The following is a 50,457-nucleotide window of genomic DNA, read 5'->3' as shown; positions in this document are numbered from 1 at the left end:
TGTCTCATTTGTTGGCATTTTCCTACCAACGCTGCATAGTCAATCCCGGAGAGCCAAAAGGTTTGGGAAGTATGGTTAATCTACAGGAATATAAAACAGCATCGGTAACGCCACTTAAAAAGCTCTTGCCAAAAAATAGTTATGGCGATTCAACCAAGAAATATTTTACTGATAAAACTTACAGGGAGCGTTGGGTTGAGCGAAATAAAGTGTATGCATACGGAACACATTATCGTACTGGTCTTGCATTAACTTTAAATCAGTATCAATTACTCAGTCGTTATCTCAAAATTGCTGAAAAGGAGACGTTGAGTTCTTTTATTGAGCTTGCTTTGGCGACATGGTTAAACAAACTTTAATTACTTAGATGTTCAATATATTTGATGATTCTTGCTTTACTTCAATTTTATTGATAATTTCAATCAATTGCCGTTCAAATGTGACCTGAGCATGATTGGTTTTTCCACCAAAATAAAGGCGATCGCCTTATAAAATGTCTAAGCTAAATTATCAAGAAAAGCTGTCACCTCGTGAATTATAGTTTCGATAGTCGGTTTACTACATGCAATAACTCGATCTTTTAAATGTTTGTGGTGGGGAAAACTGCTTAAATCAGGAAAATGAGGAGTGCTATCATAACGAAAAATGAGTTGATTTTGTGAATCCTGAAAATGATAACGGTAGTCGAGATATTCTAGAACTTCATCGGGCGAAACACATATAGCTTCATGCATTTCTAAAAGATAGCCTGAGCTAGATCGCAAACGAATACGTAGATTTACTCTTGTATCAGTCAGAATTTCTTCAACGTATTTTTCAACATAAAGATCCGTAAGACCTATAATCTCTGTTTCGATCCCTTGTAGATATTTCTGAAGCTGATTACGCAGCATAATTGAGCTTTTGCTGAATTTCTTGGCGAAGGGCTAAGTAATGACGGTAATCATTTGCCCACTCCACAAAAATAGTATCGTCTGAGATTTTGCCTTTACTATATAAATCGAAAAACTCTTCTGATCCTAAATTCTGTTTCTGCTCGTAAATACTTAAGCGTTTGGCAACAGCAACTAAAGCATCAAGGGGAGAAAAATATTGAATCTGTTCTTTTTGCATAGAGTCTCCACTACTAGAACCTGAATCGATCATAGCAAAGTAAAATGCTCCGAGTGATTAAATTTAGTTTGAATAACAGTGGTGGATAATGTTGAGGAAATCGCTCTAATCTGAGGTCCTTAATTTGTTACTGGTGTTTGCGTGGATGTTGATTCGATCGCCTGAATAATTTCTAGTAATTCCCGCTCAAAAGTTACCTGAGCGCGGTTGGTTTTGCCACCAAAATAAAAACGATCGCCGTCCTGTAGTGCCCAAACTTGGGAGTAGGAAATGTAGCTCATGACTACACCGACCATCACAAGGAAAAAGCCCGCATAGACAATCGGTACACCGGGGTCAGCCTTAATTTGTAGACCAGTACTACCGACCAAAGAAACGAGTTTCAGACTGATGCCATCCACATCGAGGCGATCGCCTTCCCGTACCGCACCAACGAGATCACCCTTTGCATCGTAGACTAGAGCACTACCCTGCAAATCTTGCATCAGAATCGAGACACCAGTGCTCATATCCGTCGCAGTCGGAACCCACGTACCCCAAAGCTTTGCGCCATTTTCTGTGGGGATTTGGGCAGCAGGCAGTTGGAAAATAGGACTGTTATTGAGCTGTACCCGCACGCCGGCGATCGCCCAGCTCGTTTGATAGAAAGTAATGCCGTCGTAACGCAACGGATGATTAACCGAAATCACCTCATGGTCTAGCTCATAGCCATCTTCACTCACGACGGTGAGATCAGAATAAAACTGGTCAATATCCCCATTTGGCGTGTAATCAATCCAAAAGCGATTCACATTCACCGACCAAGGGCGATCGCTATTGGCAAAACGACCCGCCTCAAAGACATTATTCACCTTGAAATTCACACCACTAGGAATCATTTCCTGCGCCATAAAGCCCCCAAACGCCCCAATAATCGAGCCAATCAACGTCACAATCATGCCGATGTGCACAATAATCGGGCCAATCCGTCCCGCAATCCCTTTGTTGGCGTAAAGTTTGTCACCATCGCGAGCAATTTTGTAGCGTTTTTGCTCAAGGTGGGGAACCAGCGTATCGAGGGAACCTTGATTTAATTCTGTACTAAGAGCCAACTTTTTAAATTGACGCGCTTGGCTGTAATAGTTCCAGTTTTTTGCCGCTTTCAGGGCAGGCAGTTGACGGCGGAAGGTACAGGCCACCAAACTCGCCCCAAACACAACCAGCAGCAGCACATACCACCACGTCGTATAAACATGGTCTAAACCCATGGCCAGTAAGACTTTCCAGGTGAGAAAACCAAAGAGTGCCGGGTCTTCTGGATAATTTGCTTGGTAAAAAGCTAATCCCGCATTCTGATCAATCACCGTTCCGGCAATACTAAACAGCGCGATGAGCAGCAGAAGGGCGATCGCCAGCTTGAGATTTGCGATCCACTTGAGACCTTTACGCCAAAGCTTTTGGGGGAAGTCGCTCCAATTTGAATTAACCGAAGAATCAGATGCCGTCATAGGAAATTTTGAAAAATCAAGTAATTAGTCAATCAGTTCAAAGCTGAACGTAAGATGTAGTTTCTCTTTGCCCCCCTTCCAAAGGGGAGTGGCGAAGCCGGGGGGATTCTGCACAAATCTAGAGTATCTAGGATAAACCGATGGGCAGGCGGATGAGTAGGGAAAAAATGCCAAAGCCCACAAGCAATGCGCCACTCACCGGATTAATCCAGCCCGACCATTGCCGTAGCGATAAAAGTTTTTTTAGCGATGCCGTAAAAATTCCCGCAATTAAAACAGGCATCACATAACCGAGGGTGTAAGCCAACAGTAACCCCGCGCCCAAAACCAAATCATGGGTCGTACTCACCCAAGCGAGCAATGTCGCCAACACGGGAGTGCTACAAGGAGAAGCCACCAAACCGAAGGTTAAACCGACTAAATATGCCCGCACGCCTTTCGGTAAATCGTTGGTAATCCAGTCTGTTGCGCCGATGGACGGAAACTGAATTTGAATAATTTCCAGCAAATTTAAGCCCATCACAATGGCGATCCCACTGACCACAATCGGGAGACCAATGCCAATTTGACCATAAATTTGTCCGAAGCCTGCCGCCACAATCCCTAGTGCTGCAAGGGTTGTCGCCAAACCAACCGCAAACCAAATGGATTGAAAAATAGTTTGTAAGCGGGTTTTTTCTTCTGCGCCGCCGATATAGCCAATCGTGATCGGTAACATCGATAAAGTGCAGGGAGTCAAACTCGTTAACAGTCCAGCTCCAAATACCAGAAAAATACTCAGCACACTCCAGTGATCCAGTTGCTGATCGACTAGGCGATCGCCCCATTGCTGAAGTTGATAAAGTTGCAAACTGAGGTTTTCTAACATTAGTGACCAAAAGAAAAACTGTTGCCTATTGTATCGAGTTTCCCTCTGGAAAACCTGATGGTCTTAGGACGACAAACAGAGCAAATTAGCGTGATAAAAAAACTAAGCAGCCATACTGGTAAAGAACTCAATGGTTTCTTTGAGCGCGGCCACAAACCGATCAATCTCTGCAAAAGTATTGTAAAAATACAAGCTGGCTCTCGCACTACCAGAGGCATCAAACAGTCGGTGTAAAGGCTGGGTACAGTGGTGTCCGGAGCGAATCGCAACGCCTTCGTGATCGAGCAATGTCGCTAAGTCATTAGCATGAATCCCTTCCACATTAAAGGCCGCTAGCGCCGCCCGACCTTCACCATTTTCGTCTGGTTGTTGACCGTAAATTTTTAAGTTGGGAATATCAGCTAACTTTTTAAATAAATAAGCCGTTAATTCTGCTTCATACTCATGGATACGCTCCATCCCAATCCCAGATAAATAATCCACTGCCGCACCAAGGGCGATCGCCTCACCGATAGCAGGTGTACCAGCCTCAAACTTATGGGGCAATTCACCATAGGTCGAATGATCAAAATAAACCTCAGCAATCATTTCCCCACCCCCCATAAATGGAGGCATCGCTTCGAGGATCGCTTTTTTGCCGTAGAGAAACCCAATGCCCGTCGTCGCACACATTTTGTGACCAGAACCCACTAACCAGTCACAATCCATGGCCTGCACATCAATGGGCATATGGGGCAAACTTTGGCAGGCATCAATTAAGATTTTCGCGTCAAACTTTCGAGCAGCTTTGATAATGTCGTCAACAGGATTGACATTGCCGAGGGTATTGGAAACGTGAACCACAGAAACAAGCTTTGTCTTATCTGAAAGTAAGCTTTCATATTGCTCAAAATCAAAGGTTTCGTCTTCCGTTAACTGCACATATCTAATCACTGCGCCGGTTTTCTCGGCAATCATTTGCCAAGGCACAATATTACTGTGGTGTTCCATCACCGACAGAATAATCTCGTCACCTTCAGAAAGATTTGCCAACCCCCAAGTATAGGCAACGATATTGATTGCCTCACTGGCATTACGGGTATAAACAATTTCATCACGGCCGGCCGCATTAATAAACTTGGCAACCTTGTCCCTTGCCCCTTCATAACCATCTGTTGCACGACTGCTGAGGGTATGTATACCCCGATGAACATTGGCATTATCTTGCTGATAATAGTGGAGCAGGGCATCTAAAACCGCTTGGGGTTTCTGGGATGTTGCCGCATTATCAAAGTAGATGAGGGATTTGCCATGCACCTGTTGATGCAAGATGGGAAAATCATTTCTCACCTCTTCTGCAAGGGATTTCGTCGGGGTCATAATCATGGCAGTTACGGGATTTTAAGAATCAGCGGCGGAAACGACAGCGCAAGCGAAACGAGCGCCGCCACCACCAAGGGGTTTAGGGTCATCGGAAGGGATCATAATGGCCGCCTGCACCGAAGCCTGCAACCATCTGGAGATCTTGTTTCGCGGGTTCACGACTGGGATGTCTGTAGACATGGATGCTACTAATGTCGGGGGAAGGCTTTCTAGGTTGGGGGTGATCAGCAAATCATAGTTTGTGTCTTCTAGGGCGATCGCCGCGCTCGGCATTATCAAGAGAGCAACGAAACCTGCACAGGTGAGCTTAAGCTTAGAAAATTGCATCATTGATATTGTGTTCACCCAAATTTTCACGCCTCAATAGTACGACAAGCAACGCAGTTTGTTAGTCCGTTTTGTAACGAAGGAATCGTAATACTACCCAAAATTTCAGCAGCAAAAGCATCAATCAATAAATGGCGGGCATCATACTCGTTTAAACCCCGACTACGGAGATAAAAAATCTCATCAGCTTCTAGCTGACTAACCGTTGCACCGTGGGCACATTTTACGTTGTCGGCTGTAATTTGCAATTCCGGTTTTGTATCGATTCTCGCCTTAGAAGAGAGTAATAAATTGCGGTTAAGCTGAGCTGCATTGGTCATTTGAGCCGCCTGGGGCACATCAACCTTGCCATTAAAAATGGAGCGGGCAGAGTCATCAACAATACATTTATGGAGTTGGTCAACTGTACCGTGGGGGTGGTTTAAATTCACCGATGTGTGGGTATCACTGACTTGGGAGCCGCTGAGCATTGTCAAACCCTTTAGGATCGAGTCGGTTTGAACACCCGTTTGATTGAGGGTTACTGTGTGACGACTAAGCTGGCCGCCCATATTGATTTCGGTGAGTTTGTAGCGACTGTCTTGGGCTTGATCAATGACAGTATTACCAATTTGGATACCGGCTCCTGCTTCCCGCTGAACCCGGATATGATTGAGCTGGCCATTGGGTTTAACCCAAACTTCGGTCAGGGCATTGTTAAAGTACAAATCTTCGCCTTGGTCAGAACAACCTTGGGAGACTGCGCCATAGTATTCGACTAGATTAAAACTGGCACCGGATTCGGCGATCGCCACACAGCGAGACTGAATCGCAATGGGTGCATCCTCAGGATTACTAACAAATAACACCTGAATCGGCTGCTCTACCACGACATTTTTCTCAGCCCAAATGACGGCAGCATCATGGATACCCGCATCATTGAGCGCCGCAAATACATCAAGATTCCGGCTTTGGCCACTCAAATAGTTCACCAACTCCGCTGCTTTTTCCGAGGGGAGCGCGGCTAAATTACCGACAAAGATGCCCTCTGGCAAACTAGATGTTTCTGACAACTCATCAGAAAAAATACCGTTCACAAAGACCAGCCGACTTGCTGCCGTTTCGTCTAAATTAAAGGCATCTAGCTCATAGGCTTGAATGCTGACCTGTGTTGGTGGGCGAAAGGCCGTTTCCTTTAAAATCGAAACATCCGTCACACGCCAATCTTCATCTCTACGGGTCGGAAAAGTTCCGTGGGAGACACGATACGCTCCCTGTAATCTCACTTCCCGGAGCCAGCCTGTGCTACCAGCATTAAAAACGGGTGTTAGTTCCTCAGCTAATCTCAACAGAGGTGCTAGGGAGACATCCGTCATTGTGATTTTTGAAAAGTCGGCGATCGCCGCCGTTGAAGTATCTGTTGCCATAACCATTAAACTGCCCCCGCCGCGAGTGCTTGTTCTTTATCGAGGAAGTCATAACCCGTTTCTTCCAGCTCAAGAGCCAGCTCTTTACCACCACTCTTCACAATGCGACCGTCATACATGACATGCACAAACTGGGGAGTAATGTAGTTGAGCAAACGCTGATAGTGAGTAATCAGCAAGAATGCATTGCTCTCATTGGCGAGAAAGTTAACGCCTTCAGAAACGATACGAAGCGCGTCAATATCGAGACCAGAATCGATTTCATCGAGGATACCGAGACTAGGCTCAAGCAATGCCATCTGAAGAATTTCATTACGCTTTTTCTCACCCCCAGAAAAACCCTCATTCAGACTACGCTCAAGAAAGCTGGGATTCATCTTGACCACATCAAGCTTTTCTTCAACAAGATCTTCAAAATCAAAAGCATCAATTTCTTCCTTGCCCTGATGCTTGAGCTTGGCATTATAAGCCACCCGCAAAAAGTCGAGGTTACTCACACCGGGAATTTCGAGGGGATATTGAAAGGCTAAGAAAATACCGTCCAGCGATCGCTCTTCCGCTTCTTTCTCTAAAAGATTTTCACCCTTATAGATAATTTCACCACCAGTCACTTCATACTCCGGATGACCCGCAATAATCTTAGAAAGAGTACTCTTACCAGAACCATTACGACCCATAATCGCGTGGATTTCACCCGCTTTAATTTCGAGATCTACACCCTTAAGGATTTGCTGACCATCAACATTGGCCGTCAAATTTTTTACCGATAAAATAACGTCACTCATTGCTTAACTAAATAATGTTTAAACGTGAATAAAACTCAAAATTAATGCTGTTGATGGTGGATGCGAGGTTCCCCCCAAAAGAGGAGAAAGATAGACGTAGACTTTATAAACTTAATTTGGTTTAAATCCAGTTTAATTTTCCTGCATCCACCCAACATTCCCCATTGATATCTGAAATCTGATATCTAAAAATCACCCAACCGTCCCTTCAAGCTTGAGACTTAAAAGCTTGTCAGCCTCCGCCGCAAACTCCATCGGTAGCTCACTGAGAACGTCTTTACAGAAACCACTGACCAACATGGAAATAGCATCCTCTTCCGAAATGCCACGCTGGGCAAAATAGAAAAGTTGTTCCTCACCAATTTTGGCCGTCGAAGCTTCATGCTCTACCTTGGCATTTTGGTTATCCACTTGGATGTAAGGATAGGTGTTTGCCCCCGCGCGATCGCCGATCAACATCGAGTCACACTGGGAATAATTCCGTGCCCCATCAGCCTTGGGATTCATTTTCACTAAACCACGGTAGCTATTCTGAGATTTACCCGCAGAAATACCCTTAGAAATAATCGTGCTGCGAGTGTTTTTGCCCACGTGGATCATTTTTGTGCCCGTGTCCGCCTGCTGCATATTATTCGTGAGGGCAATGGAATAAAATTCCCCGACCGAATTATCACCGACTAGAACGCAGCTCGGATATTTCCACGTGATGGCAGAGCCTGTTTCTACCTGCGTCCAAGAAATCTTTGAATTAACGCCCTTACAAAGACCGCGCTTCGTTACAAAGTTGTAAATACCACCCTTACCATTTTCGTCGCCAGCGAACCAGTTCTGAACGGTGGAATATTTAATGTCGGCATTATCAAGGGCAACGAGTTCGACGACCGCTGCGTGGAGCTGATTCGTGTCAAACATCGGTGCGGTACAACCTTCAAGGTAGCTAACCGATGCGCCTTCTTCCGCAATAATGAGAGTCCGCTCAAACTGACCAGAGTCACCGTCATTAATTCGGAAATAAGTGGACAACTCCATCGGACATTTCACCCCTTTCGGAATGAAAACAAAGGAACCATCACTAAAAACAGCCGAATTCAGCGCTGCAAAATAATTGTCAGCCGTTGGGACAACAGTGCCGAGATATTTTTTGACTAGTTCGGGGTGCTCCTCTAGTGCTTCCGAGATGGAGCAGAAAATTACGCCGTATTTTGCCAAGTCTTTTTTAAACGTTGTGGCAATGGAAACGCTATCAAAAACTGCGTCAACGGCAACGTTTGATAAACGCTTTTGCTCGTCGAGGGGAATACCGAGCTTGGCAAAGGTTTCAAGGAGAGCAGGGTCTACTTCATCGAGACTCTCGGCTTTTTTGATGTCTTTTTTGGGTGCTGAGTAGTAAACGATATCTTGATAATCGATCGCCGGATAATTTACATGAGCCCACTCAGGCTCAGTCATTTTCTGCCATTGCTTGTAGGCCTTCAGGCGAAACTCCAGCATGAACTCAGGTTCTTTTTTCTTCGCGGAGATCAGACGAATGACATCTTCGCTAAGGCCACGGGGAATCTTTTCAGTTTCGATATCAGTGACGAAACCATATTTGTATGGCTGATTGACGAGGGTTTTGACAGTCGCGCTCATTGCTGGAGTGTTTCTCTTTACGTATGGGGTAATACTTTTAAAAGAACGTTGGATGCTCTTCCGTCTCATCTGCGTTGTCCAAATGGAGAAACGCGATTATGATGATTAAAACAACATATTTGTTGCTTAAGTCTATTCTAAGGTACTTTAACAACAAAAAAGTTGTCAAACTTGCTGAAATATATTTTGCTGACCGCTGGATCTATGACTATTTCTGAAACTCGTTCAACTAAGCAAGATATTCTGGATTTCTTATTAAAGCATGGTCAGGCGAAGGCGGTGCAGTTGGCGGAATCTTTGCACATTAGCCCCCAGGCAGTGCGTCGCCATTTAAAGGATTTGGAAACTGAGGGATTAATTAAACATCAGGCCTATCAAGAAGGGAAGGGTCGTCCCAATTTTTTCTATGGTTTGAGTCGGGCTGGGCGCGATCGCCTGCCCAATCGCCATGGAGATTTTGCGGTGTCGTTTCTTGATGCGCTGGTCGAAACGGCTGGTGAGGAGCAAGTGAAGGCTGTTTTGCAAAAGCAATGGCAGAAAAAAGCAGCGGAATATCGCGATCACCTTGGGGACGGCACTTTAGCGCAACGTTTAGCAAGGTTGGTGAGCCTACGGCAGGCGGAGGGTTATATGGCAGAGATTCAACCAGTGACAGAGGATAGCCAAGGGGAGTTTTTATTAATGGAACATCATTGTGCGATCGCCGAGGTTGCGGAATCTTTTCCGGTGGTGTGTGGCAATGAGTTAGAGATGTTTGAAGCGATTTTACCGGACTGTAAGGTGGAGCGCACCCAGTGGATCAATGAAGGGGAACATCGGTGCGGTTATTTGATTCAATCCCAAACTTAGGTATTTAGAGCTGCATCCCGCAGGTAAAGAAAAAGCTAGCGCCTTCATTGGGTTTTGAGTTGCACCAAATTTGTCCTTGATGGCTTTGGATAATGCGTTGAACGATGGTTAGACCGATGCCTGTGCCGGCAAAATTACGCTCTTTGTGTAGTCGAGTAAAGGGTGTAAAAATCTGATTTTGCTGGTTGCTATCAAAGCCAATGCCGTTGTCACGGATGCAGAAATGGCCATTGTCGGCTTGAAAAAAGTCAATTTTTGTCAGGGCTTTTTCGCTGCTATATTTCCACGCATTTTCTAATAGGTTTTCCAAGGCAATTTTCAACAGACGGCGATCGCCAGCGATGATTAAGTCTGGTGCAATATCGATCTGGCTCTGACGCTCAGGGTTTTGATTTTGAAGTTGTGCAGCAATGGCGATCGCCATCGTACTGAGGTTCACCATTTCCAACTGTAGCTCCCCTTGGGAAACCGTCGCAAGACGCATTAAATCACTGATAATTTGGTTCATTTCAGTGCCAGCATTACTGATGATTTCCATGGCCTCTGCTCGATCTGCGACTCCCAGCTCACCATCCGCTAACAGTTCACAGAACCCTAGTAGTCGCGTCAATGGTCGTCGCAAATCGTGGGAAACCATATAGTTAAAAGCTTCCAAATCACGATTTAAAATTTCTAGTTCCTGATTACGTTGGGTCAGGGTTCTGGTCGTTTCGAGAAGCTTAAGTTGATTATTAACCCGTACTAGGACTTCATAAACATCGAATGGTTTGTTGATATAGTCCACGCCTCCTGCGGAAAAAGCCTTCGCTTTATCAAGGACATCGTTAAGGGCACTCAGGAAAATAATGGGAATGTTGGCTGTCTGGTGATCGGCTTTCAGGGTTTTACAAACTTCATAGCCATCAAGAATCGGCATCTTGATATCGAGCAAAATTAGATCCGGCGGATCTACTGCCACCGTTTTTAATGCCTGCTGACCGTTGAGTACACGCCGCACTTCGTGGCCTTCTTCGTTCAGAATTTCAAAGAGCAATTGTAGATTTTCTGGTATGTCATCGACAATCAGAATGTCTCCGGTATATTCGGTACGAAAAGGGGGCATCATCATGATTCTTCGATGTCATCAATGAGTTTCACAATGGTATCAAAGGCGAGGTTGTTGAGGTAATGATGTAGATGTTGGCTTAGGGCTGGATAGGTTTCGGTGATCTCAGTGAGTAGTTGCCGAATGGTTGTTTCCCGGGCGGCGATCGCCGCTATCCGTAGCCGTTGACGCCAAGATGCATCGGTTTGAGAAAGAACTGAGTTAATGTACGATGCCTGGGAAATTGCAGGAGCCTGCGCCCTGCCATCCCCTAAGGATCGATGATTGTGTTGATGCGCTTCGATACTCGTATATTCAACACTCGTATATTCAACACCAAGATATTTCATCAGAACAGGAAGGATTTTCGGATCCACCGATGAATTTGTCACAAAACCATCGCAACCGAGGATACGCAAATGGTCTTGCTCTATGGTAGATAAAGGGTTTTGACTAGCCATAATGACGTATGGCGAAACATGGATTTTAGTCGGTATCTCTAACAGTAAAGTCGCAATATCAATCTTGTTTGCATCTCGATCAATGACGACAAGATGGGGCTGCCAATGGCAGATGAGAGAGACGACAGCATCGCGGTTCGTGGCTTGTTTGATGTCAATTTTGTCGCGGCTAAAGTCGTGCCAGCTTGGTGAGCCATCGGTTGAACTATTGACGATTAAAATGCGCTTCTTCTCTGACAGTGGGGCGATCGCCGCCGTTGTTTCCGGTGAAATGTCGTTACGACACTGCGATGCCGTGTGAAGCGTGACAAAAAATTGAAAGCAGCTGCCTTGGGAGACCTGACTGGTAACCTGGATTTCCCCCGCCATTAGCTCGACAAAATGCTTAGAAATCGATAATCCCAGACCTGTGCCTTCCTGGACTTGCTTCCCTGCACTCGTTTGAATAAAGGGCGCAAATAACAGCTCCAGTTCCTCCGGAGCAATACCAATACCTGTATCCCGGACTTGGCAGTAAAGACGCAATGGCGAAGTATCCCTTGTGTCTTGGGGAAGTACATTATCCGACCAAAATTTGAGATGGATTTCCCCTGCCGTCGTAAACTTAAAAGCATTACTGAGGAGATTAATCACCACCTGTTGTAACTTGCCGCGATCGCCGAACAAATAGCGAGGAACTTGCCTATCCACTTCCACACGAAAAGCAAGCTGTTTCATTTGTGCCTGTAACTGAAAAATATCTTGCAGAGTTGCCACCACATCATCCATCTCAAAATATTCCTTGTTAAGCTTGATTTGATGAGCTTCAATTTTGGACATAGTGAGCACATCATTTAAAAGCAGCAACAAATGGTTCCCCGCCCGACTAATAATATTCAAATGATCAGATTGAGTCGGACTTAAATTCCCTTGGCGACTGAGCACCTAAGTAAATCCGAGGATGGCATTGAGAGGTGTCCGTAGCTCATGGCTCATATTGGCTAGAAAAAGGTTTTTTGACTCACTGGCCGCTTCCGCTTTTTTCGTCGCTAACCGTAATCGCTCAACCCACTCTCCCTGTTGAATAGCAACCCCTAGCTGGTCACCTAAACGCTTGAGGAGAAACTCCTCCCACTCATGCCACTGACGCACATTTCGATGTTGGTAGGCCGCTAACAATCCCCATAGCTTTGTCCCAACCACAATGGGGACAATGAGATAGGCTTTGACATTGAGGCTTTCTAGGATTTGAATGTGGCAGTCACTGAGCTGAGCCCGGTAAATATCTGAAACAACGCTAGTGTGTTGATCTGCATAGATACCACCTTGGGTTTCCTGTAAATAATCATCGCGCCAAGCTGTGCGCATGCCATCCACAATGAGAGGTTGCCAGCCCGGGACGTGGGACTCTGCAATAAAATCGCCGCCCCAATCTTCATTAAATTGATAAATAGCCGCGCGATCACATTCTACTAAGGCAAGAATTTCTTGAGTGGTTACTTGAAACATCGTCTCTAGATCTAATGTTTCGCGAATTTTTTCCGTCATCACCCGAATAATTTTTTCTTGCTGCGCCAATCGTGCCTGCTGTTCCCGCTGGGCTTCGACCTGTTGCAGTGCTATTTCTAATTCTTTTGTGTGCTGCTGCGATTGTTTATATAGTTCCGCCTGTTGGAGTCCGACACCGAGCTGCACAGCAATTTTCTGGATAAATTGATTATCTTGGGGTTGCCACTCGCGGGGGCTTTGGCATTGGTGCACGCATAATAATCCCCACAAATCTCCATTACAAAAAATCGGCACAATTAAATGGGCACGGATCTGGAATTGCCGCAAAATATTGCGATGGCAGTCAGAAATATTGGCTGTTAGGACATCGTTAATTTGGGAGCTATGGCCAAAACTATATTGGGTGCGATGTTCCTCCGCAAAGCAACGGTCTGTAATTTGAGCATGGAGAGCTGCAGGGAAATTATTGCTCACATCTTCTGCAACGACAACACCGATTTCATAGTTAGTATCGGGTTTGAAACGGTAGATCATCACGCGATCTGCTTGGAGTAAGCGGCGGGTTTCTCGGACTGCGGCGTGAAAAATTTCGTCCAAATGAAGGCTACGACGGATCGTATTAATAACTTCACCGAGAGCCTGCTGTTGCCGCTGTTCTAGTTGTAATTGGTTTTGTTGGGCTTGAATTTGCTGGGTAAGTTGCTGGCGAATTTGTGTTTCTTGATTGCTGTAGTTCGCTTGGAGATTGTTTTGTTTGATTGCGCCTTCGCAATAAATGGCTATTTGCAGGAGGTATTGCAGTTCATGTTGTTGCCATTGGTGGGGGGCTTCGTTGTGGTACGCCGCGAGTAGACCCCAGAGTTTTTTGTGATCGTAGAGGGGGGCGATCGCATAGGCTTGGGCTTGATACAGCTTGAGGACTTTGAGGTAACAATCTGAAAATCCTGAGTTTTGGATATTGGTGCAAACACGAAAGAGTTTTAAGCGGTTGTGGTATGGGGGTGGTGAGGTTCCATCGTCATGGTTGCGCTCCGGCAATCGCAAATATTTCAGGGCACAATTACTGATATTGCTGGTAATCTCTGGTTTTTCCGTTTGGAGATGGAGTAGCGATCGCCATTTTTCGCGCCGTGACTCGGTGACAAATTCACCTGTCTTGTCAGGGTTAAAGCGATATATTGCTGTGCGGTCAACGTGAATCAAATCTCGTAAGACTCCAGTGGCACGCTCTAGAAATGAGATGGCAGGCTGGGGGGTGTAAATTTCTGACGATAGCTCGATCAGGGCGTTTGGGAGCTGAGGTGGTTGTTCGAGCGAAACAGGCAGTTTTTCTTCTAAGGTCTTGACTTGTTTGCGGAGGTCACTAATTTCCCTTAGAAGTCTATCAAAAGTTTGCTGGTCTCTGGCATTATCGCTGTTCACGCTATTTCCTTAAGTATACTCAGCCTCTATTTTTTATATTATCCTCTACCTTATTTCTGAATAAAAGTAAGACTTGAAAAAGATTGATTTAAATGGGCAGTTTTACAATATTTTGTCTTTATAATTTGTCTTTAAAATAAAGGGTTTTTACGTAATGTTATTATTTTTTTTGTGGTGGGATGCTTAAATGTTATGGCCGTGGCATGTAAGTGTAATCGCCCGTGGTTTTGTTTGTTGTGATGACCGTAAAGGCGATCGCCAAGGATGGGATTCTGCAAACCTTCTTGATGGGCACAATGGACGCGGAGTTGGTGGGTACGCCCAGTAATTGGCTGGAGTTCGATACGGTTTTGAGCAATTTTTGTAAACTTGGTTTTGCTTATTTTTCCTCTTTCAAAATCTACTTTTTGCCGGGGGCGATCGCGGGGATCAGACCATAATGGCAATTCAATCAAACCCTCTTCTTGGTGGATTGGCTGCTCTAAAATGGCAGTATAAATTTTAGAAATTTGCTGGCGGCGAAACTGATGTTGTAGTTGTTTTTGGGCAGGGGTAGATTTGGCAAAAACAACTAATCCAGAGGTGTCTTGATCTAAGCGATGCACTAAATAAATTTGTGGGAAATCACGTTTTAAACGGCTAAATACACTATCGTAATTGTGACTACTACGCCCCGGAATTGTTAGTAACCCATGGGGCTTATTTACAACAAGAATTTCATCGTCTTCGTAAATGATTTCTAGGGGAATTTCTGGGGTTCCGACAAGTGTATTAAAAGATTTGTTTTCTAAACCGGATAATAAAAATCCCAAAATCGGCTGACAACGTTCTACGCAGGCTGGGTAAAAGTGACCCGTTTGTTTAATATCGGTATCCTTCCCCCACCAAAATTCCGCGAGGGCAAGGGGTTTGAGGTGATGTTTGGCGGCATAATGCAAGAGTTTCGGCGCACAGCAATCTCCAGTGCCGGTGGGTAAACCTTGGGGGAAAATGTCGGCGATCGCCTGGGCATTACCCGCAAAATTTTTTAGCTGATAAACACGGTGCATTCTTTTCTGTAAATTACGAGAAAGGGTTTTGCGCCGTTGGCGGAGACCTTGCAGCTCTGCGTCACTGCGGGTGATTAGCTCAGATAACTCCCGAAGTTCTTGATCCCGCTGGCGTTTTAAATCGCGCTTGTGATTACTTTCTTGGCGACTCATTTCTGTGAGTTTTTGAAAGGCTATGTTTAGAGGCTCGCCTGCAAGGGTTTGGGTCAGTGCTCGGCGTTGTTGCTCCCGTTGTTGTTTGCTCTTACGGCGTTGTTGATTGAAATGGGCAATTTTGCTCTGCCAAGTTTCAGTTAATTGTTGGTAGGTTCGACGTTCCGGCAACTGCTCAAGGTGCGCAATGCGATGTCGAATGTCCCGTAGCTGTGCCAATATTTCCTGTTCTTCTAGTAAAAGGCGATCGCCGCCATCGATCATCGGTACCCAGCCCGCTACAGTTTTGTTGCCCCGCAATAAACCAGAAAAAGCCTTCAGATAAAACAGCTCCCCCGCCGGTGTCGCCACAACAAGCACACCATACATTTTGCCCTCAAAATGATAAATCGGTTCCTGTGCTAGCTCAGCCATCACTTGTTGGGCGAGCCATTCAGCATGGGCAGTACGCGGCAAACGCCCCAGCACTTTCGTCATGGGACACAGACCCTCATACCACGCCGTAACCCTATCCGCAAAATCTGGTGCTTTGTAAGGATATAGCAGAGAATTCATAACGTCATAACCATGGCCGGATGTCTACCTTACCGCGATCGCCCACAGTCAAAGCCAATAAATTGAAGACAACAAAACAGGGAATTTGTGAAACCCTTCCAGAGTAAACAAAACCTTTTAAAAAATCTCCAACTTTCGAACCCCAAAGTTTTTGTACAAAGCATCAACTCATCGAAAAAAGACCACACCCAACACACTTTGACAGAAGCAAGGCTAATTTTTAAATTTTGGGATATTGTACTTTTTTGTCCCTAGGGTTTTCTTGGAGAGCGGCGTTTTTGATGTTGGCTTGCCGATGAAGAACGGCGACGCTGTTGCTGTTGCGCACTACTACCATTAGCTCCCCTCCCACTCCGAGTACCACCCTGTGGTCGTCGTCGCTGTTGTGTCGCAGCTTGACCCGAAGTTCTCGGGCGCGGTGGGCGAGCCGTTTGGGTACGGAAGCTCACATTCCCCCCCTCTTCCGATTGCCGGAGAACAAGCAAAGGCGTTGGTTTGGCCTTTTGATCCCATTCCAAAACCGCAATGCGACCTTGGACACTCGGTTGCCAATGTTCCTGTGCCTCTAATGGATTAAGAAATGTCTTGAGGCAGGTAATAATTTGCTCAACAGTATTGCTCGAAGACTGGGTAGGCAACTTTGTCAGTTTGATATGAACTCGAAATAAAACGCCCTTTGCCCGTTTACCTTGGCCGTCATCTGTTTCGTAATGCACATCAAACATTTCATCCACTTGCCGCCCCCCAGTAGCCGCAACACCCACAGTGGCAACATCAGCGGTGCTAGGCCGCAGAGCAACGCGAATGAGCTGTTTAACCTTGATCTCCATTTGATTGACGATCGCCGAATTAAACATCCCCTCTTCCATCCGCATCCGGAGATAGTCGAGGTTAAAGTCCCGCGAGTGCACCAAGTCAGGATTCGTTTCCATTTTCTTGATGGTCGTCAGGGCTAACTTTAATTTTTTCTTGAGGTCACGGATTTTGTATTGATCCAGCTTTGTGGCTTTCTCTTGCTTTTCGATTAAGGCTTTCCCATAGATCACAAGTCCCACAGAGCTTAGGAAAAACAGTAACGTCAAAATCATCCAGAGAAGAGACCCAGACCCTGCATTATTGTCGGTGGGAGTAGGTGTTGGTGTCGGCGTTGGTTGTGGTTGTTGCTGGGCAAGAACGGGTTGAACCGTAACCAAGGGGTGGGACATGGGATAGAACCTACAGGTAGGTAAAAGATTAAAGCCTATGGCGTTTTGGTTGATACAGAGCCATTAACAGGTTAGCAATTGGCGTGACGAAATAAACCGTTTTTATGGAAAACGCAGCAAAAAGTTAAGGGATGTATCTCGATGCCTTGACGGGGCTAATTTCGCCAACGGGCGCGGTAGGGACGGGCATCGATATGGCCGAGGTTTGGGAAACTGCGATAACGGCCAAGACCACCCGGCCACCAAGGATCGAGGGTCCAGTAAATTTGATTACCGGATAGGCCGCTCACCACGAAATCGATGGCATCACCGACAATGTGACGACTGCGGCTTGCACCACCGACAGCACGGTTAATGGCTGGGGGACGATACCAACTGGTCACAATCATCGGACGACCAAGGCGATCGCGGGCCTGTTGAGCCAGTCTGGCAATGCGGATTATGGCATCTACCGTTGCTTGACTCGTGGGCAATCGTTTACCGCCGTGGGTTGCTTCTAGCCATGTAAAGCTGCCATTGGGGATAATCGATAGACTCAGGTTCGAGCGCACAGTGGCCGGTGTCCAGCGGCTCGGTCGCTTGGGGACAACGACGGTAATTGGCTGGACTGGTTCAACGGTTTTCTTTGGCTCTACAACAATTTGTTTCAGGTCTTCGGTCAAACTGGCGATCGCCTGTTCCCGACTGGGCAGTCCCCGCCACAGTTGCACCGCTCGAATGAGGGCATCCCGTTGGTGCTCCTCATCTTGGTAGGCATTAGGAACACGCTTGATAAACGACACTAGCTCTTGATCAATCTTTTTTGCGAGTTCGCGCATCGCATCGACACTGCCACTGGCGGCTTGGAGTTGTGCAGGCTCAACGCCGAGACTAGACAAAACACTTTGGCGTGAGTTGAGTTGTCGCCACAGCCGTAGTGCCTCGGTCAGAGAATTACGCTGACTACCTTTGCCGACATAATATTGCGACGCATTTTTGACAAACCGCATAATTGCTGGGTCGAGAACTTCTAGATCCTCAGCACTGACATCCGCCTTATCCAAGGCCTGAATCGTAGTTTCACGGGATTCCATTTGCCGCCACAGCTGCACAAACCGAATTAGCGCTTCCCGCTGGTGGGGAAATCCGCCGTAGTTGGGCGAAACCCGTTTAATAAAATGCGTCAGCAGGAGATCTAGTTCAGTTTCATCAATGGTGTCTGCATTTAAATCGGTACCTTGGACTAAGGATTCAATGACCGCATCGTGGCTATCAAGCTTCCGCCATATTCGCACTGTTTCGAGCATACTTTCCCGCTGGTGGGGCAGTCCTTTGTAATATTGGCCGACCCGTTCGACAAATTGCACGAGGGCTTGGTCAAGACGGCTTAAATTTTTCGGTAAATCTGCACCGTCGTAATCGGTTTGAATATCGTTAATGTAGGCTTTTTTTAGGGCTTCATAGTCGCTGGGTTCAAGGCGACCAATGTCTTTTTCTGTTGATTTGGGAATGTAGCCCTTGGCGATGTATTGGAGAAATTTGTCGCTGTAGCGCCCTTGCTCTGTATCCCAGAGATCAGTGCCTCCCCAACCTTGTTCAATGAGGTTGTCGGTAAGGGCTCGAATGGTATTGGCGGCGTATTGAGTCTGTTCGGCAAAGGTATCGAGCTTGAGGGGAATGACTTGGTTGGCCGGGGTGATGCCCAAACCTGTGTTGCCATCGATTAGTTGTGGGGTGCGGTGCACTGCATATAATGCGGCAAGGATAGGTTTGTGGATGCCGACTCGTGCTGCCTCGACTAGATAATCGTAGTTTCTTTGCTCTGGATTGAGTTGACTCATGGGAGATGGAGCGATAGGGCGTTTTTTCGAGAAATTGACGTATTGCTAGTGAATATCGTCTTGGATTGATTTTAACTCAGATTTTGATGGCTCACGGATCCTTGTCTTGCTTCGTAAACCTTTGGGAAATGGGTAAGAATAGTTGTTCTATTTGGCGATCGCCTTGTTCTGAATCAGGTAGTGCTGAGATAGTAAAAGTCTCCTTTTGTTTAATGGCCTCTGTTTGAGGACAAGTTTTCGGCAAATTTTTAGCTAAAAATTATGGATGTGTCTTTTTTCTCGTCTAGTGGGCATGGCAATCGGTGGACAGTGGCAGATAGTGCAAAGCTTTATCAAATTAGTGGGTGGGGCGAACCATATTTTAGTATCAATGGCCAAGGCCATGTGCAGGTGTCGCCGACGGGGGCTTCGGCTCAGTCTGTCGATCTATTTGAGCTAGTGACTTCCCTAAAGGCTCAAGGGATTCAAATGCCTTGTTTAATAAGGTTTCCGGATATTTTACGCGATCGCCTTGTTCGTTTAAATGAGTGTTTTGCGACGGCGATCGCCCGGTATGGCTACCAGGGCAACTATCGCGGTGTATACCCAATTAAGTGCAATCAACATCGCCCCATTGTTGAAGCTTTATTAGATGCGGGCAAGCCCTACGATTTTGGTTTGGAGGTGGGGTCAAAACCGGAACTGATGATTGGGATCGCCATGTTAGAGCCGTCGTCGAATGGCGAAGCTTTACTAATTTGTAATGGCTATAAAGACCGCGAATATATTGAAACAGCGCTACTGGCAACTCAGTTAGGACACCGCGCGATTATCGTAATCGAACAGCCTAAAGAATTAACCCAAACCCTTACAGCCAGCCATCAATTAGGCATTAAACCCAACCTTGGGATGCGGGCAAAATTATCCAGTCAAGGCATTGGTCGCTGGGGCAGCTCTTCCGGCGATCGCGCCAAATTTGGCCTAACTGTGCCGCAAATGTTGGAGATTGTCGAAACCTTGCGCGAGGAAGACTTATTAGATTGTTTGCAATTGTTGCACTACCACAGCGGCTCGCAACTATCGTCCATTGGTGTGGTCAAAGCCGCCATTCGTGAAGCGTCTCAAATTTATGCTGAATTAGTTCTGCTCGGAGCCAAGGTGAAATATCTCGATGTTGGCGGTGGGCTGGCCGTGGACTACAGCGGCTCGAAAAATAATGTGCCCGCGTCGAAAAATTACAACATGCAAAACTACGCCAACGATATTGTGGCGACAGTACAGGATGCTTGCCTTGAAAAAAATGTGCCTGCGCCAACCCTTGTGAGCGAAAGTGGTCGGGCGATCGCCTCCCATCAAGGAGTACTCATTTTCGACATCCTCAACAGTAGCGAAGTAACAGCAACAGTCCCTCCTCTCCCAGCCCAGCGAGAACCCCTAGTTTTACGAAGTTTACGCGAAACCTACGCCACCATTTCTCCCGACAATTACCAAGAGACTTACCACGATGCTGTGCAATTTAAAGAAGAAGCCATTAGCCTTTTCAATCTCGGCTATCTCAGTCTCGGCGATCGCGCCAATGCCGAGCAATTGTATTGGTCTTGTTGCGCCAAAATTTTTAACATTATGCAAACCGTCTCAAGCATTCCAGAGGACTTGCAAGAACTACGGCAAAATATGGCGACTATCTATTACGCTAACCTGTCAATTTTTCAGTCCGTTCCTGATAGCTGGGCAATTAATCAACTTTTTCCCATTATGCCCATCCATCGCCTTGATCAAGAGCCTACAAAACGAGGTGTGATTGCAGATTTAACTTGTGATAGTGACGGGCGGTTCAATCAATTTATTGATACAAAAAAAGAAGCTAAAAATCTTTTAGAGCTTCATTCTCTAACCGCAGAACCCTATTATCTTGGTGTGTTTCTCATGGGAGCCTATCAAGATATTATGGGCAACTTTCATAATCTTTTTGGCCGTACGAATATAGTGCATCTTCACTTTTCTGGGGATGGTTACACCCTAGATGAGGGGATTCAGGGAAACTCCATTGAACAGATGTTGACTCAAGTACAATATGCTCCGTCTGAGTTGGTCACAAAAATCCAGAAACATATTGATTCTGGGTGTTTACAGGGAAACATTAGCCCGGAGCAGGCAAGACTTTTAATGAGTCATTACAAGGGAAATTTAGGGCACTACACCTATTTAGAACGGTAAACTCCAGAGACCTTTAGCCTTTAATAACGTCAGTTCGGGTTAAGAATTCAACCTGAATGCCTCTGAGAAACGGGAGACATAGGGAGGGGGAGAAACGGAGAATCAATCGAAATTCACATTTTTTGATACCTGTGGTTGTTGGTTGGCATAAAAAATCCCCCTTCACTCACTCTCCCCTTCACCGCATCGTCATTCCAAACTTTTCTTAAACCGAACTCAGGTTTTAATAGACATTTTTTTCTTGTAAAGTATCGAATTCTTGGGCTTTTTTTTCTAATGATTGGAGCGTGTTTTTTCGGGATAAATTATTTTTATCTTTACTAAAAGATTTGTTCTATCTTTGGGGCGATCGCCTCCACACCCAGCAAAACAAAGGAGACCAGCACAATCATTAGAATATTTATCCATGGCAAGCTTGACACTCAATCAAAAGATAAACAAAAATGCCTAGGGCAAAATTAAGTTTTCTCAGGAAATAGCGTAAGTAAAAGATAATATATTTTATCTAAAATTTCCTCGCAGCTTGTGATGCTATCGATTTAGGTTATAAATCTTTCTTGAATAGGGATTCTAGTGATTAACCGCGTGAATTTGAGACGTTAACAAACGATCCATCCAAGACTCAAAGAAAGCGCGATTTTCCTGCTGTTTTTCAAGGGTGTCTGGATTCAGACCGTTGGGCACAAGACCAATTAGTGTAGCGCTGGTGACGCAAAACATAGATTTCTGAAATGTTTGGCAAATCTTGACGCGGATATCTTGCTCGCTGCGCCCTGTTTCCATGTAGTAATTGTGCAGATAATCGGGTAAAAAATGCCGCATATCTTGCATAAGCAGGGTAGGAGGAATACCAGAGCCGCCAATGGGCAAAGGATCAGCGTAGAGAGCGCCGTAGGTAAAGGTTGATTGTTCGGGGGAAATTTGACGGGCTTGGGCGTTGTAGGAAATGATGCCCGGAAAGGGTGTGCCCCGAAAAAAAATGGCTTCAACGTAGGGCACGCCTGTATCTATAAGGAATGTGATACCCGCCGACTCTGGAATTAGGTCAAATTTTTCGCCGCCAATCTCAACGCTGTAGGTGATAGGCTTTGCCGCGTCAGCCACCAACCCCGCAAGGATATGATTCGTCACGTCTGAAGTAGATTTGATTTCACCTGCATCGTAGCGATCGCTCAAGCTTAGGAACATATCGCTCATGACTCGCCAAAATTGCCCTAGCCCGGTGTAGTAGGCCATCACACGGGTTTGTTCAAGAAGAAAATCGGGAAAGAGTTTATTTAAACCCAACATCACCGGATTATTTTGCCACCGTGCGGCGATCGCCTTTTTGGCGGCGGCCTCAAACTCTGGCGAATCGACGTAGGCATCCAAACCGCCACCACCATGCCAAAACATGGATTTCATGCAGTATTCAGCATATTCATAATTAATGCGGTTATGCCACCAAAATTGACCTAATTTTTTTACATTAATATCGCCATTAAAATATTTAAAAAATGGAAAAAGCTTTAAAAACTGATGTTTTGCAATGTAGTTCAAATTATTGGAGTAGGCATCGAGAACGATGCCATAACTTTTCAGAATGCCGATAACTTCCATCACATTTTGATCAGAGTTATCTAACATGGGCAATCCTTGTTCGAGGCGATGAATATAGGCGGCGAGGGGATGGCGAGAAGGTTCTAAAGCGGTAACCATAGCAAAGGGTTTTAAAACGGATTTTGATCGATGGAGGCTGGCTGCGAAAATTTTGGAAGATTTTATTTTAAGGAAATCTCAGTGGCGATCGCCGGGGTAACTAAAGCCGCTGTATCCGCTTCGCTCCATCGAATCATCCACTGGGGTTGAAGGCCGAAGACAAACAGTAAAAGCACGAGAATCACAGCCGGAAACTGATCAGCCCAACTCACTGGTGCCATTTCCGCCAGCTCTGGGGTGAGGCGACCGAAGAAAACTTTATTGATCATTAGTAGAAAATAAACGGCGGTCAAACCGGTGCCGACCAGACAAAGTAGCGTTGGCATGGGATAAACAGCCAAGCTACCGCGAAAAATTAAAAATTCTGCCACAAAGCCGGCCATACCCGGTAGGCCTGCACTAGCCATTACCCCTAGGATCATTAAGCTGCCTGTAAGTGGTAGACCCCGTTCGGGATTTAATAATCCGCGCAGATAATCCACATCGCGACTATTGGTTTTTTTATAAACAATGCCCACTAGCAAAAAGAGCAAACCTGAAATTAAACCGTGGCTAATCATCTGAATTTCAGCGGCGGCAAGACTGAGGGGGGTTGCAGCGGCGGCGGCTAACAAAATAAAGGCCATATGGGCAATGGAGGAGTAGGCTACTACTTTTTTCATGTCCTTTTGGGCGATGGCGCAGGAGGCACCGTATAAAGCACTCACCGATGCCCAAATGGCCAACCATGGTGCACAGACAGCCCAGGCATCGGGGAACAGACCAATCCCGAATTTTAAAAGGCCGTAGGTGCCGAGTTTGAGTAAAACACCCGCCAAAATAACGGAGACTGGTGTGGAGGCTTCGACATGGGCATCGGGTAACCAAGTGTGGAAGGGAAAAAATGGAATTTTAATGCCAAAGCCGATAATAATCGCTCCCAACAAAATGAGCTGTGTACCCATTGGCAACATATTGTTTTGGAGGGCGGCGTAGGCGAAGGTATTGCTGTTGCTGAGGAAGGTCAGACCGAGGAATGCTGCGAGTAATAAAATGCCTGAAACGGCGGTGTAGAGTAAAAATTTGATGGCTGCGTAGCCGCGACGTTGCCCGCCCCAAATGGCAATCATGAAGTAGAGGGGAATAATTTCGAGTTCGTAGAAGAAGAAAAATAAAAGAACATCTTGGGCGAGAAAAGCTCCATTAACGCTGGCTTGCAGAAATAAAAATAGGGCGTAGTAAAACCGGGAACGATGAATATTTTTATCGCTAATCCACAGGGCAACAAGGGTCAGCAGGCTATTGAGCGCAATGAGGGGCAATGACAAACCATCTATGGCAATATCGTAGTTGAGGCCAAGCCACTCTACCCATGTGATGTGCTCAGTGAACTGTAACCCAGCGATCGCCACATCATAGTTTAAGACCACCCAAATATTCCAGCTAAACACCACAGCGGCGATCGCCAACGCGATTCTACGGGATAGGAGGCTATTTTCCGTTTGGGGGACTATGGCAACGATTAACGCGCCCAACAATGGCAACCAAATTAAGGTGCTGAGCATACTTTCCTCCGACAGTCATAAATCATCAAAAGACAGGGGGGCGATCGCCCCTAAGCTAAACGTTCCGACCAAAAATCAACAATCATTGTCCACTGACCCGTGGCCATAAACCACACCAACGTCAAACCAATGCCGATCACAATAGTCAAAACATAAAACTGCGACTGACCAGAAACGTTATATTTCAAAGCACTACCACTAAAAAGCGTCGCTAACCCCGTCAAATTTACGAAGCCATCAACAACATAGCGATCAATCCAAGCCATCAGACGTGACAGTTGCGCCACCGCCCAAACCACCGTGACATCATAAATACGGTCAATGTAAAAGTCATAGGCCAACAAATCCTGGACAAAGCGACGATAGAACTGGGTCGGACGACTCAAAGAGCGCTCAAGGGGCAGCGTTAAACCCAAAACAAACCCGATCGCCCCCCCAGTCACGAGGAGCAACATAGACCCAACGACCGCCACCAGACGATCGACAAAATCTAGCGAAGACCAAGCAAGCAATAACAGTGACCGCTGCAGGATAAAGGGTAGTAAAAGCGTTAATACTGTAGCTGTCACCATGGGCACGGCCATCTGCCATGCCACCTCCGGCGATCGCCTTGTTTTTGCCTGGGGCTGACCGAGAAAGACGAGGCGGAAAATACGAGTGAGATTAAAACTCGAACACAAATTAACCCCGAACAAAATCAACAGCAACCATAAAGGCGTATCCCATAGACCATTGACCCAGCGACCCATAGTCCAAAATGTCCCCAAAGGCAGCAGAGCCACTAAACCAAAAGAACCCACCACAAAAGCTGATGTCGTCGCAGGCATCTTCGACCATAACCCCCCCATTTCCGTCATATTCTGACCATGGGTATTAAAAATAATGCCGCCAATGCTCATAAATAACAGCGCTTTAGCAATCACATGGGTCAGCAGTAACAATAGTGCAATATCCACCCGGTTTAACCCGACCGCCATAAACACCAAACCCATATGGGCACTCGTTGAATGGGATAAAGCACGCTTAATATCAATTTGCGCCAAAGCCACTAGCGAAGCCCCCACAGCTGTAATCGCACCAATAATGATCAAGGCATCAGATGTCACAGGAGTAATGGTGTACACAGGCTGCATTTTGAGCAAGACAAAAGCCCCGGCAGAGACCACGACCGAGTTGCGAATAATACCCGCAGGGTTCGGCCCTTCCATTGCCTCATCAAGCCAAAGATTGAGCGGAAACTGGGCACATTTACCAATGGGACCCGCAATCAAAGCCAAACCAAGCAAACTACATTCCCAAGGCGTTAAGGGGGGATTAGCCGCCCAATCCCCCAACTCACTAAAGGTTAAACCAGTGCCATAGCTTGAGAGGGTCACAATGCCCATTAGCAGCAAAATATCACCCACACGCTTTGTTAAAAAAGCATCCCGCGCCGCGGTTACAACCAGCGGTTGGGCATACCAAAAACCAACTAATAAATAGGTGCAAAGCGTGAGGATTTCCAGCAGACCATAGCTTAACAGGAGAGAATCGCTAATCGCCAAACCTGAAAGGGCGGCTTCGAAAAGACCAAACAGACCATAGAAACGTGCCAGTGACCAATCTTTCTCTAGGTAGCCTAGGGCATACATTTGCGCCATCAGACAAATGCCTGTGACGACGGTCATTGCGCCTAAGTTGACGGGAGAAATTTCAATAACTAGAGAAAGTTGAAGATCTGCTACCTGAAGCCATTCAATGGCTAGTTGTCGCGCCGGACTGTCCACTAGTTCTCGAAATGCCCAGAGCCCATGGATAAAGCCAGTCAAGGTCATTAATAGGTTAATGTATGTGGCTGGACGCGGGCCTGTACGACGAATTATGCCGAGAGACCATGGGAGTGTTAAGAGCGAGCCGAGGACACCGTAGATCGGCACGAGCCAAACGTTCTGTAGCAGAATCTCACTCATTAGTTACTTCAATTCCAACAAAGTGCGGTTCCCGTTTACTTGATAAGCATGACGGAAATCATTGCGCAGATATTTTAAGTGAGTTTTATCGATCCTTTACTCATTCCTAAAAGTCTCTACACATTTGTGCGATCTATGGAAATCATCACTTTGTCAAATCTTGTACCAATAATCGAGCAAGCTCAGTGACCATCGCTAGACTCAGGCTATGGCAGTGGCATTGGAGCTGCAATAACGCTATTTAAAAGCTTTCATGAGACTCGTGTGGTGAAAGGTTTAAGGAAATTTGTGTGGGTTATTTGGGGTTCTGGTGAGGTGCTGACTGTTTTGATTTTTAAGCGATCGCCTGCGTATGTTTACACAACTTAAAGTACAACTTCCGCGTTCTTTTACCCTTCGACATTGGCGTGGAGATTTATTCGGTGGCCTGACGGCTGCCATTGTTGCTCTCCCTTTGGCGCTGGCATTTGGTGTGTCTTCGGGGGCTGGGGCGATCGCCGGCTTGTATGGTGCAGTTTGTACGGGATTTTTTGCCGCACTTTTTGGGGGAACTCCCCCCCAAATTTCGGGGCCAACGGGGCCGATGACCGTTGTTATTGCCACTATTTTTGCGGCGGTGGCCAGTAGCGGAGACCCGCAAGCTGGAGTGGCGATCGCCTTTACAGTAATCATGCTCGGCGGCCTTTTTCAGATCGTCCTCGGAGCCCTACGACTTGGCAAATACATTACCCTCATTCCCTACACTGTCATCTCCGGCTTTATGTCAGGCATTGGCATCATCATCATTTTGATTCAAGTCGCACCACTTTTAGGCTTTCCCAGCGATGCCAGTATTATTCACTCCGCCCAGATGATTCCCTACGAGGTTACCCACCCCAAGCTGTTCCCCACTAGCTTGGGTATCCTGACACTGATAATTCTATTTACCTCCCCAGCCCAGGTAAATCGAGTTGTACCATCACCGTTACTCGCCCTCGTGATCTGCACATTGATTTCTACCCAATTTCCACCGGATAGTTTGGCTCGCATTGGAGAAATTCCCAGAGGTCTACCCGAATTTCATCTACCAGTCTTAGCCTTTTCCCAGCTCAAAAATATGTTGGGCTATGGCGTTATCCTCGGAACCCTAGGGGCGATCGACTCACTCCTCACATCCCTAGTTGCCGATAACATTACCCACACTCAACATGACTCTGACCAAGAACTCATCGGACAAGGCATTGGCAACATTGTGTCGGGATTATGTGGCGGTTTACCCGGTGCTGGCGCAACAATGCGCACAGTCATCAATGTGCGTTCCGGCGGTGTAACCTCCCTATCGGGCATGATTCATGCCGTTGTGTTACTGATCGTCATCTTTTGGGCAGCTCCCCTTACCTCCCCCATTCCCCATGCTGTTTTGGCGGGTATCCTCATCAAAGTCGGTATCGATATCATCGATTGGAGCTTCCTCAAACGAGCCCATCGTATTTCCTTAAAAGCAGCCGCTTTAATGTACTGCGTCATGGGCTTAACGGTTTTTGTGGATCTGATCACCGCCGTTGCCGTTGGCGTTTTCATTGCCAACTTGTTGACCGTTAAAAGTCTAACGGACTTGCAAATAGAGCGCCTAGAAGCAATCACCTCCGCTGACAATGCGACTCAACTAAATCCGAGAGAAAAGGAATTACTGCGACGATCCGAAGGACGCATTTTTCTATTTCATCTCAGTGGCCCCATGAGCTTTGGTGCGGCGAAGGGCATCGCCCAGCGCATGGGCATTATCGAGAAATATGATGTGTTAATCCTCGATTTGCTAGAAGTGCCATTAATGGGAGTGACAGCTTCCCTTGCCCTCGAAACCATGATTCGTGAAGCCCATGCCAAAGGTCGCGAAATCTTCCTCGTTGGAGCAAGTGGCAAAGTCAAAAACCGTTTACAACGCCTTGAAGTACTCAAGTTTCTCCCCCCCCGTAACCGTGTAACAAATCGTTTAGATGCCCTAGAGCAGGCGATCGCCTTTATTGAGAATCACCAAACCACACAGCCAAAACCCCAGTCTGCGCACAAATGAATTGAATCAAGATTTCAACAATTGCCGTAGCAAAAATTACTCCCCATCAATTCGCAACAAAAATTGCAACATTAGCTTTACTTAAGAGCGATATTACGAAATATCATTAAACTTTATGTTGTCAAAGCTGCCATAGTTGCTTATGCTTCTTCATAGCTTGCCGATAATAGATGGCCTTAACTGAGAATTTAAGCAAATTCATTGTGTAAAGGTACTCTGTGAACCGTATCTCCTAGGAGTTGCTTTATCGGAACAAGTCTCCAGCTCATCAAAATTTCCTAAGTCTCCACTTAGAAGTAGCAACCGGATGAGTTGTCAGACTTTATTGTTTTAATATCGAAGATTTTAAGCTTGATAAGCGAGGATTTAGTTCATGCCTATTGCCGTTGGAATGATTGAGACCCGTGGTTTCCCCGCCGTTGTGGAAGCCGCCGATGCGATGGTTAAAGCCGCTCGCGTAACATTAGTTGGTTACGAGAAGATTGGTAGTGGCCGCGTTACCGTTATTGTGCGTGGTGACGTTTCTGAAGTACAGGCTTCCGTCTCCGCCGGGATCGAGAATGCTAACCGTGTTAATGGCGGCGAAGTCCTCTCCACTCACATTATTGCCCGTCCCCACGAAAACCTCGAATACGTATTGCCAATTCGCTACACCGAAGAAGTAGAGCAATTCCGAACCTACTAAATCTAAATGAATAATCCCTAGGTTCATCAGTGAAATCCAAAGTTGATTGTTGTCGACTTTCTGATTAGCCTGCAGGTCTGATGTTCATTCCGTAAGAGTTCGACCAAACAAACATTATAAACAAAAGGAACAAGATCTAATGTCTATCGCAGTAGGCATGGTGGAGACCCTTGGTTTCCCCGCAGTAGTAGAAGCAGCGGATGCAATGGTTAAAGCTGCCCGTGTGACCCTCGTGGGTTACGAGAAAATTGGTAGTGGTCGTGTAACGGTGATCGTCCGTGGTGACGTTTCTGAAGTACAAGCTTCAGTAAGTGCTGGTACTGACAACGTTAGTCGCGTCAATGGCGGTCAGGTACTCTCTACTCACATCATTGCTCGTCCCCACGAAAACCTCGAATATGTGCTTCCGATTCGCTATACCGAAGCTGTTGAACAGTTCCGTGAAAGCGTTAATCCTCAACCTCTAAGAAGAGTATAAACACAATAATCTTTATCCCTAGTCGCTGAAAATTGTATGCAAATTGCCAAGGTTCGTGGAACCGTTGTTAGCACGTACAAGGCGGAAACACTCCGCGGTATAAAGTTTATTCTTGTGCAGTTTGTTAATGAGCAAGGTGAACTCGTGCCAAAGTATGAAGTTGCTGGGGATTTAGTTGGTGCTGGGATAAATGAGTGGGTTCTTGTCACGCGTGGTAGTGCTGCCCGCAAAGAAGTTGGCATGGAAGATCGTCCCCTAGACGCAATGGTTGTCGGGATTATCGATACTGTCAACGTTGATAACCGCTCACTTTATAGCAAGAAAGACGCAGATCGCCTTGGTTAATTGGGCTTTTAAGCTTTTTGAGTCATTAAGCAATGGGCGGCACATCTATGTAAATACCTTTTGATAGGTTGAAATAGATAGCTTTGGATGGTTTAGCAGGATAAGCAACTCTTTTTATTGAGAGGAGGAGTAAATACATGGTTGTCCGCAGGAAAGCGGCTCCCCCAACCCCTTGGTCAAAGGATTTGGCTGAACCTAAAATTCATGAGAGTGCCTATGTTCACTCTTTTTCGAATTTGATTGGTGATGTCACTGTTGGAGAAAATGTCCTGATTTCGCCCGGTACTTCAATCCGTGCTGATGAGGGTGCACCGTTTTACATTGGGGCTTCGACGAATATTCAAGATGGTGTTGTTATTCACGGTCTGGATCGTGGTCAAGTCGCTGGTAAGGATGGTAAAAATTATTCCGTCTGGATCGGCGATCGCTCCTGCATTTCCCATATGGCATTAGTCCATGGCCCAGCCTTTGTCGGCAATGACTGCTTTATTGGGTTTCGCTCAACCATCTTTAACGCTAAAGTGGGCGACGGCTGCATTGTAATGATGCATGCTCTTATTCAAGGCGTAGAAATTCCTCCCGGAAAATATATTCCTTCCGGTGCGGTAATCACAAACCAGCAGCAGGTTGAGCAGCTTTCTGATGTGACCTATGCTGATCAAACCTTTATCCAACACATTGTTGAGGCAAACGAGGTTTGTTCAATGGGTTCCCAAGGGAATCAAAGGGACTTTGGCACTGTACCCTTTTCTGGGGAAGCCAATCAGACATCATCCTCCTCTCAAAGCAATAACGGTACTCGCGAAAATCAATCGGTGGAAAAAATGAGTTTAAATGGAGACATTCAAGGACAGGTGCGGGGTTTGGTTTCCCAAGGCTGTACCTTTACGGCAGAACACGCTAACACGCGGCGTTTTAAAACAAAATCTTGGTTAAGTGCCGGTTTCGTTGAAGGACGTAGTGCGGATCAAGTCTTGTCTAATTTGAATAGCGTCATGTCTGAATATGCGGGTGAGTATGTTCAGCTTATTGCTGTTGATCCCAATACAAAGAAACGTGCTGCAGAAATCGTTGTTCAGCGTCCCGGTGACGAAGCGCCCTCTGTAGGTCAGTCTTTTTCTACTGCAACATCTGTATCTACCGCAAGTGGTTCAGTGCAAAAGGTGGATGGTGATGTCAATACTCAGATCCGTTCATTTTTAAGTCAAGGTTGCAGCTTTACGGCAGAACACGCAAATCAACGTCGTTTCAAAACAAAGTCTTGGTTGAGTGCTGGTTTTGTGGAAGGTCATAGTGCTGAACAGGTCATCAGTAACCTAAACGGTGTGATGGCTCAGTTTCCTAATGAATATGTTCAGCTTATTGCGGTTGATCCGAATACCCGTAAGCGAGCTGCAGAAATTATTGTGCAACGCCCCGGTCAAACAACTCAGCTGAGAGCTTCTGGCGGATCTGTTGGTGCTTCCCATGCCCCTCGTAACGGTAGTGTGACTGTTGCTGGTGGTGATGTGCAAACCCAAGTTCGGTCTTTGGCTTCCCAAGGATGTCGCTTTACTGCAGAACATGCTAATCAGCGTCGCTTTAAAACAAAGTCTTGGCTTAGCGCTGGTTTTGTTGAAGGTCGCAGTGGTGAGCAGATTTTGGCAAATATTAATGGAATTGCTGCCGAATATCCCGGTGAGTATGTCCAATTAATTGCTGTTGATCCGAATACTAAACGCCGTGCTGCAGAAATTATTGTGCAACGGCCGGGTGCAAATGCTCCGGTGCAAAGCAGCAGTAATGGCTATACAAGTTCTGTCTCTAGCTCTTCGAACTCCTATGGCAGTTCTAGCAATGGGTTTGGTGCTTCTAGTGCGAGTCTCAGTAGCGATGTTGTCAGTAAGGTGCGTTCATTGCTCAATCAAGGTTATAAAATAGCGACTGAGCATGCTGATAAGCGCCGTTTCCGGACAAAGTCATGGAAGAGTTGCGGTACTATTGATAGCCAACATGAGACTGAAGTTTTACGTCATTTAGAAACTTGTCTCCAAGATCATGCGGGTGAATATGTCCAGTTAATTGGTGTGGATACTGGGGCTCGCCGTCGCGTTCTTGAGACGATTATTCAGAGACCTTAGAACCATCAAGGTTGAGTGGAGAGATAGCCGTTATCTCTCCTTACTTTTTAGATATTTTTCTGTGACTCGCATGATCGCAAATTGGGGATAGTTGTGACTTCTGGAGCGGTTTTCAATTCCGATATTCATATTGCCGGCGATGTCAGAATCGATGACCATGCTGTTATTGCACCGGGGGTTGTGATTTTGGCGGCACCTAACTGTTCTGTGGCGATCGCCCCGGGGGTTTGTCTCGGTATGGGTTGTATTTTACAGGCATCCCAAGGCAATATTGAGATTCATAAAGGAGCAATGATTGGTGCAGGCGTTCTCATTATTGGCAAAGTCACCATTGGCGAAAATAGTTGCGTTGGTTACGGCAGTACTATTTTTCAAACATCTTTAGCCGCAGGCAGTGTACTGCCGCCCAATAGTTTAATTGGTGATACCTCTCGACGAATCAATACAAATTCTACAAAACCTAGAGCCACTTCCCCTCAATCCCCACAACCACAGGCTGTTGATCCGTGGTCAAATGAAACTGCCCAATCCACAGATAAACTTAGTCAAGAGTCAGAAGAGACTGCTACAGCGAATTATCAAGAAAAGACTATTCCGATAAAAACTGAAATCGCAGAAGTTGCGGCTGAATCCACCCCGGAAAAATCAGAAGAAGTTCGAAAAGAACCAGTTGTTGGTCAAGTGTATATCAATCAGCTATTAATGACACTTTTCCCACATAATGTACCTATAAAACCGCCAGATTCATCTTCCTAAATAACTTTTGTTTATTGAGAATCAATGCAGTATTTAAAGTAGTTTTTCGACAATGTATAGAAAGGTAAATAACTCACCCAGTGCATCCAGTGTAAAGGATTAGGAGTATTCGAGGTTTGTTTTTACTGTTGTTGTAAATTGTTATTTTTGATAAATCAATATCTAATTTGAGTTCATTTTCTGATGATTTGAGGAAATGAACTTTGTGTTTTTTTTAAGCTAATAACCAGTCGGAATTTAGCAGCATTAGAATTGCTAATCAGCTTCAGAATCAAAAGCAATCTTTTTTTGCCTGAAAACGTCAAAAATAAGCCGCACCTGTGATAACATATCCCACAGATTAAAGAAAGTCATAAGACTTAGATCTTTGAAGTTTTATTTCGTGTCTTTTGTCACTGAAAAATTTCAAGATTTTAGAGCAAGAATACCTAGAGTATTTGTTTGTTAAAGATAAGCATTTTTACTGCTGGAGGAAAACCGCATGGTTCAGACCAAATCTGCTGGGTTTAAGGCTGGTGTACAGGATTATCGCCTGACATACTACATGCCTGATTACACCCCCAAGGATACCGATTTACTCGCTTGTTTCCGGATGACTCCCCAACCGGGTGTTCCTCCTGAAGAGTGTGCAGCGGCCGTTGCTGCTGAGTCTTCGACTGGTACTTGGACAACTGTATGGACTGATGGTCTTACTGACCTTGATCGTTACAAGGGTCGTTGTTATAACGTTGAGCCTGTACAAGGGGAAGACAATCAATATTTCTGTTTTGTTGCTTATCCTCTCGATTTGTTTGAGGAAGGCTCCATTACTAACGTTCTAACATCCTTGGTTGGTAACGTATTTGGTTTTAAGGCGCTCCGTGCCCTACGCCTAGAGGATATTCGTTTCCCTGTTGCTTTCATTAAGACATGCCCCGGAAACCCCCATGGTATTACTGTAGAGCGCGACCTCCTCAACAAGTATGGTCGTCCTCTTCTCGGTTGTACGATTAAGCCTAAGCTCGGTCTTTCTGCTAAGAACTATGGTCGTGCGGTTTATGAGTGTCTCCGCGGTGGTCTTGATTTCACTAAGGATGATGAGAATATCAACTCTCAGCCTTTTATGCGTTGGCGTGATCGCTTCCTCTTCGTTCAAGAAGCGATTGAGAAGGCACAGGCTGAAACTAATGAAGTTAAGGGTCACTACCTCAACGTAACTGCCGCTACTTGCGAAGAAATGCTTGAGCGTGCTGAGTTTGCTAAAGAAATCGGTACGCCGATTGTCATGCACGACTTCATTACTGGTGGTTTCACGGCAAACACTACCCTTTCTAAGTGGTGTCGTCGTAATGGTCTTCTGTTGCACATCCACCGGGCAATGCACGCTGTAATTGACCGTCAGAAGAACCATGGTATCCACTTCCGTGTTCTTGCTAAGTGTCTCCGTCTTTCTGGTGGTGACCACCTCCACTCTGGTACTGTCGTCGGTAAGCTTGAGGGCGATCGCGCTGGTACTTTAGGTTTCGTTGACCTCATGCGTGAAGACTATGTTGAGGAAGATCGTTCTCGCGGTGTATTTTTCACCCAGGACTATGCTTCTCTCCCCGGTACTATGCCTGTGGCTTCTGGTGGTATCCACGTATGGCATATGCCTGCGCTGGTTGAGATCTTCGGTGATGATTCTTGCCTCCAGTTTGGTGGTGGTACTTTGGGTCACCCTTGGGGTAATGCTCCGGGTGCGACTGCAAACCGTGTTGCGCTTGAGGCTTGTGTTCAAGCTCGTAACGAAGGTCGTAGCTTGGCTCGTGAAGGGAACGATGTTCTCCGTGAAGCTTGTAAGTGGTCTCCTGAGTTGGCAGCTGCTTGTGATCTTTGGAAAGAGATTAAGTTCGAATTCGATACAGTTGACACCCTCTAAGCTCTTGATGAGCATCAGTGGATGGGATTTTTTGTCACAATGATCCTATTCACTGATAGTTAGCTCTCATGGAGTTTAAAGATATTGCCAAAGAGACGGCAAAGGTTCTACGTGATTATTTGACTTATCAGGCGGTTCGCATCATTAGTCAGCAGTTGGGTGAGACCAATCCCGGACAGGCGATTTGGTTAGGAGATTTTTCTAAGCAGCATTCTCTTCAGGACGGCGATCGCTATATTGAAGATATGATGCAAGAGAATAAAGAACTGGTCTTGAGAATTTTGACCGTCAGGGCAAATTTAGCCGGAGAAGTTCTCGATTTCCTACCAGAAATGGTGTCTACTGAAATTCAGCAGTCTAACGCGCAGCACCGCCGTTCTCTACTAGAGCAGTTAACTCGGGTTGATGTATCGTCAACCAATTTGGCTCAAACAGATATTGAGCCAGATATTTCAGAAGATTCTGAGTAATTTTTGACCCAAAAGAGGACATTACAGATAATGAAGACTTTACCTAAGGAAAAGCGTTACGAAACTCTTTCTTACCTTCCACCCCTTAGTGATCAGCAGATTGCTCGCCAAGTTCAACACATGATTGACCAAGGTTTTATTCCTGGTGTTGAGTTTGAGAAAGATCCTGCTCCCGATCTCCACCACTGGACGCTTTGGAAGCTTCCTCTCTTCAGTGCAACTAGTGCTCAAGAGGTTCTTAATGAAGTGCGTGAATGCCGTAGTGAGTATTCTGACTGCTACATTCGTGTTGTTGGCTTCGACAATATTCGTCAGTGCCAAACTGTAAGTTTCATTGTTTACAAGCCTAATCAGACTCGCTACTAAAGAGTTTTCGGTTTCTCTGAGATTGATTTAGTTTGAATCATGCAAAAGTGCGATCGCCGTTTTTGGTGGTCGCATTTTTTATATTGCGTAACCATGGAGTCTAATTCTGAAATTTGTTTTGGAGTAAGTTGAAAATATTTCAATAAAGAATCTTGTGATGAGTGAACTGTCTAAATTACCCCAAGGCTTACCAGAACCTGAAGATGACGGTGCTTGCGATCATTTACTGGATTGCTCATTACCTGAACTGTCTTTGCTTTCGACACAAGGAGCAATGGTCAATATATCTAAGGCGAAGAACTACCTTGTCTTGTACTGCTATCCGATGACCGGTAAGCCCGGTGTTGCGCTACCCCAAGGATGGGATCAGATTCCGGGTGCAAGAGGTTGTACGCCCCAATCTTGTGCTTTCCGAGACCATTATCAGGACTTGACAGCGTTAAGGGCAGAAGTTTACGGCATCAGTACTCAAGCATCGGATGAACAAGTGGAGGCAAAGAAGCGTTTGCATTTGCCTTTCGAATTACTGAGTGATGTCAATCTAGAATTGGCGCAAGCTCTGCAATTACCGATTTTTGAGGTCGATAATAAGTATTTACTCAAACGAGTCACAATTATTGTGAAAAATAATGAGATCGTCAAAGTTTTTTATCCAGTATTTCCACCTAATGCTAATGCTGATGAGGTAATTGCTTGGCTAAAAGCTCAGTGAAATTAAAGTCGTCTAAAAATTTTTGTTATTGAACCCATCATGCAAGTTATTCTCTGTCACCAAACTGTTGATTTTGATGCCCTTGGGGCAGCGGTTGGTTTAGCTTGTTTGCGAGTGGGGGCAAGGGTTGTTTTGACTGGTGGTGCTCATCCGGGGGTAAGGCGTTTTCTGGCGTTGTATCGTGATGAGTTTCCATTGCTGGAAATGCGGAGTGTGCATCCAGAGCAGCTGAAAACGATTATGGTGGTGGACAATCAGCAGCGGCAGAGATTAGGCAAGGCGCAAACGTGGTTTGAGGCGGAGCAGGTTAAGCATATTGAAATTTATGATCACCATGTTGATCAAGAGCGGGATATTCCGGCGACCTATGTGGAAATTGAAGATGTTGGGTCAACAACGACTTTAATTGCGGAAAAGCTTCAGGCACGGGGTATCGAGCTAGATCTCTATACTGCCACGGTGATGGCTTTGGGGATTCATGTGGATACTGGGTCTTTAATGTTTGATCAAACGACGGTACGGGATGCTCAGGCTCTGACTTGGTTGATGGGGCAGGGGGCTGTGGTGAAAATTATTGCGGATTATGGGTCACCGGGTTTTTCAACTCAGGTGCAGTCGCTCTTTGCTGAGGCTATGGGTGGGTTGCAGCGGGATAGTGTTCGAGGGTATCAGGTGGCTCAGGTGTTGTTGCGATCGCCGGATTTTGTGCCGGGTTTGTCGAATATGACGGAACGGATGATGCAGATGACTAATCTCGATGGGTTATTGGTGGGGCATTTTTATCGTCAGACTGAATCTGAAGGCAAGCTGGTTATTATTGGGCGATCGCACATTGTCGGGACAAATTTAAATCAATTGTTTGAACCCTATGGTGGCGGTGGTCATGATCAGGCGGCATCGTTGAGTGTACGGGTTGAGCAACCGGAGGTTGTCTTGGCTAAGGTTTATGGTGAATTTATGGGGCAAATTCCCCAGGCGGTAACGGCACGGGATTTGATGACAGCGCCTGTGCGAACAATTTTGCCGGAAACGTCCATTGAGGAAGCGCAACGGGTGTTATTGCGCTATGGGCATTCGGGCTTGGTGGTGGTGGATGATGCGGAAAAATTGGTGGGGATAATTTCGCGGCGGGATTTGGATTTAGCGTTGCATCATGGATTTCAGCATTCGCCGGTGAAAGGTTATATGAGTCGTAAGGTGCGGACAATTTTACCGACAACGACGCTACGGGATATTGAAACGCTGATGGTTAATTTTGATGTGGGTCGTTTGCCTGTGGTGGAGGGCGATCGCCTGCTGGGGATTGTGACGCGGACAGATGTTTTACGGCAACATCATCAGGAACAACGTCGAGATTTATTGCCATTATCGTCTAGCCATAGGCCTCTACCTTTGACGACAATCCTTGAGGAAAAATTAGATGGGTCGCTGTGGGAATTATTGCAATCGGTGGCGATCGCCGCCCGAAAAAGAGGCTGGCATTTATATCTCGTCGGCGGTGGTGTGCGGGATTTGCTTTTAGCGGAGAACGAGGCAGAATTATTATTGCAAGATGTTGATTTGGTGGTGGATGGTTTTCACGCGGCGGCAGATGTTGGGGCTGGTGTGGAGTTGGCAAATGTCATTAAAGAGCTTTATCCAGAAGCACGGGTTTCGGTACATGGAGAGTTCCAAACAGCGGCGATTTTGTGGAGTCAGGATCCAGTGTTTGGATCATTAGCGATGGATATTGCAACGGCACGAACAGAATTTTATCCTTACCCCGCAGCAAATCCAGAGGTGGAAGCGAGCTCGATTCGTCAGGATTTATATCGACGGGATTTTACGATTAATGCGTTATGTTTGCGTTTAACGGAGCCAGATCCGGGGGAATTACTGGACTTTTTTGGGGGACTAGATGATCTCAAAAAACGTCAAATTCGGGTGCTCCATGCCAATAGTTTTATTGAAGATCCAACGCGCATTTATCGGGCGGTGCGGTTTGCAGTGCGGCTAAATTTTGCTCTCGAGTCCCAGACGGAAGAGTTTATTCGCTACGGAATCGCTTCTGGTATTTACGAAAGGTTGCACCATGAAAAACCCCAAGCGCCCGCTTTAACCACGCGGCTGCGCGCTGAACTGAAATATTTACTGACAGCTCATTACTGGAAACCAGCATTGCGGTTGCTGGATGCTTTGGGAGCATTGCAGTGTATCCATAAAGATTTGGCATTAACGGAAACTGTGTGGTGGCAAGTGCGTTGTGTTGACCGTTGGTTGCGCCATCTGGATCCAGATGAAAACCTTGAACATTGGCGGATACGTTTGGAGGGCTTACTGATTAATTTACCGACGGCGGCGCGTCTTGAAGTGGGCGATCGCCTGCAATTGCCGAAAGATAGTCTCCAGCGATTAGAACAATTCTCGCAGCATCAGGCTAAAATTTTACCCCAGTTAGTCGCCGCCCAAAATCTCAGCGATAAGGTGTTGGCATTAGAGGCGTTAGAGCTGGCCGATATTATTTTATTGGCGGCGATCGCCCCGAAAAAAATTCGCCATGATTTGTGGTGTTATCTACGGCAATGGCAATTTATTAAAGCGCCCCTAGACGGCTCTGATCTCAAAAAACTAGGCTATAAACCGAGTCCACAGTTCCGCGTCATTTTGCAAGATTTACTCAAAAAAACACTGGATGGAGACATCGGCGATCGCCCCACTGCATTGACATACCTAAAAGAAAACTATCCCATTGAAAATTAGCCATAAAAAATCCCATCTCAAATAAATTCAAGACAGGATTTTTGATTTGCCTAGACGGTGGAGTTCTACATGGTTGCGACTAAAGGCTTCTCTAATTGACCGACCTTAGACAAAATTGCTTCGGCGGCTTGGCGGCCAGAAATTGTCGCACCTTCCATACTGTCGATATAGTCCTGTTGGGTGTAGCTTCCCGCAAGAAATAAATTAGAAATTGGCGTTTCCTGAGCGGGGCGGTAAGGATCCATTCCCGGCGCTTCGCGGTAAAGGGATTGCGCCAACTTTACGACGTTAGACCAAGTCATATTCAATTCGCGAGAAGAAGGGAATAATTTGTGGACTTGCTCCAAAACATGTTGGGCAATTTCATCGTTGCTCTTTTTGATGAAAGGATCACCGGGAGTCAACACAAGCTGCATTAAAGAACCCTCACCTTCTTTGTAAAAATCACCGGGACTTGTTAATGCTAAGTCTGCAAAACAAGAAAAATCTGCTTGGTGAGTGTAGAGAAGGTTATCAATACCTTCAGCTTTTTCAAGTTGAGCGCGCTTTTCCGGATCATTGAGTTCAGTGACCCAACCGTCGAAACGCAATTGAACTGTTGCGACAGGAACTGCATCGAGCTTGTAGATATTGTCGAATTCAGGCCATTTCCGCCAAGCATCAGGAACTGCACGCTGAATGCCGGGAATGTCGAGTGCCAAAACATAAGTATCGGCTTTCACCGTTTGATCACTTTCACCATTGTTGATAACAAGACCATCAATTGTGGGTGTGCCATCGAGAGTGTAGTGAATATCTTTCATCCGGTGGCGAGTATGAATTTTCGCGCCCTTCGATTCGAGATAATTGACGATAGGTTTATGCAAGTACTCTGCTGGAGAACCTTCCAACATCCGTAGGACAGAAGCCTCGGTCTTTGCTGCAAAGAACATAAAAATGGTCAACATGCAGCGCGCCGAAATGTTCTCGGTATCAATAAACCCGAGAGCGTAGGCGATGGGATTCCACATTTTTTTGAGGCTGCCATCATTGCCGCCATGGCTGCGGAACCAGTCCGCAAAGCTAATAGCGTCGAGGTCTCGAATGGTTTTCATTGCGCCTTTGAAATCCACCAAACCACGCACAATGGGGCTAGTACCAAGAGCAAGGGAGTTGGCCGCTTTATCGATCGCCGAAAGTTGTGAAGATGTAAAAAATGCCTTTAGACCATGGAAAGGCGCACCCACAGGGAACCGAAAATCGAGTTCGCCAACCTTACCGCCTTCATTAATAAATTGGTGGGTATGCTCTTTCAGTCGGAGGTTATTACCTGCACCGACTTTTTCCATGAGGGCAAAGAGATTGTAGTAACACCCAAAAAATACGTGGAGCCCCATCTCAATGTGGTTACCGTCTTTGTCTACCCAGCTGCCAACTTTGCCACCGACAAAGGGACGGGCTTCAAAGATTTCGATTTCGTGACCAGCATCTGCTAATTCAATGGCAGTGGATAATCCGGCTAGTCCTGCTCCGACGATTGCTACACGCATTACGTTTGTCCTACGTTTAATTTCTCAAAAAAAGTATTAACTATTGTAAACGATTAGGCGGGACGGTTCTCAGGCTGTGGGGATAGTAATGTCATTAGTGATGGCATAAATGTCCAGATGTTTAAATTTTTTGGGGTTTATTTTTGGGTGGTTTGCCGCGATAGTGTGTCAAGGACTGTTGCAGCGTTGGTACGTTAATAATGCATTTCAACTTCGGCAATGCAAAAAAACGAATTAGGCAACGGAGTAAAGGACTTGTTTTGGCAAAATATCGCGTTTCAGTTGAACATTAGTCGAGCCTGCCACAACAATTTGCTCTGCGCCTTCTGCCACTAAACGATGGAGATAGGGTTCGACGGTGGGTTGCTCGTTGACAGGTAGAATATTGAGTTCGATATCGCTCAGTTTGCGCCGAACGCGTTCTAAAACATCTTCGGCTAAACCGCGGTAGCCTTCGAGCATGGAATGTTGCAGGCTCCGAATCGAGGCGGCGCTGAGCCAGCCGTTTTCGCCGAGGTCGTGCATCATGGTGCAGACAGCTCGCTCGCTAATAAAAAAGACAATATTTAGAGGGGAATTTGCATCTTTGGCGATCGCCTCAGCTTGGTACATGGCATCGTCGTAGGCGTAGGGATTGAGAATAACAAAATAGATTTTTTTCATGCGATTACACCTGCAAACCAAACAGTGGCCAATATAATGTCGCGAGTGCTAATAATCCGAGGAATCCCAGGGATTTGAGGAAAAATCCCCGTTGTAGCGCATGGGATGGAGGCACATAGCCACTGCCGATCACAATGGCCATGGCGGGCGTGCTAACGGGCATCATAAAGGCTAATCCTGAGGCAATGGTAACACCCATCGTTATGGCGCGGGGGTCAATGCCATGTTCTGCGGCTAGGGCGATCGCCAAGGGCATTACCATCGCAACGGTAGCGGCATTACTCATCCCTTCGGTGAAGATGACCACCACCATCGCAACGGCAATAAACACTAGCCAACCGGAGTCAATCCACCCTAATAATGCTTGGGCGAGAGCGGTGGAAGTTTCGGTTTCTCTCAATACTGCGCTCAGGGCGATCGCCGAACCATACATCACGAAAATCCCCCAGTTCACATCTTCTTCGACTTCCTGCCAATCAGCAATTTGGAAAACAAATAGTAAGGAAACTCCGAGAAAAGCTACGGTATCGAGCCCCCAAGCTTCACCCCGCACAATCCATAAAACAATGGTTAGTAAAGTAATTAAAGCTGTCCCTATTTCACGTTTGGAGATATTGCCCAGACGTTTAGCGCGGCCTTTTAATAACATTTTTGCTTGATCCATAGACACGGCTGTACCCCGACCAATATTTCTGATCAGCAAATAGGCGATCGCCAGCAAAACAATAGCTAGGGGTAATGACCATAAAGTCCACTCGATAAAACTAATACTTTGACCCGTACTTTCCCGTAGCAAGCCCAATGCCAAAGCCGCCCTCGCCCCCCCAAGCAAACTAGGAATACCGCCGATACCCGCGCCCCATCCCAAAGCCAAAAAAGCAGATTTTCCGAAACGTCCACCGGGTTTTGCGCCAGCCGACTGCACGACCTCTAAAACCACGGGGAAAAGCATTGCTGCAACGGCGTGGGAACTGAGAAAAAATGACATTACAGCCGACAAAATGAGTACTGAAAGAATCAAGCCCCGTTGGGTTCCACCAAACTTTGAAACCACCGTTAGGGCTAACCTTGTGCTCAAACCCGATCGCCGAATCGGACTCGCAAGAATAAAAACCCCCAAAATAAAAAAGACAGAACGATTACCAAAATAGGCATAGGTTTGTTCGGGGGGAAGTACTCCAGTAAAAGGAATCAAAAAGAGCACCAAAAGACCTGTCACAGCCACAGGTAAAGCACTGGTACTCCAGAGGAAGGCTGTTACCCCAAAAATTGCAAGGGCCTTGAGGGCAGCTTCATCAAATTCTGCGAGAGGCAATGCAAGAATCGCAAAGTAGATGATTGCTGCTGCAATACACCAGACCCAACGGTATTGGGGACGACGAATTTGCTTAAGCCATTGCGGCGATCGCCGGAGAAGGTTCATAGAAATCTAGGGGAGAAATACCTAAACAAGAATCATACTGTTTTCAGTTCACAGCATCTTGATTCCGTGGGAAACTGATCACTCCCACATCTATCGTTTTATGCTGGGATAGGAGGCAAAAGATCAAACGACACTTTGACTTTAGTTGAGCACCTCATGGCGATGACCACACAAAGATGAGCCGTAGGATACGTGGAGACGACCCAAAATACGGAGGTGAATCGAGATATTATCTGTCCGTCATAACCCCATCTTGCAGGGATTTGGAACACTAAAAAAGATGGGTTTTGCTCGATGTTAATTGGTGGGGAAAAGCAATAATCCTCCCACCGCGTCTTACATCTTGGGTGGTGAATCTTAGGGGCGATCGCCCTCAAACTGCTCTATCAAAAATTCTGTGAAGAGTTTGACCTTCGTCGAAAGATGACGGTTGATGGGATACAACACCGAGACTGTCAAAACCTTTTGGCAATAGTCCGGCAATACCATTTTTAATGCCCCAGATTTTAAATAAGAATCCACAATAAAACAGGGCAATAGCGCAACACCTAGACCTTTTTTGGCGGCGATCGCCAGAGCTTCTCCATTATTTGAGCAAAAAGATCCCGAAACCGTGACAGATTCTGCGCCGATTTGCCATTGGGATTTGGTTTGTTGGTAGCCGTAGAGCAAGCAGTTATGGTTTTTTAAATCTTCTGGGGTTCGTAAATGCGGCGATCGCCCTAAATATGCCGGCGAAGCACAGAGCAACACCTGCGTTTGAAATAACTCATGGCTAATAAGACTGGCACTTGCTGTCGGTTCTGCCACCCGAATTAACAGATCAAATCCTTCGGCGATCGCATCCACAAAGCGATCTTCAAGGGTGAGCTGCACTTGCAATTGCGGATATTGATTCATAAAATCTGCCAGCACAGGTGCAAAACACATCGTTCCAAAGGTCATCGGTGCATTCACCCGTAACAAGCCCTGCGGCTCACCATGGGAGCGCGAGACAGACAATTCCGCTTCTTCAATATCAGCCAGAATTTGCAAACATTTTTCGTAGAAAGCTAGTCCAGTCGGTGTCGGCGTGACCTTACGAGTACTGCGATGGAGCAATTGTACCTTTAAGCTATTTTCCAGAGCCACCACCATTTTGTTCACCGCCGATCGCCCCATCAACATTTTCCGCGCCGCCGCCGCAAAACTGCCTTCTTCTACCACCCGCACAAAGGCAGACATACTTTCAAGCTTGTTCATTGATTCTTGTTATTCCTCTGATTTCGGCGATCGCCCTAGAACTTCATTGTATCTTTTCTGGAAACAATTTGAGTGAAAATTGCCATATTGTCTTTTATTTGGATGGGCAATAGAATAAATACAACGAAACAAAACCTCAATTCCCAAGTTTCAAGGAGGTCACCCATGATTACAATTCGTCCATCTGAAGAACGCGGTAGAGGCAAATTTGACTGGCTAGATAGCTACTTTAGCTTTTCGTTTTCCCAGTACCACGATCCTGCCCACATGAACTTTTCAAATCTGCGGGTCATTAACGAAGACTACATTGCTCCCGCCCAGGGCTTTGGTACCCACGGCCACCGCGATATGGAAATTGTCACCTATGTCCTAGAAGGGCAACTGGAGCATAAAGACAGTATTGGCAACGGCTCCATCATGCGCCCCGGCGATGTCCAGCGGATGAGTGCAGGGCGCGGCATTCGTCACAGCGAATTTAATCCCTCTCCCCAAAATCCAGTGCATTTACTCCAAATCTGGATTACGCCCGACCAAATGGGCATTGAGCCTAGCTATGAACAAAAGTTCTTTAGCCCTGAGGAAAAGCAAGGTAAGTTGCGGTTAGTGGCTTCCCCCGATGGACGTGATGGCTCTGTCAAAATTCACCAAAATGCCTTTATGTACGCATCGATCTTGGCGGCGGGAGCGGCAGTAACCCACGAGCTTGGTGGCGATCGCCGCGTCTGGATTCAGATTACCCGCGGCCACCTAACCCTTAACGGTCAACCCCTCAAAGCAGGCGATGGGGCAGGCATCGAAGCAGAAAAGGCAATTACCGTGATAGGCCAAGCTCCAGAGACCGAGTTTATTCTCTTCGACTTACCCTAATCGCCATATCTCAGGGGGCGATCGCCGAGCTGAGGCCAAAACCTTGCCACCAAGCACCCACACCCTTTGGCCAAAAACTAATCAGACATCGTGGTTGTAGCTCCCTACATTGCCCCTAGGACCCACAGACCATTAGTGTTCAATACAAAAATACTATTCACTTGAGGAAAAACCATGCCGACACCCAAAATTGCTGACACCAAGCCAATGGTTATGGAGCTAGAAGCCGGAGATTATTTCTGGTGTACCTGCGGTCACTCTGCCAACCAGCCCTTCTGCGATGGTGGTCACCAAGGAACTGATTTTGCGCCACAAAAATTCACCCTAGAAGAAAAGCAAAAAGTGGCGATGTGTCTTTGTAAACATTCCCAAAATCCACCATTTTGCGACGGCTCCCACGCCAAACTCTAGGGTCGCACGCCACATTGATCGCGAAAAATCTTTTTTTTAATCTCCTTTTTTTTATCTCCTGTAGAGCCTGTCTATGGGAGATTTGATCTATCAGGGAAATACTTGTTTTTTTAACATGCTGCAATTTAGAGCATGCGCCGAAAAATCCCCCAATGCTCGTCACCTTGGCGACTAGGGACAGAGTTTGTGACGGCAGTGAGGGTTTTAACGGTGAAATAGGGAGAAAATAGCTGCTCAATTTCCGTTGGTGTCGTGCCAAAGGGAGGGCCACCCGCTCTACCATGGGTAAAGAACACGCCATAGAAAGTCCCAGCGGGTTTCAAAAGAGTAGCAACGAGTTGGACATAGTCGTGGCGACGTTCCGGCGGGATCGCGCAGAAACACGTATGCTCAAATACGTAGTCAAACTGATTTTTGTAACTTTTTTCTAAGGTAAAAATATCCTGTTCTAAGGTGGTGAGGTTCACGTTTTTAGCCTGGGCTAATTTCTGTGTCGCGGCGATCGCCGATGGTGCAAAATCCACAGCCGTCACCATTAAACCTTGCTGGGCGAGAAATACTGCATCATGACCCCGACCAGCGCCAAGGGCAATGATTTTTCCCGCTGATGGGGCGATCGGCCGGCCAAAAAACTCAACCAAAGGCGGTGTTGCTTCACCTAAATCCCAGCGAAACTCCGCCGAGCGATATTTTGTTTCCCAAAAAGATGATTGTTCGATAGACTGTGCCATCACCTGCAACTCCTGCCCTTGAAAACTCTTGTTGAATTAAAGCTTAAATTCAGCTTGTGTTAGAACGTTACAAAACGGTTAATGCGATATATTTTATATCCGACCTTAAGAATACATGGATCAAGAATGCCCAGTGTTCCCTGATTCATGATTGCTGGTCTCACTTTTACCCCTATCACATGAGAGCTTTAAATCTTTAAGGAGCCTCCTTGATAATTTGTTTGGCTTGACGACTAATATCAACTTCATACCGACTTCTTTTGGCTTTAGAGTAATCGGACGATTCACTCAGTCATGAGGTTGACGATTGTATAACCCAAAAGAAAACCTTGTTTTTTGACCGCTATCATTCAGAAAAAAACTGTGTTCTTGATCCTTATTTAGCCATTCATACTCCATGCAGTACAGTCAAGCCCTTATTAAAGCCCTCGGCGATGTGATTTATGAACGTTGTCTGATATCGGGGCAGATAAGTTGGCACGGGGATTTTGTCCGTATCCTTGGCTATAGCCCCCAAGAAATGGGTGATGATAATGCATTATGGCTAGATCGATTATTTAGTGAAGACAAAACTAGGGTGCTCACAAAAATTGCCGCCGCTTGTGAACAACACCAGCCCTACGATATCGAATATCGTTTTCGTCACCACGATGGTTCCTATGTGTGGATTCAAGATCGTGGTGTTCCCCATCAATCAACGGCTATCGATGGAGAACCAACCGTCAAAGTGGTTGGGGTAATGCGGGATATTAGCGATCGCAAGCGGGCAGAGTTAGAGATGAAAAATGCTTTATTACGGGAGCGGGAGCTCAATCAACTAAAAACAAGGTTTATTGATATTGCATCCCATGAATTCCGTACGCCTTTGACCTCAATTTTGGGCTTTACTGAGTTGCTAGAGCAGTATTCCCATAAATTTAATCCAGAGGTACATCGCAAACATCTAAAGCGTATTCGCAGTGCGGCAGAGAGATTGCAAGAGTTAGTGGATAATGTATTGTCGGTTAGTCGGGCTGATGCGGGGAATGTCAGTTTAGAGTTGTCGCCCGTTGACATTGAGTATTTATGTCGCGATATTTTCCATGAACTCAATGGGGCTTTTGGTGGGATTGCGTCGTTAAGGTTAGCACTCGACTCCAAACTACAGGGCGATCGCCCACTGCATCCGGTCATTGATGCTCGCATCATCCGCCATATTTTGACCAATCTTTTATCTAATGCGCTGAAATATACGCTCTCTAAAAAAGCAGTTCAGTTGAAAGTGCAGTACGACAAACAACAAATTATTTTTATTGTCCAAGATCAAGGGATTGGGATTCCTGAGGCGGATTTACCCCATTTATTTGAACCATTTCATCGAGCCACAAATGTTGGCAAAATTCCGGGGACAGGTTTAGGGTTGCATATTGTTGAACGATATGTAGAACTCCACAATGGTGCGATCATGGTAACGAGTGCGATGAATACAGGAACAACCTTTCGGGTAAATATTCCCTGTATTTTCGTTGAAGACGCTTAAGATAACCGCTTTATTTAGGAACTTGATGGATAATTCATGCTTACCTGCCCAAGACAATCAACAACCGACAGTTTTGGTCATAGAAGATGATGATTCTATTCGGGAGCTGATCGTGACTCTGCTGTTAGCGGAGGATTATGCGGTTCTTGAGGCGGAAAATGGTGAACTGGGTCTTACTTTGGCGATCGCCACCCCACTAGATCTGATCGTGTGCGACATTATGCTGCCCGGTATTGATGGCTATGGCATCCTCAACCATCTCCAAGAAGACCCAAAAACCGAAACAATCCCTTTCCTTTTTCTCACAGCCCTCGGCACGAAAGACAATATTCGTCAGGGCATGAACCTTGGTGCCGATGATTATTTAACAAAACCCTTTACCGCCCAAGAACTCCTCGATGCCATCCAAGCCCGCCTGCGTAAACATCGTTTGTGGCGCACCCATTTTCGGCAAAAACAACAGGCCAACAGCACGAAAATCAACTACACCGTTACCCATGATCCCATTACCCAGCTCCCCAACCAATTGGCGCTACGGGATGATCTCAACCGTCTTTTAAAACAATGGCAACAGGATAATCTCCCCCAAAACAAGCAAGACAATAACGGCGAATGGGGCGTGCCGATTCTCTACTTGAGCGTAGACCGCTTTGAGCGCATTAATGAGCTATATGGCTACCACTTTGGCAACACAGTCCTGAAAAATATTGTGCGTTACCTCGGGGGCACAATTTCAGAAACAGCCTATTTAGCCTGTCTAAATTACACTGACTTTGTCTTAATTTCACCGCCGGTGCAGAACGCTCAATCCGAGGAGCATTTGAGTGCCATTGTTGAACCAATTTTAGAAACCTTTGCCCAGCCCATTACCGTTGAATCGCGCAAAATTTTAATTAACTGGCATGTGGGTATTGTTACCATGCCCGAGGCGGAATACAACTTTGATCGATATCTAAACCAAGCAAAGGAAGCCATGGAGCTCGCCCGCAACCAAGGCAAGCGGACCTACTATATCCTCCAGCCAGACGATAAGCAGCAGGATAAAGCATCACAGCGGTTACTCGATACCGATTTATATGAAGCACTCCACCGTGACCAGTTGGTGCTATATTACCAGCCAAAAATCAACACCCACACTGGCAGGATTTTGGGGGCTGAGGCGTTAATTCGTTGGCAACATCCAGAGCTAGGGTTGATTTCGCCGGCACAATTTATTCCCCTAGCAGAAAAAAATGGCTTAATTAGTGGCATTGGACAATGGGTCTTTGAGGCTGCCTGTCGTCAACTGCAAACATTACGAAACCAAGGCTTTTTAGATATTTGTCTGGCTGTAAATTTATCGGGAAGACAGTTTTATCAACCAAATCTTGCGACGAATTTAAAGGCGATTCTGGATTGCTATCAGGTGCCTGCTAGTCACATTGAACTGGAAGTCACGGAGTCGATTTTAATCTCCGATGTAAAACTGGCGATCGCCAACCTCCAGTCCCTCAAAGAACAAGGCTTCCCCATTGCCATCGACGACTTTGGAACAGGCTACTCTTCCCTGAGCTATTTACAAAATTTCCCCTTTGATATTCTCAAAATAGACCGCTGTTTCGTGCGCAATATCATGCGCAATGTGACCAATTCCACCATTGTGAAACATGTCATTATGATGGCGAAACAACTAGACCTAACAACCGTTGCCGAAGGCGTTGAGACAGCTGCCGAATTTGAATTTTTAAAAGCTCAAAACTGTAACGAGATCCAAGGATATCTCTTCAGCCGCCCCGTAGATAGCGAGACCTTTAGCCAAATGCTGCGGGACGATCCCAACTTCTTTGATCAGCTAGATCTCCATACCCAGTAAGGTATACAGCCACTTATTATGCCCCGAAAAATCCGCCGTAAACCAATTCCCTCATCCGCAGACGATAAACGCAACGGAGTACGATAGGATTAAGCCTATTAATATCCAAAATTTCGCACAGCTTAATTTAGCAATGACTTCAGAGCCTAATTCCTCAATTGCTTTCTCGATGGACGACTTTGCGAGTGCCCTCGATGAACACGAATATCACTTCGAGCAAGGGCAAATCGTTAAGGGGAAAGTATTTGAGCACACTTCAGACGGTGTCTTAGTGGACATCAAAGGAAAATCTCCGGGTTTAGTTCCCACCCGTGAAGCACTACTGGCTGGAGAAACCGGTGTTCAAGAAGTCTTACCCCTTGGGGAAGAGCGAGAATTTTTGATCATTCGGGGGCAAAATGCTGATGGTCAAGTGACTCTATCCCGCCGCAAGCTGGAAGAAAAGCGTGTTTGGGAGGAGTTGGAACAGGCAGCTGAAGCGGGGAACTCAGTACAAATTCAGATTACTGGCAGTAACCGCGGTGGTGTCACGGGCGATGTGAAGGGTTTACGGGGATTTGTTCCCAATTCCCATCTCACGGATAAAAATATTGAAGGTTTAATGGGGCAAACTCTTACTGTTAATTTCCTAGAGTTGGATCAAGAACGCCGCAAATTGGTTTTATCCCAACGTTATGCTGCCCAGGCGGAAATTATGCGGAAGCTAAGTATCGGTGTTTTGGCTTCTGGTAAGGTTGCGAATATCAAGCCCTATGGTGTGTTTGTTGAACTCGATGGAATGACTGGTTTACTGCATCGCAGCCAAATTAGTGACAAGCAAGTGCCCCAACTGGAGGATTTATTCCAAGTGGGTCAAGAGCTGCGGGTTTTAATTACGGATATTGATGAGGGTTCTAAGCGTATTTCCCTGTCTCTGAAGGCTTTGGAGAAGTTCCCCGGTGAAGTGATTGAGCAATTTGATGAGTTACAAGGTAATGCCGATGAGCGGGTTGAAGCGGCATTGAAAAAGCTCAATATCGTGGTTTAGAAGATTCGACATCTTTCGCGAAAATGTTAAATAACGTTCTAACTGCTTTTTTCCCATGCTAAGTAACGTCAGTTATGGATAAGAATGTAGCCAAAATTCTTTAGAGAAAAGGAGACACG

General features: G+C 46.1%; 42 protein-coding genes. 19 read left to right on the top strand and 23 right to left on the bottom strand.

Features of this window, described 5'->3' with window-relative positions; genetic code table 11:
• Window positions 1–359, top strand: a 359-nt coding sequence (locus NIES208_RS11835; RefSeq protein ID WP_216349401.1) for a hypothetical protein, incomplete at its 5' end; no start/stop codon positions are given.
• A gap of 138 nt (window positions 360–497) precedes the next feature.
• Here the strand turns inward: NIES208_RS11835 and tumE are convergent.
• From tumE to sufB, 9 genes are all read right to left on the bottom strand, one after another.
• Complete coding sequence (gene tumE, locus NIES208_RS11830) at window positions 498–893, bottom strand: toxin TumE (protein ID WP_075892991.1); 396 nt, start codon at window positions 891–893, stop codon at window positions 498–500.
• Window positions 883–1,113 carry an antitoxin TumA gene (gene tumA / locus NIES208_RS11825; RefSeq protein ID WP_075892989.1) on the bottom strand — a complete coding sequence of 77 codons (231 nt, stop codon included), beginning with the start codon at window positions 1,111–1,113 and terminating at the stop codon, window positions 883–885. The genes tumE and tumA overlap by 11 nt, the downstream gene beginning before the upstream one ends.
• Before the next feature lie 119 nt (window positions 1,114–1,232).
• Window positions 1,233–2,600, bottom strand: a complete 1,368-nt coding sequence (locus tag NIES208_RS11820) for a cytochrome c biogenesis protein (protein ID WP_075892987.1) — start codon at window positions 2,598–2,600, stop codon at window positions 1,233–1,235.
• A 127-nt stretch (window positions 2,601–2,727) separates the two neighbouring features.
• Window positions 2,728–3,468 carry a cytochrome c biogenesis protein CcdA gene (locus NIES208_RS11815; protein WP_075892985.1) on the bottom strand — a complete coding sequence of 247 codons (741 nt, stop codon included), beginning with the start codon at window positions 3,466–3,468 and terminating at the stop codon, window positions 2,728–2,730.
• Window positions 3,469–3,570: 102 nt separating this feature from the next.
• A complete protein-coding gene (locus NIES208_RS11810) occupies window positions 3,571–4,833 on the bottom strand; it encodes a SufS family cysteine desulfurase (protein ID WP_075892983.1) in 1,263 nt (420 codons plus the stop codon).
• Between the two features lie 15 nt (window positions 4,834–4,848).
• Complete coding sequence (locus tag NIES208_RS11805; RefSeq protein WP_075892981.1) at window positions 4,849–5,160, bottom strand: superoxide dismutase family protein; 312 nt, start codon at window positions 5,158–5,160, stop codon at window positions 4,849–4,851.
• Window positions 5,161–5,183: 23 nt separating this feature from the next.
• Window positions 5,184–6,569: a Fe-S cluster assembly protein SufD gene (sufD, locus tag NIES208_RS11800; RefSeq protein ID WP_225875301.1), complete on the bottom strand. Its 1,386-nt coding sequence runs from the start codon at window positions 6,567–6,569 to the stop codon at window positions 5,184–5,186.
• Window positions 6,569–7,348: a Fe-S cluster assembly ATPase SufC gene (sufC, locus tag NIES208_RS11795; RefSeq protein ID WP_075892979.1), complete on the bottom strand. Its 780-nt coding sequence runs from the start codon at window positions 7,346–7,348 to the stop codon at window positions 6,569–6,571. The genes sufD and sufC overlap by 1 nt, the downstream gene beginning before the upstream one ends.
• Window positions 7,349–7,540: 192 nt before the next feature.
• Entirely contained in the window at window positions 7,541–8,980 is a 1,440-nt protein-coding gene (gene sufB, locus NIES208_RS11790; protein WP_075892977.1) for a Fe-S cluster assembly protein SufB, read from the bottom strand.
• Window positions 8,981–9,184: 204 nt separating this feature from the next.
• On the opposite strand from sufB, the gene sufR reads away from it, so the two are divergent.
• Window positions 9,185–9,829 carry an iron-sulfur cluster biosynthesis transcriptional regulator SufR gene (sufR, locus tag NIES208_RS11785; RefSeq protein WP_075892975.1) on the top strand — a complete coding sequence of 215 codons (645 nt, stop codon included), beginning with the start codon at window positions 9,185–9,187 and terminating at the stop codon, window positions 9,827–9,829.
• A gap of 4 nt (window positions 9,830–9,833) precedes the next feature.
• On the opposite strand, the gene NIES208_RS11780 is transcribed toward sufR, so the two are convergent.
• From NIES208_RS11780 to NIES208_RS11755, 6 genes are all read right to left on the bottom strand, one after another.
• The gene (locus NIES208_RS11780; RefSeq protein WP_225875300.1) at window positions 9,834–10,937 is read right to left on the bottom strand and encodes an ATP-binding response regulator; all 1,104 of its coding nucleotides are present in this window, start codon (window positions 10,935–10,937) and stop codon (window positions 9,834–9,836) included.
• A complete protein-coding gene (locus NIES208_RS11775; RefSeq protein WP_139325044.1) occupies window positions 10,934–12,193 on the bottom strand; it encodes a sensor histidine kinase in 1,260 nt (419 codons plus the stop codon). The genes NIES208_RS11780 and NIES208_RS11775 overlap by 4 nt, the downstream gene beginning before the upstream one ends.
• A 105-nt stretch (window positions 12,194–12,298) precedes the next feature.
• Window positions 12,299–14,284 (bottom strand): GAF domain-containing protein, encoded by a 1,986-nt coding sequence (locus NIES208_RS11770; protein WP_075892971.1) that lies wholly within the window; start codon window positions 14,282–14,284, stop codon window positions 12,299–12,301.
• A gap of 131 nt (window positions 14,285–14,415) precedes the next feature.
• A complete protein-coding gene (locus tag NIES208_RS11765) occupies window positions 14,416–16,041 on the bottom strand; it encodes an RluA family pseudouridine synthase (protein WP_075892969.1) in 1,626 nt (541 codons plus the stop codon).
• Between the two features lie 251 nt (window positions 16,042–16,292).
• Window positions 16,293–17,246, bottom strand: a complete 954-nt coding sequence (locus NIES208_RS11760; protein WP_075892967.1) for a hypothetical protein — start codon at window positions 17,244–17,246, stop codon at window positions 16,293–16,295.
• Window positions 17,247–17,401: 155 nt separating this feature from the next.
• Window positions 17,402–19,066 carry a D-Ala-D-Ala carboxypeptidase family metallohydrolase gene (locus NIES208_RS11755; RefSeq protein ID WP_075892965.1) on the bottom strand — a complete coding sequence of 555 codons (1,665 nt, stop codon included), beginning with the start codon at window positions 19,064–19,066 and terminating at the stop codon, window positions 17,402–17,404.
• A gap of 261 nt (window positions 19,067–19,327) precedes the next feature.
• Between NIES208_RS11755 and speA the strand changes: the two genes are divergently transcribed.
• On the top strand, window positions 19,328–21,262 hold the full coding sequence (speA, locus tag NIES208_RS11750) for a biosynthetic arginine decarboxylase (protein WP_075892963.1): 1,935 nt from the start codon (window positions 19,328–19,330) through the stop codon (window positions 21,260–21,262).
• 570 nt (window positions 21,263–21,832) lie between these two features.
• Here the strand turns inward: speA and NIES208_RS11745 are convergent.
• The 3 genes from NIES208_RS11745 to NIES208_RS11735 all read right to left on the bottom strand — a co-directional run bounded on the left by NIES208_RS11745 (window position 21,833) and on the right by NIES208_RS11735 (window position 26,453).
• On the bottom strand, window positions 21,833–22,960 hold the full coding sequence (locus tag NIES208_RS11745; protein WP_075892961.1) for a CO2 hydration protein: 1,128 nt from the start codon (window positions 22,958–22,960) through the stop codon (window positions 21,833–21,835).
• A gap of 62 nt (window positions 22,961–23,022) precedes the next feature.
• Complete coding sequence (locus tag NIES208_RS11740) at window positions 23,023–24,504, bottom strand: NADH-quinone oxidoreductase subunit M (RefSeq protein ID WP_075892959.1); 1,482 nt, start codon at window positions 24,502–24,504, stop codon at window positions 23,023–23,025.
• 50 nt (window positions 24,505–24,554) lie between these two features.
• Window positions 24,555–26,453, bottom strand: coding sequence for an NAD(P)H-quinone oxidoreductase subunit F (locus tag NIES208_RS11735; RefSeq protein WP_075892957.1), 1,899 nt, complete (start codon window positions 26,451–26,453; stop codon window positions 24,555–24,557).
• 352 nt (window positions 26,454–26,805) lie between these two features.
• Between NIES208_RS11735 and NIES208_RS11730 the strand changes: the two genes are divergently transcribed.
• The 11 genes from NIES208_RS11730 to NIES208_RS11680 all read left to right on the top strand — a co-directional run bounded on the left by NIES208_RS11730 (window position 26,806) and on the right by NIES208_RS11680 (window position 39,074).
• Window positions 26,806–28,506 (top strand): SulP family inorganic anion transporter, encoded by a 1,701-nt coding sequence (locus NIES208_RS11730; protein ID WP_075892955.1) that lies wholly within the window; start codon window positions 26,806–26,808, stop codon window positions 28,504–28,506.
• Window positions 28,507–28,879: 373 nt separating this feature from the next.
• Complete coding sequence (locus NIES208_RS11725; protein WP_075892953.1) at window positions 28,880–29,191, top strand: carbon dioxide-concentrating mechanism protein CcmK; 312 nt, start codon at window positions 28,880–28,882, stop codon at window positions 29,189–29,191.
• Between the two features lie 139 nt (window positions 29,192–29,330).
• Window positions 29,331–29,669: a carbon dioxide-concentrating mechanism protein CcmK gene (locus tag NIES208_RS11720; RefSeq protein WP_012307413.1), complete on the top strand. Its 339-nt coding sequence runs from the start codon at window positions 29,331–29,333 to the stop codon at window positions 29,667–29,669.
• 36 nt (window positions 29,670–29,705) lie between these two features.
• The gene (locus NIES208_RS11715) at window positions 29,706–30,014 is read left to right on the top strand and encodes a beta-carboxysome shell vertex protein CcmL (protein WP_075892951.1); all 309 of its coding nucleotides are present in this window, start codon (window positions 29,706–29,708) and stop codon (window positions 30,012–30,014) included.
• A gap of 137 nt (window positions 30,015–30,151) precedes the next feature.
• Complete coding sequence (locus NIES208_RS11710) at window positions 30,152–32,134, top strand: beta-carboxysome scaffolding protein CcmM (protein ID WP_075892949.1); 1,983 nt, start codon at window positions 30,152–30,154, stop codon at window positions 32,132–32,134.
• 93 nt (window positions 32,135–32,227) lie between these two features.
• The gene (locus NIES208_RS11705) at window positions 32,228–32,890 is read left to right on the top strand and encodes a beta-carboxysome scaffolding protein CcmN (protein WP_084176613.1); all 663 of its coding nucleotides are present in this window, start codon (window positions 32,228–32,230) and stop codon (window positions 32,888–32,890) included.
• Between the two features lie 481 nt (window positions 32,891–33,371).
• Window positions 33,372–34,787, top strand: a complete 1,416-nt coding sequence (locus NIES208_RS11700) for a form I ribulose bisphosphate carboxylase large subunit (protein ID WP_075892947.1) — start codon at window positions 33,372–33,374, stop codon at window positions 34,785–34,787.
• Between the two features lie 68 nt (window positions 34,788–34,855).
• Complete coding sequence (gene rcbX / locus NIES208_RS11695) at window positions 34,856–35,257, top strand: RuBisCO chaperone RbcX (protein ID WP_075892945.1); 402 nt, start codon at window positions 34,856–34,858, stop codon at window positions 35,255–35,257.
• A gap of 30 nt (window positions 35,258–35,287) precedes the next feature.
• Window positions 35,288–35,623 carry a ribulose bisphosphate carboxylase small subunit gene (locus NIES208_RS11690; protein WP_075892943.1) on the top strand — a complete coding sequence of 112 codons (336 nt, stop codon included), beginning with the start codon at window positions 35,288–35,290 and terminating at the stop codon, window positions 35,621–35,623.
• 157 nt (window positions 35,624–35,780) lie between these two features.
• Complete coding sequence (locus NIES208_RS11685; protein WP_075892941.1) at window positions 35,781–36,335, top strand: peroxiredoxin; 555 nt, start codon at window positions 35,781–35,783, stop codon at window positions 36,333–36,335.
• A gap of 39 nt (window positions 36,336–36,374) precedes the next feature.
• Window positions 36,375–39,074 carry a CBS domain-containing protein gene (locus tag NIES208_RS11680; protein WP_075892939.1) on the top strand — a complete coding sequence of 900 codons (2,700 nt, stop codon included), beginning with the start codon at window positions 36,375–36,377 and terminating at the stop codon, window positions 39,072–39,074.
• Between the two features lie 65 nt (window positions 39,075–39,139).
• Here NIES208_RS11680 and zds read toward each other — a convergent pair whose 3' ends face one another.
• From zds to NIES208_RS11660, 4 genes are all read right to left on the bottom strand, one after another.
• Entirely contained in the window at window positions 39,140–40,603 is a 1,464-nt protein-coding gene (gene zds / locus NIES208_RS11675; protein ID WP_075892937.1) for a 9,9'-di-cis-zeta-carotene desaturase, read from the bottom strand.
• A gap of 234 nt (window positions 40,604–40,837) precedes the next feature.
• A complete protein-coding gene (locus tag NIES208_RS11670) occupies window positions 40,838–41,266 on the bottom strand; it encodes a hypothetical protein (protein ID WP_075892935.1) in 429 nt (142 codons plus the stop codon).
• 4 nt (window positions 41,267–41,270) lie between these two features.
• Window positions 41,271–42,689: an SLC13 family permease gene (locus NIES208_RS11665; RefSeq protein ID WP_075892933.1), complete on the bottom strand. Its 1,419-nt coding sequence runs from the start codon at window positions 42,687–42,689 to the stop codon at window positions 41,271–41,273.
• A gap of 357 nt (window positions 42,690–43,046) precedes the next feature.
• Window positions 43,047–43,931, bottom strand: coding sequence for a LysR family transcriptional regulator (locus tag NIES208_RS11660; RefSeq protein WP_075892931.1), 885 nt, complete (start codon window positions 43,929–43,931; stop codon window positions 43,047–43,049).
• A 165-nt stretch (window positions 43,932–44,096) separates the two neighbouring features.
• Between NIES208_RS11660 and NIES208_RS11655 the strand changes: the two genes are divergently transcribed.
• Together NIES208_RS11655 and NIES208_RS11650 are read left to right on the top strand one after the other, a co-directional pair.
• Window positions 44,097–44,798 (top strand): pirin family protein, encoded by a 702-nt coding sequence (locus NIES208_RS11655; protein ID WP_075892929.1) that lies wholly within the window; start codon window positions 44,097–44,099, stop codon window positions 44,796–44,798.
• 174 nt (window positions 44,799–44,972) lie between these two features.
• Window positions 44,973–45,209: a CDGSH iron-sulfur domain-containing protein gene (locus NIES208_RS11650; protein ID WP_075892927.1), complete on the top strand. Its 237-nt coding sequence runs from the start codon at window positions 44,973–44,975 to the stop codon at window positions 45,207–45,209.
• Window positions 45,210–45,334: 125 nt separating this feature from the next.
• Here NIES208_RS11650 and NIES208_RS11645 read toward each other — a convergent pair whose 3' ends face one another.
• Window positions 45,335–45,940 (bottom strand): methyltransferase domain-containing protein, encoded by a 606-nt coding sequence (locus tag NIES208_RS11645; RefSeq protein ID WP_075892925.1) that lies wholly within the window; start codon window positions 45,938–45,940, stop codon window positions 45,335–45,337.
• Window positions 45,941–46,337: 397 nt separating this feature from the next.
• Here NIES208_RS11645 and NIES208_RS11640 point away from each other — a divergent pair, with 397 nt between their 5' ends.
• The 3 genes from NIES208_RS11640 to NIES208_RS11630 all read left to right on the top strand — a co-directional run bounded on the left by NIES208_RS11640 (window position 46,338) and on the right by NIES208_RS11630 (window position 50,338).
• Window positions 46,338–47,459 carry a PAS domain-containing sensor histidine kinase gene (locus tag NIES208_RS11640; protein ID WP_075892923.1) on the top strand — a complete coding sequence of 374 codons (1,122 nt, stop codon included), beginning with the start codon at window positions 46,338–46,340 and terminating at the stop codon, window positions 47,457–47,459.
• A gap of 25 nt (window positions 47,460–47,484) precedes the next feature.
• Window positions 47,485–49,311 (top strand): putative bifunctional diguanylate cyclase/phosphodiesterase, encoded by a 1,827-nt coding sequence (locus NIES208_RS11635; RefSeq protein ID WP_075892921.1) that lies wholly within the window; start codon window positions 47,485–47,487, stop codon window positions 49,309–49,311.
• A gap of 133 nt (window positions 49,312–49,444) precedes the next feature.
• A complete protein-coding gene (locus NIES208_RS11630) occupies window positions 49,445–50,338 on the top strand; it encodes a S1 RNA-binding domain-containing protein (protein WP_075892919.1) in 894 nt (297 codons plus the stop codon).
• Window positions 50,339–50,457 lie beyond the last annotated feature (119 nt).

This window comes from [Limnothrix rosea] IAM M-220 (assembly GCF_001904615.1).
GTDB lineage: Bacteria > Cyanobacteriota > Cyanobacteriia > Cyanobacteriales > MRBY01 > MRBY01.
Note: the sequence above shows the minus strand (reverse complement) of the source record. Positions and strands in the feature narration are given on the sequence as shown.

What these genes read in the sequence shown, in the direction of transcription:
- tumE (WP_075892991.1), bottom strand. Translation starts at nt 893, where the DNA reads ATGCTGCGTAATCAGCTTCAGAAATATCTACAAGGGATCGAAACAGAG.
- tumA (WP_075892989.1), bottom strand. Translation starts at nt 1,113, where the DNA reads ATGCAAAAAGAACAGATTCAATATTTTTCTCCCCTTGATGCTTTAGTT.
- NIES208_RS11820 (WP_075892987.1), bottom strand. Translation starts at nt 2,600, where the DNA reads ATGACGGCATCTGATTCTTCGGTTAATTCAAATTGGAGCGACTTCCCC.
- NIES208_RS11815 (WP_075892985.1), bottom strand. Translation starts at nt 3,468, where the DNA reads ATGTTAGAAAACCTCAGTTTGCAACTTTATCAACTTCAGCAATGGGGC.
- NIES208_RS11810 (WP_075892983.1), bottom strand. Translation starts at nt 4,833, where the DNA reads ATGATTATGACCCCGACGAAATCCCTTGCAGAAGAGGTGAGAAATGAT.
- NIES208_RS11805 (WP_075892981.1), bottom strand. Translation starts at nt 5,160, where the DNA reads ATGATGCAATTTTCTAAGCTTAAGCTCACCTGTGCAGGTTTCGTTGCT.
- sufD (WP_225875301.1), bottom strand. Translation starts at nt 6,569, where the DNA reads ATGGTTATGGCAACAGATACTTCAACGGCGGCGATCGCCGACTTTTCA.
- sufC (WP_075892979.1), bottom strand. Translation starts at nt 7,348, where the DNA reads ATGAGTGACGTTATTTTATCGGTAAAAAATTTGACGGCCAATGTTGAT.
- sufB (WP_075892977.1), bottom strand. Translation starts at nt 8,980, where the DNA reads ATGAGCGCGACTGTCAAAACCCTCGTCAATCAGCCATACAAATATGGT.
- sufR (WP_075892975.1), top strand. Translation starts at nt 9,185, where the DNA reads ATGACTATTTCTGAAACTCGTTCAACTAAGCAAGATATTCTGGATTTC.
- NIES208_RS11780 (WP_225875300.1), bottom strand. Translation starts at nt 10,937, where the DNA reads ATGATGATGCCCCCTTTTCGTACCGAATATACCGGAGACATTCTGATT.
- NIES208_RS11775 (WP_139325044.1), bottom strand. Translation starts at nt 12,193, where the DNA reads ATGTCCAAAATTGAAGCTCATCAAATCAAGCTTAACAAGGAATATTTT.
- NIES208_RS11765 (WP_075892969.1), bottom strand. Translation starts at nt 16,041, where the DNA reads ATGAATTCTCTGCTATATCCTTACAAAGCACCAGATTTTGCGGATAGG.
- NIES208_RS11760 (WP_075892967.1), bottom strand. Translation starts at nt 17,246, where the DNA reads ATGTCCCACCCCTTGGTTACGGTTCAACCCGTTCTTGCCCAGCAACAA.
- NIES208_RS11755 (WP_075892965.1), bottom strand. Translation starts at nt 19,066, where the DNA reads ATGAGTCAACTCAATCCAGAGCAAAGAAACTACGATTATCTAGTCGAG.
- speA (WP_075892963.1), top strand. Translation starts at nt 19,328, where the DNA reads ATGGATGTGTCTTTTTTCTCGTCTAGTGGGCATGGCAATCGGTGGACA.
- NIES208_RS11745 (WP_075892961.1), bottom strand. Translation starts at nt 22,960, where the DNA reads ATGGTTACCGCTTTAGAACCTTCTCGCCATCCCCTCGCCGCCTATATT.
- NIES208_RS11740 (WP_075892959.1), bottom strand. Translation starts at nt 24,504, where the DNA reads ATGCTCAGCACCTTAATTTGGTTGCCATTGTTGGGCGCGTTAATCGTT.
- NIES208_RS11735 (WP_075892957.1), bottom strand. Translation starts at nt 26,453, where the DNA reads ATGAGTGAGATTCTGCTACAGAACGTTTGGCTCGTGCCGATCTACGGT.
- NIES208_RS11730 (WP_075892955.1), top strand. Translation starts at nt 26,806, where the DNA reads ATGTTTACACAACTTAAAGTACAACTTCCGCGTTCTTTTACCCTTCGA.
- NIES208_RS11725 (WP_075892953.1), top strand. Translation starts at nt 28,880, where the DNA reads ATGCCTATTGCCGTTGGAATGATTGAGACCCGTGGTTTCCCCGCCGTT.
- NIES208_RS11720 (WP_012307413.1), top strand. Translation starts at nt 29,331, where the DNA reads ATGTCTATCGCAGTAGGCATGGTGGAGACCCTTGGTTTCCCCGCAGTA.
- NIES208_RS11715 (WP_075892951.1), top strand. Translation starts at nt 29,706, where the DNA reads ATGCAAATTGCCAAGGTTCGTGGAACCGTTGTTAGCACGTACAAGGCG.
- NIES208_RS11710 (WP_075892949.1), top strand. Translation starts at nt 30,152, where the DNA reads ATGGTTGTCCGCAGGAAAGCGGCTCCCCCAACCCCTTGGTCAAAGGAT.
- NIES208_RS11700 (WP_075892947.1), top strand. Translation starts at nt 33,372, where the DNA reads ATGGTTCAGACCAAATCTGCTGGGTTTAAGGCTGGTGTACAGGATTAT.
- rcbX (WP_075892945.1), top strand. Translation starts at nt 34,856, where the DNA reads ATGGAGTTTAAAGATATTGCCAAAGAGACGGCAAAGGTTCTACGTGAT.
- NIES208_RS11690 (WP_075892943.1), top strand. Translation starts at nt 35,288, where the DNA reads ATGAAGACTTTACCTAAGGAAAAGCGTTACGAAACTCTTTCTTACCTT.
- NIES208_RS11685 (WP_075892941.1), top strand. Translation starts at nt 35,781, where the DNA reads ATGAGTGAACTGTCTAAATTACCCCAAGGCTTACCAGAACCTGAAGAT.
- NIES208_RS11680 (WP_075892939.1), top strand. Translation starts at nt 36,375, where the DNA reads ATGCAAGTTATTCTCTGTCACCAAACTGTTGATTTTGATGCCCTTGGG.
- zds (WP_075892937.1), bottom strand. Translation starts at nt 40,603, where the DNA reads ATGCGTGTAGCAATCGTCGGAGCAGGACTAGCCGGATTATCCACTGCC.
- NIES208_RS11670 (WP_075892935.1), bottom strand. Translation starts at nt 41,266, where the DNA reads ATGAAAAAAATCTATTTTGTTATTCTCAATCCCTACGCCTACGACGAT.
- NIES208_RS11665 (WP_075892933.1), bottom strand. Translation starts at nt 42,689, where the DNA reads ATGAACCTTCTCCGGCGATCGCCGCAATGGCTTAAGCAAATTCGTCGT.
- NIES208_RS11660 (WP_075892931.1), bottom strand. Translation starts at nt 43,931, where the DNA reads ATGAACAAGCTTGAAAGTATGTCTGCCTTTGTGCGGGTGGTAGAAGAA.
- NIES208_RS11655 (WP_075892929.1), top strand. Translation starts at nt 44,097, where the DNA reads ATGATTACAATTCGTCCATCTGAAGAACGCGGTAGAGGCAAATTTGAC.
- NIES208_RS11650 (WP_075892927.1), top strand. Translation starts at nt 44,973, where the DNA reads ATGCCGACACCCAAAATTGCTGACACCAAGCCAATGGTTATGGAGCTA.
- NIES208_RS11645 (WP_075892925.1), bottom strand. Translation starts at nt 45,940, where the DNA reads ATGGCACAGTCTATCGAACAATCATCTTTTTGGGAAACAAAATATCGC.
- NIES208_RS11640 (WP_075892923.1), top strand. Translation starts at nt 46,338, where the DNA reads ATGCAGTACAGTCAAGCCCTTATTAAAGCCCTCGGCGATGTGATTTAT.
- NIES208_RS11635 (WP_075892921.1), top strand. Translation starts at nt 47,485, where the DNA reads ATGGATAATTCATGCTTACCTGCCCAAGACAATCAACAACCGACAGTT.
- NIES208_RS11630 (WP_075892919.1), top strand. Translation starts at nt 49,445, where the DNA reads ATGACTTCAGAGCCTAATTCCTCAATTGCTTTCTCGATGGACGACTTT.